The organism is Bacillus sp. D386, assembly GCF_006346415.1.
On sequence record NZ_VEMV01000002.1, the window covers coordinates 519044 to 576714 of the forward strand.

62 protein-coding genes (1 of these 62 cut by a window edge) are annotated in these 57671 nt (G+C 36.9%); 15 read left to right on the forward strand and 47 right to left on the reverse strand.

Features of this window, described 5'->3' with window-relative positions:
* Positions 1-285: the 5' portion of a YceD family protein gene (locus tag FHY45_RS07500; RefSeq protein WP_066100738.1), read on the reverse strand. The gene continues 249 nt to the left of window position 1, outside the view; the window shows 285 of its 534 coding nt (coding positions 1-285); the start codon lies at positions 283-285; its stop codon lies off the left edge, out of view.
* 242 nt (positions 286-527) lie between these two features.
* Between FHY45_RS07500 and FHY45_RS07505 the strand changes: the two genes are divergently transcribed.
* A complete protein-coding gene (locus tag FHY45_RS07505; RefSeq protein ID WP_139891306.1) occupies positions 528-1739 on the forward strand; it encodes a nucleotidyltransferase in 1212 nt (403 codons plus the stop codon).
* Positions 1740-1799: 60 nt separating this feature from the next.
* Here FHY45_RS07505 and FHY45_RS07510 read toward each other — a convergent pair whose 3' ends face one another.
* Positions 1800-2819, reverse strand: a complete 1020-nt coding sequence (locus tag FHY45_RS07510) for a SepM family pheromone-processing serine protease (protein WP_066100745.1) — start codon at positions 2817-2819, stop codon at positions 1800-1802.
* Positions 2809-3600, reverse strand: a complete 792-nt coding sequence (locus tag FHY45_RS07515; RefSeq protein ID WP_066100748.1) for a patatin-like phospholipase family protein — start codon at positions 3598-3600, stop codon at positions 2809-2811. The genes FHY45_RS07510 and FHY45_RS07515 overlap by 11 nt, the downstream gene beginning before the upstream one ends.
* A gap of 200 nt (positions 3601-3800) precedes the next feature.
* Between FHY45_RS07515 and ylbJ the strand changes: the two genes are divergently transcribed.
* Entirely contained in the window at positions 3801-5030 is a 1230-nt protein-coding gene (ylbJ, locus tag FHY45_RS07520; RefSeq protein ID WP_066100751.1) for a sporulation integral membrane protein YlbJ, read from the forward strand.
* Positions 5031-5093: 63 nt separating this feature from the next.
* Here ylbJ and coaD read toward each other — a convergent pair whose 3' ends face one another.
* Positions 5094-5576: a pantetheine-phosphate adenylyltransferase gene (gene coaD / locus FHY45_RS07525; protein WP_066100752.1), complete on the reverse strand. Its 483-nt coding sequence runs from the start codon at positions 5574-5576 to the stop codon at positions 5094-5096.
* 26 nt (positions 5577-5602) lie between these two features.
* Entirely contained in the window at positions 5603-6154 is a 552-nt protein-coding gene (gene rsmD, locus FHY45_RS07530; RefSeq protein ID WP_066100754.1) for a 16S rRNA (guanine(966)-N(2))-methyltransferase RsmD, read from the reverse strand.
* Between the two features lie 477 nt (positions 6155-6631).
* Here rsmD and FHY45_RS07535 point away from each other — a divergent pair, with 477 nt between their 5' ends.
* Positions 6632-7021: a DUF7147 family protein gene (locus FHY45_RS07535; protein WP_066100755.1), complete on the forward strand. Its 390-nt coding sequence runs from the start codon at positions 6632-6634 to the stop codon at positions 7019-7021.
* A 33-nt stretch (positions 7022-7054) separates the two neighbouring features.
* Here FHY45_RS07535 and FHY45_RS07540 read toward each other — a convergent pair whose 3' ends face one another.
* The 5 genes from FHY45_RS07540 to FHY45_RS07560 all read right to left on the reverse strand — a co-directional run bounded on the left by FHY45_RS07540 (position 7055) and on the right by FHY45_RS07560 (position 10203).
* Positions 7055-7327 carry a YlbG family protein gene (locus tag FHY45_RS07540; RefSeq protein WP_066100758.1) on the reverse strand — a complete coding sequence of 91 codons (273 nt, stop codon included), beginning with the start codon at positions 7325-7327 and terminating at the stop codon, positions 7055-7057.
* Between the two features lie 347 nt (positions 7328-7674).
* Positions 7675-8112, reverse strand: coding sequence for a YlbF/YmcA family competence regulator (locus FHY45_RS07545; protein ID WP_066100761.1), 438 nt, complete (start codon positions 8110-8112; stop codon positions 7675-7677).
* A 189-nt stretch (positions 8113-8301) separates the two neighbouring features.
* Positions 8302-8541: a YlbE-like family protein gene (locus FHY45_RS07550; RefSeq protein ID WP_066100764.1), complete on the reverse strand. Its 240-nt coding sequence runs from the start codon at positions 8539-8541 to the stop codon at positions 8302-8304.
* An 18-nt stretch (positions 8542-8559) separates the two neighbouring features.
* Entirely contained in the window at positions 8560-8961 is a 402-nt protein-coding gene (gene ylbD / locus FHY45_RS07555; RefSeq protein WP_139891307.1) for a spore coat protein YlbD, read from the reverse strand.
* Between the two features lie 177 nt (positions 8962-9138).
* The gene (locus FHY45_RS07560; RefSeq protein WP_139063788.1) at positions 9139-10203 is read right to left on the reverse strand and encodes a CAP domain-containing protein; all 1065 of its coding nucleotides are present in this window, start codon (positions 10201-10203) and stop codon (positions 9139-9141) included.
* A 273-nt stretch (positions 10204-10476) separates the two neighbouring features.
* On the opposite strand from FHY45_RS07560, the gene FHY45_RS07565 reads away from it, so the two are divergent.
* Positions 10477-10842 (forward strand): YugN family protein, encoded by a 366-nt coding sequence (locus tag FHY45_RS07565; protein WP_066100769.1) that lies wholly within the window; start codon positions 10477-10479, stop codon positions 10840-10842.
* 43 nt (positions 10843-10885) lie between these two features.
* Here the strand turns inward: FHY45_RS07565 and FHY45_RS07570 are convergent, their stop codons facing one another.
* The 8 genes from FHY45_RS07570 to cyoE form a co-directional block, all read right to left on the reverse strand.
* Positions 10886-11383, reverse strand: a complete 498-nt coding sequence (locus tag FHY45_RS07570; protein ID WP_139891308.1) for a hypothetical protein — start codon at positions 11381-11383, stop codon at positions 10886-10888.
* Positions 11384-11543: 160 nt separating this feature from the next.
* Complete coding sequence (locus FHY45_RS07575; RefSeq protein ID WP_066100775.1) at positions 11544-12011, reverse strand: DUF420 domain-containing protein; 468 nt, start codon at positions 12009-12011, stop codon at positions 11544-11546.
* 108 nt (positions 12012-12119) lie between these two features.
* Complete coding sequence (gene ctaG, locus FHY45_RS07580) at positions 12120-13001, reverse strand: cytochrome c oxidase assembly factor CtaG (protein ID WP_066100778.1); 882 nt, start codon at positions 12999-13001, stop codon at positions 12120-12122.
* A 122-nt stretch (positions 13002-13123) separates the two neighbouring features.
* Complete coding sequence (gene ctaF / locus FHY45_RS07585) at positions 13124-13456, reverse strand: cytochrome c oxidase subunit IVB (protein WP_066100781.1); 333 nt, start codon at positions 13454-13456, stop codon at positions 13124-13126.
* 6 nt (positions 13457-13462) lie between these two features.
* On the reverse strand, positions 13463-14095 hold the full coding sequence (locus FHY45_RS07590) for a cytochrome (ubi)quinol oxidase subunit III (RefSeq protein ID WP_066100784.1): 633 nt from the start codon (positions 14093-14095) through the stop codon (positions 13463-13465).
* Positions 14095-15975 (reverse strand): cytochrome c oxidase subunit I, encoded by a 1881-nt coding sequence (gene ctaD / locus FHY45_RS07595; protein WP_066100787.1) that lies wholly within the window; start codon positions 15973-15975, stop codon positions 14095-14097. Before ctaD ends, FHY45_RS07590 begins: the two co-directional genes overlap by 1 nt.
* Before the next feature lie 33 nt (positions 15976-16008).
* Entirely contained in the window at positions 16009-17076 is a 1068-nt protein-coding gene (coxB, locus tag FHY45_RS07600; RefSeq protein ID WP_066100788.1) for a cytochrome c oxidase subunit II, read from the reverse strand.
* A 90-nt stretch (positions 17077-17166) separates the two neighbouring features.
* Positions 17167-18129: a heme o synthase gene (gene cyoE / locus FHY45_RS07605; RefSeq protein WP_175354215.1), complete on the reverse strand. Its 963-nt coding sequence runs from the start codon at positions 18127-18129 to the stop codon at positions 17167-17169.
* 510 nt (positions 18130-18639) lie between these two features.
* Here cyoE and FHY45_RS07610 point away from each other — a divergent pair.
* Positions 18640-19584: a COX15/CtaA family protein gene (locus tag FHY45_RS07610; RefSeq protein WP_066100791.1), complete on the forward strand. Its 945-nt coding sequence runs from the start codon at positions 18640-18642 to the stop codon at positions 19582-19584.
* Between the two features lie 115 nt (positions 19585-19699).
* Here FHY45_RS07610 and pyc read toward each other — a convergent pair whose 3' ends face one another.
* The 3 genes from pyc to FHY45_RS07625 form a co-directional block, all read right to left on the reverse strand.
* Positions 19700-23137 (reverse strand): pyruvate carboxylase, encoded by a 3438-nt coding sequence (gene pyc / locus FHY45_RS07615; RefSeq protein ID WP_066100794.1) that lies wholly within the window; start codon positions 23135-23137, stop codon positions 19700-19702.
* Positions 23138-23238: 101 nt separating this feature from the next.
* Positions 23239-24426 carry an FtsW/RodA/SpoVE family cell cycle protein gene (locus FHY45_RS07620; RefSeq protein WP_066100800.1) on the reverse strand — a complete coding sequence of 396 codons (1188 nt, stop codon included), beginning with the start codon at positions 24424-24426 and terminating at the stop codon, positions 23239-23241.
* 112 nt (positions 24427-24538) lie between these two features.
* Positions 24539-24835, reverse strand: a complete 297-nt coding sequence (locus tag FHY45_RS07625; protein WP_373925453.1) for an Fpa/YlaN family protein — start codon at positions 24833-24835, stop codon at positions 24539-24541.
* Positions 24836-25010: 175 nt separating this feature from the next.
* Here FHY45_RS07625 and FHY45_RS07630 point away from each other — a divergent pair, with 175 nt between their 5' ends.
* On the forward strand, positions 25011-25514 hold the full coding sequence (locus FHY45_RS07630; protein WP_139891309.1) for a peptidyl-prolyl cis-trans isomerase: 504 nt from the start codon (positions 25011-25013) through the stop codon (positions 25512-25514).
* A 133-nt stretch (positions 25515-25647) separates the two neighbouring features.
* Here FHY45_RS07630 and FHY45_RS07635 read toward each other — a convergent pair whose 3' ends face one another.
* Positions 25648-26979, reverse strand: coding sequence for a PhoH family protein (locus FHY45_RS07635; RefSeq protein ID WP_175354235.1), 1332 nt, complete (start codon positions 26977-26979; stop codon positions 25648-25650).
* A 355-nt stretch (positions 26980-27334) separates the two neighbouring features.
* Here FHY45_RS07635 and FHY45_RS07640 point away from each other — a divergent pair, with 355 nt between their 5' ends.
* A complete protein-coding gene (locus tag FHY45_RS07640) occupies positions 27335-27535 on the forward strand; it encodes a YlaI family protein (protein WP_066100812.1) in 201 nt (66 codons plus the stop codon).
* 98 nt (positions 27536-27633) lie between these two features.
* On the opposite strand, the gene FHY45_RS07645 is transcribed toward FHY45_RS07640, so the two are convergent.
* Genes FHY45_RS07645 through typA form a run of 3 tightly spaced genes read right to left on the reverse strand, consistent with a single transcriptional unit; the run spans position 27634 to position 30124 of the window.
* The gene (locus tag FHY45_RS07645; protein ID WP_139891310.1) at positions 27634-27921 is read right to left on the reverse strand and encodes a hypothetical protein; all 288 of its coding nucleotides are present in this window, start codon (positions 27919-27921) and stop codon (positions 27634-27636) included.
* Between the two features lie 11 nt (positions 27922-27932).
* On the reverse strand, positions 27933-28253 hold the full coding sequence (locus FHY45_RS07650; protein WP_139891311.1) for a YlaH-like family protein: 321 nt from the start codon (positions 28251-28253) through the stop codon (positions 27933-27935).
* Positions 28254-28285: 32 nt separating this feature from the next.
* A complete protein-coding gene (gene typA / locus FHY45_RS07655) occupies positions 28286-30124 on the reverse strand; it encodes a translational GTPase TypA (RefSeq protein ID WP_066100821.1) in 1839 nt (612 codons plus the stop codon).
* Between the two features lie 119 nt (positions 30125-30243).
* Here typA and FHY45_RS20480 point away from each other — a divergent pair, with 119 nt between their 5' ends.
* Positions 30244-30420 (forward strand): DUF5325 family protein, encoded by a 177-nt coding sequence (locus FHY45_RS20480; protein ID WP_175354216.1) that lies wholly within the window; start codon positions 30244-30246, stop codon positions 30418-30420.
* A 91-nt stretch (positions 30421-30511) separates the two neighbouring features.
* On the opposite strand, the gene FHY45_RS07660 is transcribed toward FHY45_RS20480, so the two are convergent.
* Positions 30512-31303 carry an inositol monophosphatase family protein gene (locus FHY45_RS07660; protein WP_066100824.1) on the reverse strand — a complete coding sequence of 264 codons (792 nt, stop codon included), beginning with the start codon at positions 31301-31303 and terminating at the stop codon, positions 30512-30514.
* Positions 31304-31455: 152 nt separating this feature from the next.
* Positions 31456-31653 carry a hypothetical protein gene (locus FHY45_RS07665; RefSeq protein ID WP_066100827.1) on the reverse strand — a complete coding sequence of 66 codons (198 nt, stop codon included), beginning with the start codon at positions 31651-31653 and terminating at the stop codon, positions 31456-31458.
* A gap of 180 nt (positions 31654-31833) precedes the next feature.
* Between FHY45_RS07665 and FHY45_RS07670 the strand changes: the two genes are divergently transcribed.
* Positions 31834-32451, forward strand: coding sequence for a DUF1054 domain-containing protein (locus tag FHY45_RS07670; RefSeq protein WP_139891312.1), 618 nt, complete (start codon positions 31834-31836; stop codon positions 32449-32451).
* 57 nt (positions 32452-32508) lie between these two features.
* Here the strand turns inward: FHY45_RS07670 and FHY45_RS07675 are convergent, their stop codons facing one another.
* The 3 genes from FHY45_RS07675 to FHY45_RS07685 all read right to left on the reverse strand — a co-directional run bounded on the left by FHY45_RS07675 (position 32509) and on the right by FHY45_RS07685 (position 34138).
* Positions 32509-32784, reverse strand: coding sequence for a UPF0223 family protein (locus FHY45_RS07675; protein ID WP_066100834.1), 276 nt, complete (start codon positions 32782-32784; stop codon positions 32509-32511).
* 12 nt (positions 32785-32796) lie between these two features.
* Positions 32797-33762 carry an NAD(P)H-dependent flavin oxidoreductase gene (locus FHY45_RS07680; protein WP_066100837.1) on the reverse strand — a complete coding sequence of 322 codons (966 nt, stop codon included), beginning with the start codon at positions 33760-33762 and terminating at the stop codon, positions 32797-32799.
* 262 nt (positions 33763-34024) lie between these two features.
* The gene (locus FHY45_RS07685) at positions 34025-34138 is read right to left on the reverse strand and encodes a GapA-binding peptide SR1P (protein WP_077247942.1); all 114 of its coding nucleotides are present in this window, start codon (positions 34136-34138) and stop codon (positions 34025-34027) included.
* A gap of 372 nt (positions 34139-34510) precedes the next feature.
* Here FHY45_RS07685 and FHY45_RS07690 point away from each other — a divergent pair, with 372 nt between their 5' ends.
* Positions 34511-34942 carry a DUF1885 family protein gene (locus FHY45_RS07690; RefSeq protein ID WP_066100840.1) on the forward strand — a complete coding sequence of 144 codons (432 nt, stop codon included), beginning with the start codon at positions 34511-34513 and terminating at the stop codon, positions 34940-34942.
* Positions 34943-35255: 313 nt separating this feature from the next.
* Here the strand turns inward: FHY45_RS07690 and FHY45_RS07695 are convergent, their stop codons facing one another.
* From FHY45_RS07695 to FHY45_RS07720, 6 genes are all read right to left on the reverse strand, one after another.
* Entirely contained in the window at positions 35256-36083 is an 828-nt protein-coding gene (locus tag FHY45_RS07695; RefSeq protein WP_066100842.1) for a polysaccharide deacetylase family protein, read from the reverse strand.
* A gap of 100 nt (positions 36084-36183) precedes the next feature.
* Entirely contained in the window at positions 36184-37593 is a 1410-nt protein-coding gene (lpdA, locus tag FHY45_RS07700) for a dihydrolipoyl dehydrogenase (RefSeq protein ID WP_066100846.1), read from the reverse strand.
* Between the two features lie 3 nt (positions 37594-37596).
* Positions 37597-38922 carry a dihydrolipoamide acetyltransferase family protein gene (locus FHY45_RS07705; RefSeq protein WP_066100849.1) on the reverse strand — a complete coding sequence of 442 codons (1326 nt, stop codon included), beginning with the start codon at positions 38920-38922 and terminating at the stop codon, positions 37597-37599.
* 85 nt (positions 38923-39007) lie between these two features.
* Positions 39008-39985, reverse strand: a complete 978-nt coding sequence (locus FHY45_RS07710) for an alpha-ketoacid dehydrogenase subunit beta (protein WP_139891313.1) — start codon at positions 39983-39985, stop codon at positions 39008-39010.
* A 3-nt stretch (positions 39986-39988) separates the two neighbouring features.
* The gene (gene pdhA / locus FHY45_RS07715) at positions 39989-41104 is read right to left on the reverse strand and encodes a pyruvate dehydrogenase (acetyl-transferring) E1 component subunit alpha (RefSeq protein ID WP_139891314.1); all 1116 of its coding nucleotides are present in this window, start codon (positions 41102-41104) and stop codon (positions 39989-39991) included.
* 533 nt (positions 41105-41637) lie between these two features.
* Positions 41638-42303, reverse strand: a complete 666-nt coding sequence (locus FHY45_RS07720) for a YkyA family protein (RefSeq protein ID WP_139891315.1) — start codon at positions 42301-42303, stop codon at positions 41638-41640.
* Between the two features lie 300 nt (positions 42304-42603).
* Here FHY45_RS07720 and def point away from each other — a divergent pair, with 300 nt between their 5' ends.
* Positions 42604-43158, forward strand: a complete 555-nt coding sequence (gene def / locus FHY45_RS07725) for a peptide deformylase (protein ID WP_066100859.1) — start codon at positions 42604-42606, stop codon at positions 43156-43158.
* Positions 43159-43309: 151 nt separating this feature from the next.
* On the opposite strand, the gene FHY45_RS07730 is transcribed toward def, so the two are convergent.
* Positions 43310-44080: a Cof-type HAD-IIB family hydrolase gene (locus FHY45_RS07730; RefSeq protein WP_066100860.1), complete on the reverse strand. Its 771-nt coding sequence runs from the start codon at positions 44078-44080 to the stop codon at positions 43310-43312.
* 668 nt (positions 44081-44748) lie between these two features.
* Here FHY45_RS07730 and FHY45_RS07735 point away from each other — a divergent pair.
* Both FHY45_RS07735 and rnjA read left to right on the forward strand, forming a co-directional pair.
* Entirely contained in the window at positions 44749-44961 is a 213-nt protein-coding gene (locus tag FHY45_RS07735) for a DNA-dependent RNA polymerase subunit epsilon (RefSeq protein ID WP_066100864.1), read from the forward strand.
* A gap of 3 nt (positions 44962-44964) precedes the next feature.
* Positions 44965-46632 (forward strand): ribonuclease J1, encoded by a 1668-nt coding sequence (gene rnjA, locus FHY45_RS07740; protein WP_066100868.1) that lies wholly within the window; start codon positions 44965-44967, stop codon positions 46630-46632.
* A 40-nt stretch (positions 46633-46672) separates the two neighbouring features.
* Here rnjA and FHY45_RS07745 read toward each other — a convergent pair whose 3' ends face one another.
* Positions 46673-47662: a cytochrome d ubiquinol oxidase subunit II gene (locus FHY45_RS07745; RefSeq protein WP_066100870.1), complete on the reverse strand. Its 990-nt coding sequence runs from the start codon at positions 47660-47662 to the stop codon at positions 46673-46675.
* 613 nt (positions 47663-48275) lie between these two features.
* On the opposite strand from FHY45_RS07745, the gene FHY45_RS07750 reads away from it, so the two are divergent.
* A complete protein-coding gene (locus FHY45_RS07750) occupies positions 48276-49094 on the forward strand; it encodes a mechanosensitive ion channel family protein (RefSeq protein ID WP_066100873.1) in 819 nt (272 codons plus the stop codon).
* A gap of 42 nt (positions 49095-49136) precedes the next feature.
* On the opposite strand, the gene FHY45_RS07755 is transcribed toward FHY45_RS07750, so the two are convergent.
* From FHY45_RS07755 to FHY45_RS07780, 6 genes are all read right to left on the reverse strand, one after another.
* Positions 49137-50255, reverse strand: a complete 1119-nt coding sequence (locus FHY45_RS07755) for an N-acetyldiaminopimelate deacetylase (protein ID WP_139891316.1) — start codon at positions 50253-50255, stop codon at positions 49137-49139.
* A gap of 72 nt (positions 50256-50327) precedes the next feature.
* A complete protein-coding gene (dapD, locus tag FHY45_RS07760; protein ID WP_066100880.1) occupies positions 50328-51038 on the reverse strand; it encodes a 2,3,4,5-tetrahydropyridine-2,6-dicarboxylate N-acetyltransferase in 711 nt (236 codons plus the stop codon).
* 79 nt (positions 51039-51117) lie between these two features.
* Complete coding sequence (locus FHY45_RS07765; protein WP_066100883.1) at positions 51118-51990, reverse strand: transcriptional regulator CcpC; 873 nt, start codon at positions 51988-51990, stop codon at positions 51118-51120.
* Between the two features lie 107 nt (positions 51991-52097).
* Positions 52098-53603, reverse strand: coding sequence for an MDR family MFS transporter (locus FHY45_RS07770; protein ID WP_066100885.1), 1506 nt, complete (start codon positions 53601-53603; stop codon positions 52098-52100).
* Positions 53604-53862: 259 nt separating this feature from the next.
* Complete coding sequence (cbpB, locus tag FHY45_RS07775; RefSeq protein ID WP_139891317.1) at positions 53863-54309, reverse strand: cyclic-di-AMP-binding protein CbpB; 447 nt, start codon at positions 54307-54309, stop codon at positions 53863-53865.
* Between the two features lie 208 nt (positions 54310-54517).
* Positions 54518-54757: a YkuJ family protein gene (locus tag FHY45_RS07780; RefSeq protein WP_066100892.1), complete on the reverse strand. Its 240-nt coding sequence runs from the start codon at positions 54755-54757 to the stop codon at positions 54518-54520.
* A 414-nt stretch (positions 54758-55171) separates the two neighbouring features.
* Between FHY45_RS07780 and FHY45_RS07785 the strand changes: the two genes are divergently transcribed.
* Positions 55172-55411, forward strand: coding sequence for a glutaredoxin family protein (locus tag FHY45_RS07785; protein ID WP_066100896.1), 240 nt, complete (start codon positions 55172-55174; stop codon positions 55409-55411).
* 59 nt (positions 55412-55470) lie between these two features.
* Here FHY45_RS07785 and FHY45_RS07790 read toward each other — a convergent pair whose 3' ends face one another.
* The 3 genes from FHY45_RS07790 to FHY45_RS07800 form a co-directional block, all read right to left on the reverse strand.
* Complete coding sequence (locus tag FHY45_RS07790) at positions 55471-56109, reverse strand: DUF3993 domain-containing protein (RefSeq protein WP_180349914.1); 639 nt, start codon at positions 56107-56109, stop codon at positions 55471-55473.
* A gap of 228 nt (positions 56110-56337) precedes the next feature.
* On the reverse strand, positions 56338-57102 hold the full coding sequence (fadH, locus tag FHY45_RS07795) for a 2,4-dienoyl-CoA reductase (RefSeq protein ID WP_066100902.1): 765 nt from the start codon (positions 57100-57102) through the stop codon (positions 56338-56340).
* A 195-nt stretch (positions 57103-57297) separates the two neighbouring features.
* Positions 57298-57507 carry a hypothetical protein gene (locus tag FHY45_RS07800; RefSeq protein ID WP_066100906.1) on the reverse strand — a complete coding sequence of 70 codons (210 nt, stop codon included), beginning with the start codon at positions 57505-57507 and terminating at the stop codon, positions 57298-57300.
* Between the last annotated feature and the right edge of the window lie 164 nt (positions 57508-57671).

The following is a 57671-nucleotide window of genomic DNA, read 5'->3' on the forward strand; positions in this document are numbered from 1 at the left end:
CTCCATACCTTCATATTGATTAAAAAGGTATGTCTCTGTTGTTTGAACATCGATTGGGAATGGGACATCAACTAAGGTTCTTGAACATGGTAATGTCAATGTACCAGATATTTTCAAATGAAAAGTAACTCGATTGGAACTCAAGTCAGCTTTCCCAAATACACGAATTGGTGAAATATCACGAATTTGCGGATCTGCCTTTTTCAGTTCAGAAAGATCTGCTGTCTCATCTACATTAAAACCATTGTCGCGAAATTTTTGCAGTTGTGGAATTGTCCATTTCATATTATATCACCTCAAGGCAACAAAGGTAATTATAGCTTTGGTAAATTCATTTGTCAATGTTTTTTCTTTACAGCCATATGTGATACCCTTATGCAAATTTTAAGCGCTTATCTATTTATTTTACCCGAAATGTTTCATTTTGAAAACAGAATTAATCAAGTGCAAGTTTAGGGAATGCTTGCTTCCTGATTCCTCCATCATATACTATAAAAAAAACAACCATTTATCAGGAGGTGTACAATATGAATGCCCTGGGACTTGTAGTAGAATATAATCCTTTTCATAATGGACATTTATATCATTTACAACAAGCCAAAGCTATTACAAATGCTGATGTGACCATAGGCGTGATGAGCGGAAATTTCCTTCAGCGGGGGGAACCAGCCCTGGTGGATAAATGGACAAGGACTTCCATGGCCTTAAAGGCTGGTATTGATCTAATCATCGAACTTCCATTTGTTCATGCTGTTCAAAAGGCTGAATATTTCTCCGAAGCATCTATCCTATTATTAGAGGAAGTTGGCTGTCAGTCTGTTTGTTTTGGCAGCGAGCAAGGAGAAATAGAACCTTTTATACATACATACTCAATTATTCAGGAAAATTCTAAGGAAATCGATCAATGGATACAGCACTATAGCAAGGAGGGATACAGCTACCCCAAGGCTGCCTCTCTGGCCTTTTCGGAACTACAAGCGCGTCATCCTTCTATGCTTTCTTTAGACCAGCCTAATAATATCCTTGGATATCACTATGTATCCGCGATTTTAAAACATAAATTATCCATCGAGCCAGTAACCATTAAACGAACAGGTTCCGGATATCACGATCCAACTCTCATGCCAGGTACAATAGCAAGTGCAACTGGTATACGGAAAGAATTAATGGAAAGCGGTAAACTGGATGCTATCTCTTCCTTTGTTCCGGATACAACATTTGCCCATCTAAAAGCATATCTAACAGAGCAGCGCACTTTGCATAATTGGGAGTTGTATTGGCCATTTTTAAAAGTTAAATTAATCACGACGCCCGCAGAATCTCTTGCCCAAATTTACGAAATGAAAGAGGGCTTAGAGAATCGATTAATTGAAGCCGCTGAACGCGCCAGTAATTTCATGGATTTTATGTCATTAATTAAAACAAAGCGTTATACCTGGACTCGGCTACAAAGAATACTAACCTATACGCTGTTAAATTTCACAAGAGATGAAATGCCAAAAGACCTGACTCCGCCATATATTCGCGTATTGGGATTTACAGCTGCCGGGCAGCAATATTTAAAAAGCATAAAAAAAGAAAAGGGAAATCAGATCGTATCACGCCTAGCAGCCTGTAAAAATCCTTTAATAAATATTGATAAGAGGGCTGCCATTGTTCATGCTGCCGCTCTTCCCTCAGCTATTTCTATGAAAGCTCAAAAACGTGAATATATGTCACCCATTGTATTAACTGATTAAAAAACGAAGCCATTGATTCACCGTACGAATCAATGGCTTCTGCTTTAAATCAAGCAGCTCTTATTTCATGCTTTTTAAATAATCCAGTGCATCATCAACTGTGTCCACAGGAACAATAATCATATCTGTTCCAATCTCTTCTGCTGTTTTTACAGCAATTTTATAATCCGATTCCTCAGCACCTTGTTGATTGGGTGCAAAAAACACTTCCGCATCTGCACGATCAGCTGCTACAATTTTCTGATCAACACCACCGATAGGACCGACTGTTCCATCATCAGAAATGGTACCTGTTCCTGCTATTTTCTTCCCTTTCGTGTAATCCTCTTCCGTTAATTGATTAAAGATCTCCAATGTAAACATTAACCCAGCAGAAGGCCCCCCAATGCTATCTGCGTTTATCTCGATATCTCGGTCTGTTTCAACACTTCGATCCTCAACCAAGGTAATGCCAACGCCAACTCGTCCAGTTTCCTCTAGCATCTCCAATTGAAGTGTCTTAACAATATTTTTATTATCACGCTTTATTTCTAATTTCACTTGGTCCCCAGCTTTTTTCGAGGAGATATAGTCTATGAAAAATTCACTTGACTCAATTTCACTTCCATCGACTTTAATAATTCGATCTCCAGGTTTCAATACTCCGTCTGCAGGTTTACCCTTGGCAATCTGCAGCACATATATGCCTTCTACTTTTACTTTGGCTTCATAGCCTGCTTTTTTATACCCGTTCAGGATAGCGGATGTTTGGGAATCATCCATCAATTTCAATTGTCTAACCGTATATTCTTCATCGGTTTCATCCTGACTTCTAATTTGTTCCAGTTCATAAATCCTATGATAATCTGCTATTTTAGCCCATGCATATGTATAAATATTCGCTCTGCCCATTCGGATCGTTGTCAGCATAAAAGAGCCATCTGCTTCACTTCCATTTTCAACCTCTACAAATTGCTCCAATGTCTCCGCCGACCCAGGGGTGGAAACATAATAAGGCAATTTATAAAATGCAGCCAGAAATGCCAGCAATAGAACTGCAACCCCAATTTTGCCTATATTAAGTTTACGCTTATGCTTCATCTTTTTTCTCCTTCCAATGCTGTATGGCCTCTTTAATCTCCGGCAGTTTTTTTCTTGCTTCTTGCTCCCCAATCATAATAATTTCAAGAATGTTTGTAAATGCCAATGAACTAAATGATTCTACAGCAGGCTGAATCATTACGTCAGCGTTAATCCCTTTCATTTTGACAATTTCCATTTGCAGTATATCTAAACTTTTAAAAATAACATCGTATATAGATTCAATATCCGTATCTCCTCTTGTTGCAGAGACATCGCTTGCAATCACAATATCCGCTCCCATTTCTTTCACAACCGATACAGGGACCCGATCCATTAATCCTCCATCTACAAGTAATTTCCCATTAATCCTTTTGGGCACAAAAATGCCTGGTATAGAAATACTTGCTCTTACCGCTTCATAAACAGGACCTTCCGTAAAAATAACTCTCTCTCCTTTTTCTATATCCGTTGCCACTATAGCCAATGGAATTGAAAGATCCTCTATATTTTGATTTTTTGTAAATAATCGAATGTATTCCTCAATCTTTTTCCCGGCTACAAAACCTAATCTGGGTACAGTCAGATCCATAAAGTATTTTCTTTTAAATTGCAACGAAACTTTTTGCAGCAGTTCTAAATCTGATCCACTTGCATAAAAACTGCCTATTAAAGCTCCCATACTGCTCCCGGCTATGCAGTCGATATTTATACCTTCACTATTTAGCACTTTTAATAAACCAATATGTGCAAATCCCCTTGCACCACCAGAGCCAAGCGCTAATCCAATTTTAGGTTCCATTTCTTTTGACTCTCCTTTATCCGTACTGATTTAAGGCATGTTCCCTTAATAGGAGTCTTAGTTCTAAATTATTTTACTTTGAGTATATTTTGTTATTGGGGACAACCCAGCTATATACAAAACTTCTTTTGATTTTACTAAATATATTTTAGCACCAGATTATTTACCACGCTTAAATTTAATAAGGGAAGGGATATAAATTGGATAAATCAATCTTAAAATCAATGCTTTTTGCGTTAATTGCAGTTATTATGGCAGCTGCATTGATCTTGATGCCACAGGAAGCCTTCGAAGCCTCTGTTCGAGGGTTGAATATATGGCTTGAAATTGTCTTTCCTTCCTTATTGCCTTTTTTAATTATTGCAGAAATGTTGATTGCATTTGGTGTCGTAAAACTACTGGGTGTCTTTTTAGAGCCACTAATGCGTCCATTGTTTAAGGTACCAGGAGTAGGAGGATTTGTATGGGCAATGGGACTTGCATCCGGTAATCCTTCTGGAGCAAAACTAACAGCTAGGCTGAGAGATGAAGGTCAGCTATCCAGAATAGAAGCTGAACGGTTAGTGTCGTTTACCAGCTCATCGAATCCATTATTTATTTTCGGTGCTGTATCTATCGGTTTTTTTAATAATGCTAAACTTGGAATACTTTTAGGATTAACTCATTATGCAGCGAATATTTTCGTCGGTTTAGTAATGAGGTTTTACGGGAGAAATGAAGAGAAAAAAAATCTTAACCGCAGTAAAAAAGATACAAGTATTTTCCCAATCATGACAGCTTTAAAAAGTATGCACCGTACCCGTCTAAATGACCAGCGGCCATTTGGAAAAATATTAGGAGACGCAGTTAATTCCTCCATACAAACCCTTTTGATGATTGGAGGATTTATCATTATTTTTTCCGTGATCAACAAGCTATTGTTTCACTTACATATTACCAGCTTCTTTGCATCCATTTTCAGCAGCCTGTTCCACACGCTTCATCTGCCATCTACTTTAAGCATCCCTTTTATTTCGGGGTTATTTGAAATCACGTTGGGATCGCAATTAACAAGCCAAGCTGGCGGTGCAACACTATTGACACAAGCAATCATAGTCAGTGCTTTACTCGCATTTGGAGGATTCAGTATACAAGCTCAAGTTGCCAGCATCTTAGCCGAAACGGATATACGCTTTAAACCATTCTTTCTTGCACGCCTCATCCATACATTTTTTGCTGCGATACTTACATTGATTTTGTGGAAACCTGTATATCTGCGATTATCTACTTCTGAAAATACATCAATCACCGAATTTGTTTTTTCAATGGAAACGCAGGGATTATCCAGCACTATCTTCAGTTTCTTCCTTAATTACGGTGCATTGATTACTATTCTTTCTTTGGCTGGCTACACCCTTTTATTATACATACAGTATAGGAAATCCATATAAAAAGCCAATCCCTAATTTAAGTAGGATTGGCTTCTTTTTAACAGCAATATAAATGAGTACATTTTATTCAGACATCTTTATTCTCAGCCGTTTTTGTACACATTCAGGAACAAGCTCTGAAACATCTCCACCGTACTTCGCTACTTCTTTTACGATCGATGAGCTCAAAAAAGAATATTGATTATTTGTCATGATAAAGAATGTTTCAATTTGATCGTTTAATAAGCGATTCATAGAGGTGATTTGCATCTCATACTCGAAGTCAGAAACGGCTCTCAACCCTCGGATGACTGCATTTGCATTTCTTGCCTTAGCATAATCCACGAGCAACCCCTGAAAGCTATCCACTTTCACATTTGGTATATGGGCAGTTGCTTCTTCAATGATTTGCACTCTCTCCTCCACAGTAAATAGAGATTTTTTAGCAGAATTATGAAGGACACCGACATATATTTCGTCAAATATGTTTGCTCCTCTTTGAATAATATCAAGATGTCCATATGTTATAGGATCAAAACTTCCAGGACATACAGCTATTTTCTTCACTATTCTCCCCCCATTTCTATAAATATTTAACGCTCAAAAAAGGACACAGCCGTAATGCCATACTTTTCAACACGGAACTTAGTAAAATTACCAATCTTTTCAGGCAACGTTAATTCTTCTCCATGTTCGCATATTATCATACCGTCTTCTGCCAATAATTCAGCACTTTCGATTTCTTCAATAAGAACAGGTATCATATTAGCTATTTTATAGGGAGGATCCATAAAAATGAGGTCAAATTGAGCTTTTCTCTTTCCAAGAGCTTTTAATGATCTTAAAGCATCACTCCTATGTACCTCGGATTGACTTTCGAATTTACATGAACTGATATTCGTTTTAATAATTTGAATAGCTTTTGAGTCCTTATCAACAAAAACTCCTTTTTCCATTCCTCTGCTCAAGGCTTCAAGCCCAAGGGATCCGCTTCCTGAAAATAAATCCAGAACCGCTCCACCTTCAAAATATGGTCCTACAATATTAAATAAAGATTCTTTTACTTTGTCCGTTGTTGGCCGGGTTGTCATGCCTGGAACAGCCTTTAATGGCCTTCCTTTACAAGTACCTGAAATGACTCGCATAATCTGTCACCAAATTTCATATGTATTCAACTTTCTAAAATATCCTACCACAAAATCTTGATTTCACAAATAGAAATCAAATTTCTGCGATCAGTGAATAGTTCAGGTTGATTTGGTCATACTACTAACAACAACATCTTCAGAGGTGTTGTTGCCAACCGCGGAGAAGACTTACGTTTCCCCATAAGTTCTTCCTCCGGTTTCTCCTCTCCCTTTGCCTTCTGCGTTTGTAAAAGCGCGTAGAAGGAAGCCCTGGTGCCTATGTGTGCCAGGGCTTTTCTTTTAGGTGAATTAACTACAGATCAACCGACACCCATTTTTTCCACAGTGAACAAGGTGGACAGTTTCAAAAATAACTAATTTGATTAATAGAACAGTTGATTCGAACACTTTATTGGGATACATTTATATTCCTGATGAACTAGACCGGATTATGATACACTTATCAATATCCGATTTACAGGAGGAAAAACAAGAATGAATCAACGTTTTATAGAACTAGGCCCCGGATATTCTGACCTTTATGAGCTATTGGAATTAGCAAAGGCTAATCAATATCGAATCAATTATTTTTTATGCTTACAGTCAGAGGGACCTAGCGGCAAAGTCATGTCGTTTGTATTGGTTATGAAAAAATCAAGCTATGGCGACTTCATCCCACTTTATATTTGCAGAGAAGGAATACCTGTTTTAGTTAATAAGCCAAGCAAGCGTTATGAACTTTTTGACCAAGCAGCCAAGGAGCAAGGTAAAGAAATTATATCGTTGGAAGTTAGGCATTCATCTACTTTTGCTGACCCTGACCTTTATTATCAGTATTTAATAGGTATCCTGCGCATGAACCGTTTTTTACCCCCATGGCAATAAAGAAAAACCGGACCCATTAGGATCCGGTTTTCTTTAAATGCCTATTCTATATTCTTCCTTTTCTTTTTCATGCTTTTTACTCTCAAATTCAGTTTTAATAAAAGGTTTTTGAGAAAATTCAACTTTTTTGACAAAAGCATAGGAAGATAATTTTTCTGAAACTGCTTCTATTTCGTCCATATTTACATATAATACGGCATATTTTAATTTGCGGGAAACATAATGCAGATTGCCTGTTTTACGCAGAGTTTTCACTTGTTTTAGACTATGCAGCCAAACAATCAGGCTTTGCCTTTCTACAAACATATACATACCCCTTTAGGATGCAATTTATATTTAGTGTACCATATTACTAAAAGATGTATCAATATTTAGAAATGCTATGCAGAATTAGTGAATAAATCTAGAGATTGCAACTAACTCGATTATCTCCTTGGATAGGTCTGCACTATCAGAGTTTATATCAAAAATGATAGGAGTACTTTAAATGAAACTGCATAATAGAAAAGATATCGATCCCACTTTCCTATGGAGAATCGGATAGGTTTATCATACAACCTCAACGTTTGTATTAGTTGCTACAAAATCTAATTTCGGCATATACCAAAAGGCAACCCCATTTGTTCTGGGATTGCCTTTTTTTCTCGTTCCTATCAGGAACATCCACAGCTTCCTCCGCTGCCACAGCCTCCGCTACAGGATGATTCAAAAAACGGATTTCCTGTCGGGACTTTTATATGAGGGGATACTGAATGACCAATCAGCATACTAATTTCATCAAGTAATTGCTGTAAGTTTGTTTCAGCCTGTTTATATTCAATAACAGATGGATGAAGGTCCATTTCTCTTTTAGCCTCACGAATTGCTTTAGAGACAGTACGATAATCCGGATGGTATCTTCCGAAACGCTGTACTTCTTCGTAAGCGTCCTTTAAAGAATTAAACGCTTGAATTTTTTTCTGGGCCGTTTTATCCTTATACATCTGAGTTAAACTTAAAAAGTATTGCTTAGCTATATCTGAGTTCATTATATCTTTAGCCAATTGTTCAGCATGGTCAATGATTTCAACCGTTTCAATAGTAGCAAGCATGAAAATACTCACCTCCAACTTTATCATACCATGTAATATCCAAGGATGCTATAACTTAGAAATATTATCCACCTATAAAAGATATATGGCTTGTCCCCTATTACTTTGGTAAGTAGAAGAAGTAATTCGCTGCCAAACACCCCTTACTTCATCTACTCTTACAGAACGTCCTCATTTTTTTAGGAACCGTTATTCACCAGTATTCATTGACTGAAACATCGAAACCATCATAGAAGCCATTTGAACGCTGTTTGAAAGCTGATGAACACGATCCGGAATCGTTTTTTTAAAAAAGTACTTAGCTTCAGTATCAAATTTCGAAAAATCCTGTGGATTTCTGCACAAACGTCTGTACCAGATTGGTTGTTGCCTCAAAAAACTCAGTAAATCTTCATCTGCCTCAATTAATTCATAGATATCTTGTCTCAAGCTCTCACTCCTACCTAGCTAATCTTGCCGAAATTTGAAAGGATGATTATTCTGGACGGAAGGTGGTGCACTTTCTGATTGTCCGGAAGATTGAAATTGAGAGATGACTCCCTGAACCACTCCTAAAACCTGACTAAAATTCCCAATTTGTTTTTGAATTTGATCAGGGTCCATTTTTTTAAGTTGATTTAAAAGCTGCGAAATAAACTCGCCCTTATCTGTTTTTTCAGTCTCATCCTTTTCCTTTTTTTCCTCTTTATATTCATTCCACACTTCATCCTGATCACCCAGCAAAGACCAATCTTCATAAATTTCCTGCCATGTTTTCTTACCCATTCTTACATCTTTTACGATTTTCGGATTACTCTTAAGAAAAAGCTTAAAATCCTGAACAGAAGGATGCAATTTGGAATCATCCATTTAATTTCACCTCACCACATGACATACGCCTAGGGTAGTATATGTTTCGATATATAGAAAAGTGATGCATATTTCCAAAGAACTCCGCACATAGATTTCCTTTATACAAATAATATTTACACACAAAAAAGAGCACTGAGGAGAAATACTTTCCTTCAGTGCTCTTTTTTGTATCATTTAATCAGATAACGCAACAAAGTTTTGAGTATAGTATCTTTTATATACTCCCACACCAAGGCGCGTAAAATCTTCATTTAACATTATATCTCTGTGCCCTTTACTATTTAACCATCCTTCAACAGCCGCAATTGCATCTGTATACTGAGCAGCTATGTTTTCGCCAGCTGAGTAGTAAGAAACACCGCCTTCCTTCAAACGATCACCAACATCTTTATCATCGGGTGATACATGATCGAAATACTCATTCACCATCATGTCTTCGCTATGTTTAAATGCCACAGCTGAAATTTTTTCATCAAATTCAAGGGTACCTAAGTCAAAACGTGTTCGTATGATATTTGTCAAATCAAGAATTTGCTGCTGACTTCCTTCTTCAACCAGCTTCCATTCTTCATCCGTTAACTCTTCAGGTTCATCCAATTCTCCACGGTATGTCAGCTCATATGGCTTATGCATAATCAATGTCTTTGCATCCATAAACCTCACACCTGATACCTGACCGAGAATTTTATCCAAATAAACCTGAGCATACATATCGCCAAACTTTATTAGAGGGCGATAATGAAGATCTTCTTCCGACAACTCGAAACGATATTCAGTGCCTTTCCAATTCAGTTCTATATAACTATTCATATTCAATTCCTTATACAAGGACTCCACTGTTTGATCAATAAAGAATGGATATAAATTAATATCTTCTGCTGAACTGTATAGGGTTACAATTTTTTTATCTTTTTCGTTTACGCCAAATTGTATATACTTACTTAATGTATCATTATAGATCCACCAGTTATATCCATAAGCTGAAGGATCAATACGGTCTGGCTCCCCATATTCATCCAGTAACTGATTACTGGTTTTACCAATCCATTTAGATACACCCTGTTCAGGTCTGGATTCGTTATCTGTTAATTCTTTAATCTTATCCGAAGTTTCCATTGTATTTTCATTAACGGAATTTTGATCAATGATAGCTGTATTTTCTTTGACATCATCTTTAACCGTTACATAGATGCCGAAGATGGTGATTAAAATTAAACTAAAGAAAACCCTAAAGACCAATTTCAGAGGTGGTCCCTCCTGTCATTCTTACTTTATATTTTTTTATTATACCATTAGAATTCAAACAAACCTATCACTTAAATGTAAACAATGAAAAATAAGTATAATATAAACATATTGGATAGCAAAATGAACGAATTTACCTTTCTGCCTCTATAAAAGAACAATTTATTGCAGATAAGGTAAAATAATACTAAAATTAAAATTGAGAATTTCCAAAACTTGTTTCATACCGAACAAAGCATTTTCTAAAAGGGGATAGGAGGAAATAAGATGAGATTTGAAAATACAGGACTTGAAAAATACCAAGTTAACCTTAACAGGCTAGATGAGGTTATGAGTGAAAACGGTTTAGTCAGAGCCGAACAATGGGATTACGAACGCGTATCCTACGATAAGAAATATGAATTAAGGGATGGCACTTTTTATTTACGTGTCTTTGGCTATGCGGTTGAAGGTGACGTAGGTGCACATCGGGCAACTATCCAACTCATGACACCAGTCCTAGGTAAACACTATTATCCACATGGTGTTGAATATGGTGAAACAGAGCATTTTCCTACATCTCTTCAAAAACAATGCGAGACAGTTCTTGCGGCAGTTAAAGCTGAACTGGATATATTTGTAGAAGTGGAATAAAGGATTATTAAATAAGCCTGCAGATTGTATGATCTCCGCAGGCTTATTTTATTTTTTTTCTCATTAAACAATAATCCCCCTCCACTCCCACTGCTTTAAATCCATACTTTTTTAAGGTTTCCTTATAATAAAAACGTTTATCTGCTATTTCTGTTTGGATCATTTGGGCAATCCCTATTTTATGAATATAATAGAAAAAACCCTCCATAACTTCAGAAACAAACTCTTTTTCTGTCTGAGCATCTGTAAAGCTTAAGGAAAAGGTTAATTTTTCACCTTCTCCCTCCAACTCCAATTCTCCAATGAATTTTTGGCTTTGCAAATCAATAATAAAACAGATCCACCAACCTACATCCCCACCTTCCAATTCATATAATTCTATTAAAAGAGGGAGTATACATTTTACGCGATCAGATGGGAAAGATTCAGGAACAATTACCGGCGATACCATTTTGAAATCATACGGGTACAAAATAAGGGACTTAGCCAATGAGATGGAACAAGGAAAGATAAGAATGCGATTAGTCCTAATTTGTTTCATTACCGCACCTCCGATTAATTGCCTCTAAATAAAGCCTATGATAAACATCAGCCAGTCCTGACAAAATCCATTCCTAAGCCGCCATGTAAAAGAAAGAAACGAAAAAAGGTCATCTCTAATTCTATGAGACGACCCGTTTTACCTATGCAACTTTTATTTTTTATGAACCAATAATCGCTTTAAATACACTTGTTGTTTTACCACCTTCGTATATTACATAAAGCAATAAATATACAGTGACACCAGCAACCGCGTTCACCATCCAAATGACGCTTGTAGGCGGAGCGATTTTTCGATGTTTCTCAATCTTCCCTTTAAAACCATAATACAGACTGATAATCCCCATTACGGCTCCTATTGTAGCCAATGTAATATGTGAGATTAAAAAGATTGTATAGTAAATTTTTATTGATTCAGGTCCTCCAAATGCCGTGTTCCCTATAAATAACGTTCTGCTTGCATAAATAATGAAGAACACAACTGCAAAAACAGCTGCCCAAAACATTAATTTTTCGTGGACCTTTATATTCCCTTTTTTTACTTGCCATACTCCAAAGCCTACAAGGATTGCGCTGATTACGATACAAGCCGTGCTGATCGTAGGCAGGACTGGTAATGAACTGCTCATAATGGTGGAACCTCACTTTACTTATTCTGTTAACTCTATAATTGTAAAATACTAAATTTGAAAACTCAAATTATTTTACAGTATTCACTAAAGTTTCACTATTATTAATTAGTTCCCTAAATGCGGATTTGCCTCCATAAAACGTTTTGTTTCTGCATCCGCATGTTTGGTATCTTCTTTAAACCAAGTGAAGAAAGTTGTAGCCAGGATAATTCCATATACTATTTCTTGAATTATTTTCATAATTACACCGCCTGTTTGCTGATCTTCAACAGCCGGCATATTTATAAACATTTGAGGACTGCTTAAGTCCAAAGTGGATAAGGTACCGGCAGGAACACACAATTTCATCGCCTCCATCCATACAGCTGGATCTGCATAGGTTGCATACATGGGATCTTTAGAAAAGATGATAAGCGCACAGGCCGGTGTAATTAATATACCATTGGCAAAGATATAGCCAATTTTCTTTAATCCTGATAATCGCTGGCTTTCTTCGATTTTATTAACTAGATGCCACCACATGAACAGCGAGGAAATAAACAATACCACTGTGAAAAGCCCATGAAGCAACATATTGACTTTGACGATATCAAAAATTGACGGAACATGGTAAAAAGAAAACAGTCCATTAAAGAAAATCAATGTTATTAATGGTTGTGTAATCATTAAAAACCATTTTTTAAATACGAACTTTTTTAGTAACCAATCCGGCAATCCCAATAGAAAAAATGGTGGAATAACTAAAAATAAAAAAGCCATTTGAACCATATGAACCGTAAAAGAAAGATGTCCCAATAAATCTATTGGCGACCCCTTTATCATGTATAAAAGAATCATAGCTATCGAGAAGTATACAGCTTCTTTCTTTTTAAATTGGTCACCTGCTTTAAAATAGGTGATATAAAAATAGAAGGCTATGATCAATAGTGTCACGAGGAACAGGTAAGGACTCCATAGGGCCCTAAATCCAAATATATCTAATTCCATTTATCTCACCTCATAATTAGTTTTCCTGCCCAGAAATTCACAAGAAAATATCAAATAACCCAGAAATCATATAGTTTTAGTTTCTAAAAAAAATCGGCTTAACAAGTTAAGCCGATTCCATCTTAAATCCACACAATTAATACAAATGCAAGGATAGTAGTCACACCGATCAGTAACCCGGTATACATAAATCCTGCCATCGTTCCATGACCTTCTTTATTCATATGCATGAAATAATAGAGCTGAAAAATGACTTGGATTACCGCAAGCAACAAGATGAATGGTAAAACGAACCACTTGGAAAATCCATCATAACCTACTGCAAAGAACGCAATTAAGGTTAGAAAGATCATCATAATAAATGTAATAACCTGCATCTTCATATCTTCCGCATTTTTCTTACGTCTATATTTAAGAGCTTCTTTACTAAGATGTGTTTTAGGTTGATTTTCCATTTATCATCACCCCACCATTCCCATTAAGTAAACGACTGTAAAAATGAATACCCATACAACGTCGATAAAATGCCAGTATAGGCTCGCAACATAAAATTTCGGAGCATTATACAGATTTAAGCCACGTTTCGAATTACGGAGCATTAACGTAATAATCCACAATAGTCCAAAGGTTACATGGGCACCATGGAAGCCGACTAATGTGTAGAAGGCGGATCCAAATGCAGAACCTGTAAATGTGTGATGATATTCATGCACATAATGATTAAATTCATAGATTTCTAAGCCCAGGAAAGCAGCCCCTAATAAAACAGTGATTAACAGCCAAAACTGCATTTGTTTAAAATCGTAGTTTCTCATATGATACATCGCATAAACACTTGTTAATGAGCTGGTTAACAGCAGCATAGTAGCAATAAACGCCAGCGGCATATCAAATAAATCTTTGGCTAGAGTCATTTCCTTATTAGGCGGTACACTATCTTTCAGAGCTAAGTATGTTGCAAATAATGAAGCAAAAAGCACTGTCTCTGCAGCGAGGAAAAGCCAAAAACCTAAAAATTTATGCTTTCCGTCATCTGTATGTTTCTCAGGGTGAGATGGCCATGTTTCTGGTGTGAATTTTTGCCCTGCATTCATTACACCTCAACCCCCTTATCACTTTTAGCATTAGAAGATACCAAATCTTCTTTATGGATATGATACCCATGATCATCTTTAACGGAACGGATGAGCATAGCTATAAAGGTAATCAACAAACCAATCACCATTACCGGGACTGTCCATTCTTTATCCGTTGCATTATAAAGTGCTCCAAATGCAGCAACAAACAATCCAAAAGAAATAATAACAGGAAGAATTGAATTGTTAGGCATATGGATATCACCAAGAGGTTCAGCCGGTGTCATCGCATTTCTACCTTCCATTTTTTCAAGCCACCATGCATCATATCCTCTTACTAATGGTAATCTTTCAAAGTTGTATTCAGGAGCCGGTGAAGAAATTGCCCACTCAAGTGTACGTCCATCTTGCCATGGGTCATTACCGACTTTAACATTTTTAACTGAAGTAACTACGATATTAACCAATAATATAATGACTGCTACAGCCATCATGAATGCACCGACAGTAGATATTAAGTTGCCATTATCCCATCCCTGTCCGTCCAAATAAGTGAAAACACGTCTAGGCATTCCCATTAATCCTAGGAAATGTTGAACAAAGAATGTTAAATGGAATCCGATTAGGAATAACCAGAATGTGATTTTACCCATGAATTCATTCAATACTGTACCGAATATTTTTGGCCAGTAAAAATGTGTACCTGCCAACAAGGCCAGAACTACTCCACCGACGATAACATAGTGGAAATGGGCAACAACGAAATAGCTATCATGATACTGATAGTCAGCCGGAGCTGCAGCATTCATAATTCCCGTTACTCCACCCATTACAAAAGATGGAATAAATGCAACGGCGTATAACATAGGGGTCGTAAACGTAATCTGACCACCCCACATCGTGAAAATCCAGTTGAAGATCTTTATACCAGTCGGAACAGCTATCGCCATTGTTGCTACTGCGAATATCGCATTTGCGACTGGCCCAAGACCAACCGTAAACATATGGTGAGCCCATACCATGAATCCTAGGAAACCGATTAAAATGGTTGCAAAGACCATAGATGAGTATCCAAATAATCTCTTTCTCGAGAATGTTGGAATAATTTCAGAGAATATTCCGAATGCCGGAAGAACCAAAATATATACTTCCGGATGTCCAAAGATCCAGAATAAATGTTCCCAAATAATTGTATTTCCACCCAAAGCCGTTACAAAGAAACTGGAACCAAACATACGGTCAAACATCATTAGTGTCAAACCAACTGTAAGCGGCGGGAAAGCAAATAGAATTAAGGCAGATGCCACAAATGTTGTCCACGTGAAAAGCGGCATACGCATAAACGTCATTCCAGGTGCTCTCATATTAATAATTGTGGCCAGGAAGTTAATTCCCCCTATTAACGAGCCCATACCTGATATCTGAAGTCCAAGTATGTAAAAATCTATACCGTGACCTTCAGAAGCCAATGATAGAGTTGCATAAGATGTCCATCCGGCATCAGGCGCTCCGCCCATAAACCAGGATAAGTTTAAAAAGACTCCTCCAAAGAAAAACAACCAAAAACCTAATGAATTTAAAAATGGAAATGCTACGTCTCTAGCCCCGATTTGCAGCGGCATAATCGCATTCATAAATCCAAGCAATAAAGGCATGGCGGCAAGGAAAATCATGGTTGTTCCATGCATGGTAATAATTTGGTTAAACATTCCACCACTGATAAAATCATTTTCTGGCTTTACAAGCTGAATTCTTATAAACATTGCCTCAAGCCCACCCAGCAAGAAGAAAAATCCACCTGCAAAGATATAGAGCTTGGCAATTTTCTTATGGTCAACAGTCGTTAAATAATCCCAAATGACACTAAGAAACCCCTTTTTTTGAGCAATAGTACTCACGTTTTAACCTCCCCTTTGAAAACTAGCAAACTCTTATTTTTGCGATAAGGTTTCCAGGTACTTAGTAAGCGCATCGATTTGTGAATCAGAAAGCTCTCCGTAAGTGTCAGTCATTTTGTTTCCTTCTTTAACTGACTCCGGATCCTTAAGCCACTTCTTCACATTTTCTTCATTATTTTCCAAATAACCCGCTACTACTTCACGATCAGCAAAATTTGATAGATTAGGTGCTAATCGAGCCTGCTCCGGTCGCTGATCATTGGAATCGATCGCATGACATCCGATACAGCTTTTATTGAAAATTTCCTGGCCTTCACTTGCTGTTGCATCAGTAAGTTTTACTTCCGTGTGCTTTGTTTCTTTCATGCTGGCTACCCATTGGTCAAATTCATCCCTTGGCAAAGCTTTCACTTTGAAATCCATTAATGCATGGGAAGCCCCACATAATTCAGCACATTTTCCATAAAAAATCCTGCCGGCTTCTTCACTTTTTCCATCATCAAACTCAAGCCAGAAGCTATTTTCTCCCTCTGTGTTCGTATCAAGCTTACCCCCAGCTGAAGGAATCCAGAAGGAATGCTTTACATCTGACGCTGTTAAATTAAAGTAAACCTTTTCATCAGTTGGAACAACAAGTTCTTGCCCTGTCATGATACCTTCGCCAGGATATTCAAACTCCCACCAGTAATAATTAGCCCTTACATTTACAGTTAAGGCTGTAGGATTCCCATCCTTATCCTTTTCATCCTTGGCAGATACATCTGCAAAATCAAATGTATAATAAATCGTTGGAACTGCAAGGATGATTAATAAAACAATCGGGATAACCGTCCAAAGTATTTCTAATTTGTGGTTACCCTCAATTTGCTTAGGGATTGTATTATCTCCCTTTTTACGACGAAATTTTAAAATTGCAAGTACAAAAAGAATAACAACAACAATGATTACCAATACCATAATGGCAGTACTGAGTATCATTAAATCATACTGTTTCTTCGCTACCTCACCTGCTGGATCCAATGCTGATAGATACGGCTTTCCACAACCCGAAAGTATTAGCATCAAAACAGCAATTAAGGATGCAATGCGCCATTTTTTCATAGCAAATAATTACCCCTCTTTCGTAAAAAATTTCTTCTTTCCAAAGGAACATCTTATATATTGAATTTCTTTAAGAAAGAACCCCCAATGTTAAAAACGATTAATTAAAGAAACAATGACCATTGCCACAAAAGAAATAGTCATATAGTTTAATGAATAAATGAACATCTTATTGGCCCACTTTAAATCTTCTTCTTTGGAAAACTCCTTTTTTAATGAGAATCCCTTTAAAGTTAATATAAGCCAACCTATATTTAAAATTGTTGCCAAAACTACAAAAGAAACCCCGATTGGTTTCAGTATAAATGGAATTGGAAACAATAAAGCTACCCATATAAGCATATGAATCTTAGTTTCTTTAAATCCTTTTACTACAGGCAGCATAGGAATTCCAGCCGCTCTGTATTCCTCCGTCCGCTTCATAGCCAATGCGTAGAAATGTGGAGGCTGCCACACAAACATTAATAGAAATAATCCCCAGGCAATCGGATGTAATCCTGGGTCAACGGCGGCCCACCCAATTAGTGGCGGTATAGCACCAGAAAAACTGCCGATAACAGTATTTGAGACAAACCGTCTTTTTGACCACATTGTATACAGCAATACATAGGCCAATACCCCAAGTAACCCCATAAAAGCTGCCATTGGAGTAGCCATTAATAGAATCAATAATCCAGTTACCACCAGTGCCAGGCCCATATACAACACTTTTATAGGGTTCACCTTCCCAGTAACTGTCGGACGCTTCTTTGTACGAGACATAAACACGTCGATATCCCGGTCTATGTAATTGTTTAAGCTGCCAGCGCCAGCTATGATCAGTGCTGACCCTATAACACCATATAGAACGAGATCAAGATTCCCTAGGAAACTCTGGTCAGTAAAATAAAGACCGAGCCAAATACCTGCAAAAACAGTGATTAAATTTGAATTGACGATGCCTACCTTTACTAATACCAAAAAGTCCTTAAATGCTGTACTGTTCATATCCTTCTCCACGTCTAGTCCCTTCTGGTTTTCATACGAGGTCTGCGATGCCGGTTTAGGTTTCATGCTGTTACCTCCTATCTGAATAGTAGATTTCCAAACTTTTAGTTTCAAGCGATATATTCACAAATTATAACAGTGATATTTATATAGAAAAATTTGCCTAATATATATTTAAACACAGATTACACTTCTATTGTGAAAATAATTTGTCCATTTTTTGTCATAAGTGTGACCTAATCATTATATAGTGGTAATTTTATCCTGTAAATATATTTTTGTAACATTGAAAGTATGAAAACCTTATTTAACCAATTAAATCCCCTCTCTATTTCTAACAAACTCTTCTTTAAGTTTCAACTATAAACAATTACATGAATTTTCAATTATCACTAAATAAATAATTTCTTTGACTATTTAGAAACTTTTCTTTGTAATTATTGTAAAAATTATTTATGATATGTTAGTAATGATTATCAAACTTTGTAATATTTACCTCATTATACGGTTCCAGTTATTAGGAAACAAATGTTTAAGCTTACTATTTTATAAAAACAAAGCAGGTGTTAGATTTACATGCAAAAATCTTTGAAATGGTTTGCCGTTATGACATCCTTTGTCATGCTTGTAATCTTAATCGGCGGTGCGCTCGTCACAAAAACAGATTCTGGTTTAGGATGTGGACGCTCCTGGCCGCTTTGCAACGGAGAATTGATTCCCACGGATATCACGCCCGCACTACTAATTGAATTCGCACACCGTCTTTTTACCGGCCTTGGATCCTTCATGGTAGTTGGATTAGCGATCTGGTCATGGAAAGCCATTGGACATATTAGAGAAACCAAATTTCTTGCTCTCCTATCTATTGCATTTCTAATCATTCAAGCATTGCTGGGAGCTGCCGCCGTCGTTTGGAGTCATTCTGATTTCGTGCTGGCTTTGCATTTTGGGATATCACTCATCTCTTTTGCCGCCGTTCTACTTTTAACTCTACTGATTTTTGAAGTTGATAAAAAGTTCGATGCGGAAAAGCTGATAATCCCGAGGAAAATGTCCATTCACATTATCGCTCTATTTATTTATTCCTATATTGTTATCTATACCGGTGCGCTGGTACGTCACGCAGAAGCAAGTCTCGTCTGTCCTGAGTGGCCCCTTTGTTTTAATGATGGTACTATAGTCCCTCATAATATGTATCAGTTTATTCAAATGGGGCATCGCGCTGCTGCAGGCCTCATCTTTATCTGGATTTTATATATTTTCGTCTATACTTGGCGCAATTATCGCCATATAAAAGTTTTATACTGGGGATGGACGCTCTCCCTTATTCTTGTCAGTTTACAGGTTATAGCAGGTGCTTTTATCATTTATACCCGTTTAAACTTGTATGTAGCCCTCTTACACGCCATATTGATTTCTTGTTTATTTGGAGTTTTTTCCTATTTTATCCTTCTTGTAACGAGATCACGGAAAAGCAAAGCTGCAGAAGCCTCGAATCCGTCTGTTAGGAAAACAAGCTGATTAGAATGTATAAAATCATCCTTTTGCATCACATTATACAAACTAGGGAAATAATCCAATACATAAAAAGGAACGTGAGTTAAAAACCCACGCTCCTTTTTATTGTGTTTTAGTTTTATTTATCAAGCACAATCAACAAATCGCCCGTCTGTATGGCTTCTCCATCATTAACATAAATCTCTTTGATGACTCCGTCAAATGGTGCCTGAACTGTTGTTTCCATTTTCATTGCCTCCGTTATGATTAAATGGTCTCCTTTTTTGACTTTTTGTCCATGAGACACTAATACCTTCATCACGGTTCCAGGCATTGTTGCACCAATATGGTTTGGATTGGAAACGTCCTGCTTTGGTTTCGACTGAATAAGAGTTTTAACACTTTCGTCCTTAACTACCACTTCTCGAGCCTGTCCATTGAGTTCAAAATAAACCATTCTTGTGCCATCTATACGTGGCTCACTAATTGAAATTAGTTTAATAATTAAGGTTTTTCCCTTTTCGATTTCCACTTCTATTTCCTCTCCAATGGAAAGTCCATAGTGGAACGTTGGTGTATCTAACTCTGTTATATTGCCATACTCACTATTCGAGTTCACATAATCAAGGAAGACTTTTGGATATAGTGCATAAGCGAGTGCATCAAACATCGTAACTGGACGTTTGATTTTCTCAAACAACTCTTCCTTTATCTTCACAAAATCCACGTCCTCAAGCAACTCACCTGGGCGAACTGTAATAGGAGATCTATTTTTTAGAATTACCTTTTGAAGTTCTTCAGGGAAACCGCCATATGGCTGTCCTAAATATCCGCTGAACAATTCAATAACTGAATCAGGGAAATCGATCAAATGGCCTTTCTCCAACACACTACTTTCTGTCAAATCATTTTGTACCATAAACAAAGCCATATCGCCTACTACCTTGGACGATGGTGTTACTTTGATAATATCACCAAACATCATACTTACTCGATGATACATTTCTTTTACTTCATCCCAGCGTTCACCTAAACCAACTGCTTTCGCTTGCTGCTGAAGGTTGGAGTATTGACCGCCTGGCATTTCATGTACATAGATTTCTGTATGGGGGGACTTCATTCCACTTTCAAAATCAGCATAGTAACTTCTGACCCCTTCCCAATACTCTGATAACTTTTCGACTGGCTTAATATCGAATTGCGGCTGCCTCTCATGACCCTCCAATGCATAATAAAGAGAATTTAAGCTTGGCTGTGAGGTAAGTCCAGCCATTGATCCAAGTGCCGTATCAACGATATCCACACCGGCATCAATCGCTCGTGCGTACTGATAGATACCATTCCCGCTCGTATCATGTGTATGAAGCTGGATCGGTATGTCAACTGCATCTTTTAACTCTGAAATCAGGCGGTAGGCTGCTTCCGGCTTCAATAAGCCTGCCATATCTTTAATAGCTAATAGATGTGCTCCCTGTGCCTCTAGCTCTTTAGCAAGATTTCTATAGTATTGCACATCATATTTTTGCCTGCTTAGGTCGAGTATATCACCTGTATAGCAAATCGCTGCCTCGGCAATTTTTCCTGATTGGCGAACATAATCAATTGTCTTCTCCATTCCCTTAACCCAGTTAAGGCTATCAAAAATTCGGAATACGTCTATTCCCGCATAGGCAGATTTTTCAACAAATTCCCGGATAACATTATCAGGATAATTCTTATAGCCAACTGCATTAGATGAGCGCAGGAGCATCTGGAATAATACATTAGGGATTTCCTGTCTAAGTAATAATAATCTTTCCCATGGATCTTCCTTTAAGAACCGGTAGGCTACATCAAATGTTGCCCCGCCCCACATTTCAAGTGAAAACAGATTCGGCATAAGCTTTGAGGTTGGTGCAGCAATCTCTTGTAAATCCTTCGTTCTCACTCTGGTAGCTAAAAGTGATTGGTGTGCATCCCTGAATGTAGTATCTGTGATTAACACATTTTTTTGTTCTTTAACCCATTGAGCCAGCCCCTCTGGTCCCAGTTTATCTAATAATTGCTTGGTACCTGTCTGAGATGCTAAGTAATCGTGAGTTTGGGGAACTTTTGGTTTTTCGAAAACCGGTTTCTCCTTAACACCTATGCCCGGAAAACCATTGACAGTCACATTAGCGATATAATTCAGCATTTTGGTTCCACGATCTTGTCGGTTAGAGAAAACAAAAAGCTCAGGTGTTGTATCGATGAATGATGTATCGTATTCTCCTGCAATAAATTTTTTATGCTTTACCACATTTTCAAGGAAAGGAATATTTGTTTTAATTCCTCTGACACGGAATTCTCTTAAATTACGCAGCATTTTTATAGCTGCCTGATCGAATCTGGTAGCATGAGTGGATACTTTAACAAGCAAGGAATCATAATATGGTGTAATAACCGATCCATGAAAAGCATTTCCAGCATCCAGACGAACACCAAAACCGCCGCTAGAACGATAAGCTGCAATTCGGCCTGTATCCGGCATAAAATTATTTAAGGGATCTTCCGTCGTCACCCTTGCCTGAATGGCATACCCATTGATATGTATATTGTCTTGTTTAGGTATGTTTAATGAAGTACCGTGTAAACTGTGTCCCTCAGCAATCTTGATTTGAGATTGAACAATATCAATGCCCGTAATCATCTCAGTGATTGTATGCTCAACCTGGACACGAGGGTTTACCTCGATAAAGAAAAATTCATCTCCAGAAACAAGGAATTCTACCGTACCCGCATTTACATATTCTACATTCTTCATTAATTGAACTGCAGCGTCACATATCCTTTCTCGTAAGGAATCGGTAAGTGACACACATGGAGCTACCTCGACTACTTTTTGGTGACGGCGTTGCACAGAGCAGTCCCTTTCATACAAATGGACAATATTTCCGCTTTGATCACCCAGTATTTGAACTTCAATATGCTTGGGATTCTCAATAAATTTTTCTACGTAAACTTCATCATTGCCAAAAGCAGCTTTTGCCTCTGATTTTGCCCGGTTATAGGCTTCTTCTACTTCCTCTGGGTTACGAACAATGCGCATACCCCTTCCGCCGCCGCCGAGAGAAGCTTTTATAATAATCGGGTAACCATTGATTTCTCCAAACTTCGTAACTTCTTCCAAACCAGAAACTGGTCCTTCACTTCCTGGAATAATAGGAATACCTGCCATTTTCGCTTGCTCTTTTGCCTTTACTTTATCTCCAAACATATCGAGATGATTTGTTTTAGGACCAATAAAAATAAGTCCCTCTTCTTCACATCGTTTTGCAAATTCGATATTTTCAGAGAGCAAACCATATCCAGGATGTATAGCATCTACATCACTCATCTTAGCAATCTCAATAATTCCTTCAATATCAAGATAGGCATCAATCGGCTTTTTACCGGCACCAACTAAATAGGCTTCGTCTGCTTTATATCGATGATAGGATTTGTAATCCTCTTTTGAATAAATAGCAACAGTTTTAATATCCAATTCATTGCAAGCTCGAAAAATACGGATAGCAATTTCTCCACGGTTGGCAGCCAATACTTTTTTAATTTTTCTCATCCTGAGCACCTCACAGCTTCCTGAAAATTATGACAATATAGTAATTTTTTAGTAAAAATAATGAGTAAGAAGATTATTCTTACTCATTATTTTAAGCCAGCTTATCCCTGGAGTGTCTCCCCTTTTTCAACTGGTTCTTTTTTGTAGGCTGCATCATATCTCGTCATCATAGAGACATTGACCAGTAATCCGACAGATATCAAAAGAATAATTAAGGAAGAACCACCATAGCTGATAAATGGTAAAGTAACCCCAGTAATCGGTATTAGTCCAGCTACTCCACCTAAGTTAACCATAGCTTGAATTCCAATCATACTGGAAATACCTACTGCCAGCATACTCCCAAATGGATCATTCGATTTTATCGCGGTATGAATCCCTTTTAATACAATCGTAGCCAAGCATATAATAACAAATCCTACCCCAATAAGTCCTAACTCTTCAGAAATCACAGACATTATAAAGTCAGTGTGCGGTTCAGGCAGATAACCATATTTCTGCGTGCTTTGTCCAAATCCCACACCGGTAATGCCACCATTGCCAATTGCCACATAAGAATTGACCAACTGATATCCTTCATACTTCTCACTGGAAAACGGGTCTAAAAATCCTACGAAACGTTCAAGCCTTTTTGGAGTAAAGATCTTGTCTTTAAAAAGAAAAATGATTGGTGTCGCAACAAGGATAGCTCCGAACAAAATCGATAGCAGTTTACCTAAACTCTTAAAATTCATACCAGAGCATAAGATAATAGTACAAGAACTCATAAAAAGAATGAATGCCGTCCCGATATCCGGCTGCAAAACGATCAATAAACAGATAACTAACAAGAATAATAGTGGTGGTACTACACCCTTATTAAAGACATTGATATATTTTTGTTTATTCGAATAGACTGCGGATAAGTATATAATCATACCTAACTTAATAAACTCTGATGGCTGCAAACTCCCTAGCGCTCCAAGCTTAAACCAGCTCTCCGCATTTCCGGCGGTGTGGCCAATAAAATTTAAAGCAACGAGAGAGATAATCGAGCCTAGTACGATGATCACCAAAAACTTTTTATTTTTAAAAACCGGATAAGGTATAGCAGCTACAATGAAAAACAGGATAAACCCGATGATTAAATGCCTAAATTGTTTTATGTAGAAAAAATCGCTCGGAAGTCCAAATCTTGACACAGCCGTTACCATACTGGCGCTATAGACCATTACAAGACCAAAAATACTTATAGCGATAATGACAGCGATGAGGGTAAAATCATACGATTTTAAAATACGTTTTATCATATAGGTCTCCTTGAATAAATTTCATTTTAAAAAATATGCTTGTTTAAAAATTATATAAAGAAAAACAAAAAAACTCAAACAACATCGGCATCGTTTGAGTTTCGACTGCTACTTATTTTCTTAAGGAAGCATCATGAAGAGCAGAAAGTTCTTGTTCAAGGAATCCCAATAGCTCTTTACCGTCTTTCTCTTCTATTAATCCTAATCGAACGGCAAAGTCAATTTCTCTGGAGAGACCAAACATTTGGGTATCTAAAACTTCTTCATATAACGGACACTGAGGCATAGTCAAATTGTCCATTTGCACCTTTATTAGTTTAAATATTTTATCAGCGTCAGCCTTTAACAATGCGTAGGCCTTTTCTTGATGATTGACAAGGATATCAGATGTCAATGTGCAACCCCCCATTATGGCCCAATGAACCAATCTATTATAAAATTCTACCCTTAAAATCGTAAAATTGCAAGAAAAGGTAATGTCAAGGAGTTTAGTTTTTTCTAAAAAAAGATAACCTTCGTGCAGCGAATTACTGTACATACTCATTCAGCAGCTATAAGATTAAAATTGGAAAGGAGAGTCAATTATGAAAGATATTCTACAAATAAAAGGGAATGTAAAATTCCCGATATATCTCGACCCTGGCACTTGGATATTTGATGACAGGAAATTCGATCTTGATGCTTGGCATCCAGAAAACAATCAGAAAGAAAATCCTGAACAGGAGACCTATTTAAAACAGGTATCATCACAATGGGATAAAGAGATCATTGAAGGGGCATCCCCACCGCCAAGTAAACCTGTAATAAAAACAAAGAAACAGCAGCTTACTGAAAACAGTTTCGGGATTGTATTAAAGCCTTTTTTCTTGAACACTGAACCTGAAAGTACTTCTGCAGCTGTTATTGTACATACAGAAAATGCTAATTTCACATTCTCTTTTGAGGAAGCGCTTCAACTGGTTGCTGGCTTTTCTATTAAAGGGCGACCAATCAAAGCCGATGAGGGTGGACCCATTCATATTTACCACGGCAATGGCTCCAACAGGCAAGCACCCATTAAAAACGTAACAGGTTTTACAATTCAATAAAGAGTTCAGGAGCCGTATAGACGCTATATGGCCCCTGATAACTACAAGCTACTAATACACAAACACTCTAAATGATTTGGAGCAGGAAGTACACTGACCCATTCCTGTTAGGATAATTAGATAGAAGATTCACTCATAATAAATCTGCCGCTAATTGAGCTAATCCGGAACGTTCCCCCTTCACTAAATTCACATGGCCTGCAATGGCTTCATTCTTAAACTTTTCCAAAACATATGTCAGCCCATTGTTCCATTCATCCAAATAAGGATGATCAATTTGAGCAGGATCCCCCAGTAAAATAATCTTACTGCGCTCACCTACACGTGTCAGTATGGTTTTCACTTCATGTTTGGTAAGGTTCTGAGCTTCATCCATGATAATAAAGCTATCCGGTAAGCTGCGTCCTCTTATATATGTTAAGGCCTCCACCTCAATAGAATTTATACCAGCTAAAATAGAGTCCAATTCACCTGGCTTTTTTGTGTTAAATAAAAATTCAAGATTATCATAGATTGGCTGCATCCATGGACGCAGTTTTTCTTCTTTTTCACCAGGCAGGAAACCCAAATCTTTCCCCATTGGTACAATTGGCCTTGCTACCAGTAATTTATTATACTCCCCCAAATCCTCTGTTTGAAGCAAACCTGATGCGAGTGCTAAAAGTGTTTTCCCTGTACCTGCTTTTCCAGTTAATGTGACTAACTGGATATCACTTCTTAATAATAATTCGATTGCCATATGCTGCTGCACATTTCGCGGCTTTATACCCCAAACATGCTCCTGATTATATCGAAGCTTTTTTATTCTTTTTTCATGTCCGCTAATAATTCCTAAAGCAGAAAGCGAAGTTATTTCTGTGCATTTCATAATGACAAATTGATTTAAATGAATCCCCTCTGCTACATCAGCAGGAGCTGCTATCTCTCCCTTGGAATAGAATTCATTTATATCAGCTCGCGAAACAAATATCTCGATAAAGCCGGCGTACATCTGATCCTCATGTATAACTCGATCACTCAAAAAATCCTCTGCTAAAAGTCCCAGTACATCCGCTTTTACCCGCATTAGAATATCTTTACTTACTAATATTACGCTCCGCCCATTTTCTTTTGCCTGTTCTTCCAGCGATAAATTTTTGGCAATTGCCAATATACGATTATCATTTGTTTTTTCTGCAAAGTATTCTGCGACATTGTGGGGTGAGCGATGATTCATCTCTATTTTTAACACCCCACCATTCGACAATGGGATTTTATGATGAAGCTTACCTTTTGTACGCAGCTGATCAATAAGTCTTGAAACATAGCGGGCGTTTTTCCCTACTTCGTCCAAGTTTCGTTTTTTTGAATCCAGTTCCTCCAATACTACTGCCGGGATGATGACCTCGTTATCCTGGAATGAAAAAATAGACATTGGATCCTGCAATAATACATTCGTATCTAGAACATAAATTTTGCTCAAAATATATCCTCCTGTGTCATAATTTCATTACCTATCCAGAGCTTTACAACACGCTGATGACTTATTGAAATACAACATTTAATAAGCAAGAGTTGCATTTTTCACGTTTAATCAAAATAAGCCGGATGGAATTTTGTTTTTAATAGCTGGACAAATCTGATGCTCAAATATATGTATTTACATACAAAAATAGAAGAAAATAACCCATTTCCTTTAAATTGTTTTATTCTTAAAGTTTGAAAAAAATTTTAATCATTCATCTTATCCGTTTCAAATAACCAGACCATTCCATAACCATGTATGGAAAATCCTTATATGGTATAATGACTTTACATGCAATAGATTGGGGTGTCCTGTAATGCGAGTTAAATGTGTAATCTGTGATAAAATCGAATCAATTGATGATGAAACGTTAATGGCTAAACGACTTAGAAATCGTCCAATTCATACATATATGTGTCAGGAATGCAATAAACGTATCGAAGAACGAACAATTGCACGAAAAAGCACTGGAAATTTCAGATTATATCGGGCGGCTAAAGAAGAGGACACGTGGTAAACTACATATACCTGAAAGAAATCGGGCTGTTTTACCTGTAATCTTCAAATAAAAACAAAAAAACAGAGAAGAATGAGATACTCATCTTCTCTGTTTTTTTATGATGGATAATTACGGTAATGATCCGGATTCTGGAGTATTTGATTGAGCATAACCTCAATCATATCCTCCGGAAACCTGAATTCATTTACAGACTCTTCATTTTTATAGGTGACGATATACCAACCGCCACTTTTTTTATAGTGATAGTCTGATATACCAAACTTCTCCTGCAAGGTATTTTCGAACCAGAGGACTGTTTCATTTGCTGCGGTATCTTCAGGTCGATGATCAATGACAACTTTTATCGTTAACCAATTATAGATCGTATCCTGAACAGAGTTCATTCGCTCACTCCTTATTCCGCATTTACCTCGTTTTTCATTTCCTTACGGAGTCTATATTTATAAATTCCCAGAAAAGCAGCAGCCACTACCAGTACTTCTGCTACAGGCAAGAATAGTGCCAAAAAGGTCAAAAAGCTGCATCCAAAGGCCATAATGGCATAGACTACTATGCTTTTTCCAAGACTTAATTTTCTAGCAAACCCCAGTTTATACACTATTCCGCAAAGTACTATAATCGTCAAATATAGAGCCCACACCCCTATTTGTGAATATTGTGGGTCTCCTATTCGATACAAGTCTGCAAAGAACGGCAGGTTATTTGTAATATCCACTTTAAAACGCTCCCTCTCCCCAAAGGTAAAAGTTATTCAGCGAATTTCTTTTTCTTAGCTGCTTTTTCACGTTCGTTTTTATCCAAAATCTTCTTACGTAAACGAATTGATTCTGGTGTTACTTCGCAGTATTCATCATCATTTAAATATTCCAATGCTTCTTCAAGTGACATGATTCTAGGTTTTTTCATAGTAACTGTATTATCTTTTGTAGCGGAACGAACGTTTGTTTGTTGTTTAGCACGAACAATATTGACAGTTAAGTCATTTTCACGATTATGTTCCCCAACAATCATACCTTCATAAATTTCAGTACCTGGCTCTACAAAAATAACGCCGCGGTCTTCAATTTGAATGATACCGTATTGAGTAGCTTTACCTGTCTCAATGGATACAAGAACACCTTGTCTTCTCCCTCCAACCTGACCTGCCTGCATAGGTTGATAAGAATCGAATGTATGGTTCAAAATACCATAACCACGAGTTAATGTTAAGAATTCAGTTGTATACCCGATCAATCCACGGGAAGGAACGTTAAACACTAAACGTACTTGTCCGCTTCCGTTATTGACCATATCCAGCATTTCGCCTTTTCTTTCCCCTAATGATTCCATGATTGCACCTGTGTATTCCTCAGGAATATCAACTTGTACGCGTTCCACAGGTTCACATTTAACACCATCAATAACACGGATGATTACTTCAGGCTTAGACACTTGAAGTTCATATCCTTCACGGCGCATATTTTCGATAAGAATGGATAAGTGTAACTCTCCGCGTCCGGAAACAATCCAGGCATCCGGAGAATCAGTAGGATCCACACGTAAACTTACATCTGTTTGGAGCTGGCTCATTAAACGCTCCTCGATTTTACGTGATGTTACCCATTTACCTTCTCTGCCGGCGAATGGACTGTTGTTTACTACAAATGTCATTTGTAATGTAGGCTCGTCTATACGCAGAACTGGAAGCGGCTCCTGAACATCTACTGGGCAAACTGTTTCCCCAACGTTAATGTCTTCCATACCGCTGACAGCAATCAAATCACCCGGTAAGGCTTCTTCTACTTCCACACGTTTCAATCCTTGGAAGCCGAATATTTTAGTTACACGGAAATTTTTCGCAGTTCCATCAAGTTTCATTAAGGATACTTGTTGTCCAACTTTCATTGTGCCACGGAAAACACGGCCAATTCCTATTCTTCCTAAATAATCACTATAATCCAGCAAAGCAACCTGGAATTGCAGCGGTTCTTCACGATTGTCAACAGGTGATGGAATATTTTCTACGATTGATTCAAATAAACACTCCATATTTTCTTCTTGATCAGCCACATCAGGGCTTAAAGAAGCGGTACCGTTAATTGCTGATGCATAAACAACTGGGAATTCCAATTGTTCTTCAGTAGCACCCAATTCAATAAACAAATCAATAACTTCATCAATTACTTCCTCAGGGCGAGCAAAGTCACGGTCAATTTTGTTAACAACAACGATTGGCGTAAGTTTTTGTTCTAATGCTTTTTTTAGTACAAAACGGGTTTGCGGCATACAACCCTCATACGCATCAACGATTAAGAGAACACCGTCTACCATTTTCATGATACGTTCTACTTCTCCGCCGAAGTCTGCGTGTCCCGGTGTATCCAATATGTTAATACGTGTATCTTTATAGTTAACGGCAGTATTTTTCGCTAAAATTGTAATACCGCGCTCTCTTTCAAGATCATTGGAATCCATTGCTCTTTCAGCAACTTGTTCATTAGAACGGAATGTACCTGCTTGTTTTAACAATTGGTCGACCAAAGTTGTTTTACCATGGTCAACGTGAGCGATAATCGCTATATTTTTGACGTCATTTCTGTATTGCAAACTATTTCAACTCCCAGATTTTATGCTTATCGAAACCAACCTTGTCATTATAACATACTGAAACTAGAAAGCTGCTATCGTATTGTGTACAATGAATATGAAGATTGGGGTGATTACATATGAATATTAACTTTATATTTATGCTGCTAGCAGTTCTCGCTGTGACAAGCTTATGCGGAATTGCTATATCCATCGCTGAAGGAAGTGTAGTGGCCATTGTCCTATGCCTGTTAGCTTTTATCGGCATTATGGGAAGCGGCTTTACACTAAAAAAGCGTTGGAGAGAAAAACTTTAGACTATTCTTTTAACTAAATAATTTTACCGCAATATCATATTTTAAGCAATAAAAAAGCATCAGTACTGATGCTTTTTCTCTTTTATAGCCATCAGGATGATAAATACTGCTCAAGAATCACTCCATGTAAAGCTGGCGATGACACTAGGAATGAGCTCTTCTTTAGATAATGAATCGGGTTACCTTGCAGATCAGTCACTTTTCCACCCAATTCTTCAATAATCACGGCTCCCCCCGCAAAATCCCATGGCGCCAATCTCATCGATATATAAGCGTTCATTCTCCCAGTAGCAACATAGGCAATTTCAAGGGCAGCAGATCCATAGGACCTGGTCCCTCTTATATCTTTGACAAGTCTGCCCGTCAGATTCTTATCAATTTTTTTATTGTCCGTCAGCCAAATTGGATTTAAACCTATAATAGATTCGGGAAGTGGAACTTCCTTTATCTTAGGAATCTCGCTATCATTGAGAAAAGCTCCTTTTCCCTTTATACAGTGATACAGTTCATCATGGACAACATCATATATTAGCCCAATCTTTCCAATACCATTTTCTATTATACCTATTGATATCGCAAAATTTCTTTGCTGGTGCACAAAATTCATTGTTCCGTCTATAGGATCGATAATCCAAACTACTCCATCCAGTGACTGCAAATCATGGCCAGAACCTTCTTCACCGAGAATATGATGAGTAGGAAATTGTTCAGATATTTTTTCTTTAAAGAATTGCTCTATTTCCATATCCATATTAGTGACTAAATCATTTACATTTGATTTTGTGTTAATATCTAAAATTGATTCAAATGAGTTAATAATCTTTACCCCTGCTTCTTTAATCCATTGAACCGCCATCTCGTGAATGTTGGACCATTCCGCCATTTTTCCCACCTCAATTAAAATCTTTTCTATAGTATGTATATTAATTCCAGTTTAATTCGAATGACATTAAATAACAAGAAAAGACGAACATCATGAACGAGAACATGCAGTTCGTCTTAATCAATCAAAAAATCATATAATAATATCCACTATTAAAGTGCTTTTAAGCGCAGAAGTTCTTTTCTTATTCTTTCAAGTTTTTGTTTTGAACAATTTTTTTGTTTTTCATCATCCTGCTGAATAGCTTCATATAAGGTAGCCAATTCATAATCCAGTTCCATCCGGAGAACTACTTTTCTATGTTTCTCGACTTCTTGAGCTTTCAGTTTGTGATTAACTACCTGTTTCATAAAAATCCTCTCCTTGCATTTATTTTAAGAAAATTCAGAAATTTAATTGTACTTTGTACTATAGTATGTTCTTTCTGGATTATTGCAACCAAAATAGACAAGCGCCTAGTTACATATGCATAATATTATTTGGCCTCTCTATTCTTATGCTAAAATAAGAGAGAATAGGAGGTAATATATATGGTTATAAAAGGTTTCACAAATGAAGACTTTAATGTATTTACAATAGATGGTCTCGACCAACGAATGGATGCAATCAAAACCTTAATACGTCCCAAATTTGAAACATTAAGTCAGATTTTCACAGAGGAATTATCTGTTTTAACACAAGATCCAATGTATCCCCATATTGCAAAGCATGCTCGTCGTACGATTAACCCGCCGAATGATACATGGGTATCTTTTTCATCCAATCCACGCGGTTACAAAATGCAGCCACATTTTCAAATCGGTCTGTGGGAAACCCATTTATTTATTTGGTATGCAATTATTTATGAAGCCAAAGACAAAGCGCAAAAGGGACAACGTTTGGCTAGCCAAACTGAATCGATAAAAAATCTTATCCCATCTGATTACGTGTGGTCTATTGATCACATGAAGCCGGAAGTTATTCCTCACAGTACATTATCAACCGATGGCTTAAACGATATGTTTAATCGTTTACAAACAGTCAAAAAAGCTGAATTATTATGCGGCTATCAAATTCCACGCGAGGAAGCTGTTCAGCTTTCCGGTGATCAATTAGTTGAAATTATTCATGATGTATTTGTACATTTAATACCCCTGTACAATGTCTAATAAACTCGAAAAAGACATTAACCCCCATTAGCACTATGCCAAGGGGGTTAATGTCTTTTATCGGCTTAATTTTATAAATCCTTCATTAGCACTGTTTTTTGCTCGCTTAATTGCTTGATAGGCAGAGTAGCCACTCACTTCTTCAAACTCATTGCACAATTTCTTTTCCTCAGATTTAGAAGGAACAATTCGCTTAAACTCATTGTAAAGGTTCATTAACTGTTCCCTTTCTATCCCGTTCTCATAAGCTTTCTCGATTCCTTGAAAAAAAGATATAACCTTTACGATCTCATCAGTAGACCATTCATAATCAATCGGATATTGATAATCCATATGTACCACCTCTTATGTTGTAATTGCTTTCCAGCGTTCTCTTATAGCTGCTGCTTCCGCTAGCATTCTACTGAACAATTGCTCTACTGTTGGCTCATCCTTAATTATACCAACAACTTGACCAGCCCAACCAAAACCAGCTTCTGAATCTCCATTATATATAAATGCTTTGTTTCTTACACCACTAATATAATCTTTTAAATCCTCATATGTACAATTATTATCCTCCATTCCAAGGATAATATCCGTAAGCGGATTATGAATGGCACGTCCTGGAGCACCTAAGCTCTTTTTAATCACTACCGTATCCTTTTCAGAGCTATCTATGATTGCTTGCTTATAAGCGGCATGAGCATGTATACATTCTTTCGTAGTAATGAATCGTGTACCCATTTCTATACCTTCAGCACCCAGGGCCAGCGCTGCCATTAAACCTCTTCCATCTCCAATACCTCCAGCAGCAATAACAGGAATGGAGACATGATCAACTGTCTGAGGCACCAGGACCATTGTACTCAACTCATCTCTTCCTATATGGCCTCCACCTTCATAGCCAACCACCATAACTGCGTCTGCTCCAAGTTCTTCAGCTTTCATAGCATGCCTTACCCCTGCAGTCAATACGAGTGTTTTTACTCCAGTACCCTTAAACATCTCTAAAAATTCTTTCGGGTTTCCCCCTGTAACAGAAACAACTTCTACTCCTTTGGAGAGTACCACTTGTACAAATTCTTCATAAGGTTTACCGTGGTTACCAATAGCAAAATTAACTCCGAATGGGGAAGAAGTCATAGAACGTACCTTATCAATTTCACTAGCTAAATCCTCAGGACTGCTCAATGACATAGCTGTAATTTGACCAAGTCCACCAGCGTTTGAAACGGCGGCAGCCAATTCAGCATAGGCTAGATAAGCCAGCCCCCCTTGAATTATTGGCAGCTCTATGCCAAGCAACTCTGTTACACGCGTTTTCCACATAAAACACCCTCCTTTGTCGTTAGGATTGCTTTTACACAATGGCAATATATGATTCGCTTCTTAATTGAAAAGTGAAACCAATCATTTGTGTATCATTAATTTATCATATAAAGAATAAGTAAAGAATACACCGTGTTCTTGCGAGTAAATAAAAAAGACAACCCCTGGAAAATTGAAGGTTGTCATCGCTAATGTTAACTTTTTATAGTTTTCAAGATTAAATGATTATAGTTTTTGAAATGAACCGGTTTTGGTCTAGTGACTATTCTTGTTCACAACTGTGGCAATCAGTGCATGTTGCATACAATACTGTTACTTTTTCGTCTTCAAAATGATCGATTGTATTGTTGCATCCTGTACATACGATTGTACCCATTCATTTCATCTCCTTTTCTAAATGTAAACGCCTTCCAAGAAAGCGTTTTAATTCCATAAATCAATAATAGTATAACTCATTGAATATTTCAAGCCCAAATTGTATAACACATTAAAATATTTTTCGTTAAATTGTGTATAATATATTATTAATATGACAATTAGACACTCTTATCCTGCAAATGTATCAGTAAGTGTAATATCAATATTTAAACAGTTAAATTGGCTATTATTCTAATGATTTTATCCATGAATTCCTTCATTAATGAAATTAAATACACTTAACCAAGAAAAGCGTTTTCATTATCACCCTTGTTATCCATTTTCAGGTAATGATAAACTAATTAAAATAAATTAATTCAGGGAGGTTCCTATGACTTTATCAACGTTTATAAAAATGAAGGGATCCATAAAAGATGACATAACTATTGAGGACATTAAACAATTGATCAATCAGTATAGACAATCAATCTCGCATACTTCCGAACAATTAGCATGGGATTATAGTAAAACTGCATTTCCTTATGTTTTGAAAGTAACAGACGAAGGGAAACATAATTGGTTTTATTTATACTCAGAGGAAAAGGACTATCACATGATAGCCATTGGAGTGGATTATGAATATATACAAACCCCTGATGAAAATAAACAAAGAGTCCCTTATATCCAAATCAGTCTATCTCAACACTCTACAATTGGTGATAAATCGAAGGCTAATGAGTTTGCTAAATTTTTATCAAAGAAATTAAAAGGGGAACTTCATTTATTTAACGGGAGAATCATCCATTTTAATCTAAAAAAGTAGAGCCATACTTTATACTTTAAATTGGTTTATTTAGAGGGCTTATAACCTATATGTACCTAATAGTGATGATCAAGCTACTGGTTGAATAGCTATCTAGAAAGTCGTCAAATCATGAATCATCTACCGAGCAAGGACAGATCTAGTTTTGCCAACACATATTAACTCAATCCGGAGGTTTCCCCTTAAGCAGGCGCTAACCATACCAAAGGATTTCTGTACAAACATATTACCCACCCATCCACTCTTCAACTAGTTACTTAAAAATAGTATTGAAAAAGGCAGCCTAATTACTGAGGCTGCCAGAACTCTTCCATTAAAAAGATTTTATTTCACGAGGATTTATCACCCTATAACCCTTTGCACGTAATCCTTCAACTAATTCTGGCATTGCATCATTAGTCCATTTACGGTCATGCATAAGCAGGTTTGCTCCCGGATACAATTCTTTGCTAGTAAGCATAACTTTCACTAAAGCGTCCTTATCTTGGTACTGTTTTTCCCAATCGTATCCTATTGTCCAATTCATTAACTGCATTTTTTCTTCTTTGGCTATTTGTTTTGAGAACTCTGTGTTTTGCCCATATGGAGCTCTAAAAAATCTGGGCCTTTCACCGGTTATAGTTTCCACCATATCATTCACTTTAATAATTTCTTCTTTTTGCGCCTCTTCATCCAATTCTGGCAGGACGGCATGGCTATATGTATGGTTACCGATTTCAAATCCCATATCATAGATTTGTTTCAATATCTTTTTTTGCGCATCCGATTCCAAAAAATGTCCGTTAACGAAAAATATAGCAGAGGCATTCATTTCTTTTAATTTTTTTGCCATTGCTAAACTATATCGATCCGGTGCATCATCGATGGTTAATAGAGCTACTTTCTTTTCACCATCTTCTATAGGCTCAATTTTCCAATTTGTTAGATTGACCTGATAGTTTTGTGAAATCTCCTCTATCGGCTTCGCTGCTGTTTCTTTAGGTACCTCTTTGTTAATTTCAGCTTTATTAGGCTTTGTTCCCTGATTTGATTGTGTCTGTTCTACACTTTTATTAGGTGTATCTTCTTTCGCCTTCTCTTCTTCTCCGCAACCAGATAGCAACAGAACCATAGATGTAAGCAAAGCTATAGCATATCTCATGAAATTCCACCTTTCGACAACCTTATCCTATATTTTACCACTTTACCGACAAAATAAAACACCCCTGTCCAAAAAGGATAGGGGTGTAAAAAATAATTAATTATTTAATAATGTGGATTGGGCTTCCCATCGCAACTTCTGCTGCTTCCATTGTGATTTCTCCCAATGTAGGGTGAGCATGAATAGTCATAGCGATGTCTTCAGCAGTCATTCCTGCTTCAATTGCAAGGCCTAGCTCTGCAATCATATCAGAAGCACCAGGTCCAGCAATTTGAGAACCGATTACTAATCCGTCTTCTTTACGTGTAATTAACTTCATAAATCCTTCTGCAGAATTTAATGCTAAAGCACGTCCGTTTGCTGCAAATGGGAATTTAGCAGCAACGATATCTAAACCTTCTTCTTTTGCTTGTTGTTCAGTATAACCAACTGTTGCAAGTTCCGGTTCGGAGAATACAACTGCAGGAATACCTAGATAATCAATCTCAGCTGCATGTCCTGAAATAACTTCAGCAGCGATTTTACCTTCATAAGAAGCCTTATGAGCTAATTGAGGGCCAGAGATGATATCACCAATCGCAAAAATATTACTTACAGATGTACGGCATTGCTTATCTGTTTTAATGAAGCCTCTTTCATCTAGTTCAATACCGACTTGTTCTAAACCAATTTCATCAGTATTAGGTTTTCTTCCAACCGTTACCAATAGATATTCAGCTTCAACTTTTTTCTCTTCGCCTTTTTCTTCGTAAGTAACAATTACACCATTTTCAGTTTCTTCCACGCCTTTAGCTTTAACTTTAGTGAAGATATCTACATCTTTCTTCTTCAAGTTACGTTTAACGATAGAAGACATTGGTTTTTCGAAAGCAGCCAAGATTTCGTCCATACCTTCTAGAATGGTTACTTTAGTACCAAAGTTAGCATATACAGAACCAAGCTCAACTCCAATTACTCCACCGCCGATAATAGCCATGCTTGCAGGGATATGATCAAGGTTTAAAGCACCAGTGGAATGAATGACACGATCAGAATATTTAAATGTCGGTAATTCAATCGGTCTAGAACCTGTTGCGATAATAGCGTTTTTAAATGTATATGTTTGAGCGCTATTTTCAGTCATAACACGGATGTTATTAGCGTCTACAAAGTAAGCTTCACCTTTAACGATGTCTACTTTGTTACCTTTAAGTAATCCGCCAACACCACTTGTTAATTTTTCTACTACAGTACCTTTCCAGGCTTGAACTTTAGAGAAGTCCACTTTTACGTTTTCAGCAGTGATACCAAGATCTTCAGAATGTTTGGCATCATGATAACGGTGACCTGCAGTAATTAAGGCTTTGGATGGAATACATCCAACGTTCAAACATACGCCACCAAGGTCTCCTTTTTCAACGATTGTTACTTTTTGTCCAAGTTGCGCAGCACGGATTGCAGCCACGTAACCTCCTGGACCAGAACCGATTACTATAGTATCTGTTTCAATTGGAAAATCTCCAACTACCATGTCTTATCCCTCCATCAATAATAATTCTGGGTCATTTAATAAACGTTTAATGTGATTTAATGCATTTTGACCAGTAGCTCCATCAATCATACGGTGGTCAAAGCTTAAAGATAATGATAATACAGGAGCAGCTACAATTTCACCATCACGAACGATTGGTTTTTCTGCAATACGTCCGATTCCAAGAATCGCAACTTCTGGGTGGTTAATAACTGGTGTGAACCATTGTCCACCGGCAGAACCGATATTTGAAATTGTGCAAGAAGCACCCTTCATTTCATTAGGAGCTAATTTACCATCACGAGCTTTTCCGGCAAGTGTGTTGATTTCATTAGAGATAGCAAACATAGATTTACGATCTGCATCTTTAACTACAGGTACAAGAAGTCCTTTTTCAGTATCAGCTGCAATACCGATATTGTAATAGTGTTTATGGATAATTTCTTGTGTAGCATCATCAAGAGATGTATTTAATGCTGGGTACTCTCTTAATGCACTTGTTAAAGCTTTAACAACGTAAGGAAGGAATGTTAGCTTAATTCCTTTTTCAGCTGCAACTTCTTTGAATTTCTTTCTGTGAGCAACCAATTTAGTCACATCTACTTCGTCCATCAATGTAACGTGTGGAGCTGTATGTTTAGAGTTAACCATCGCTTTAGAAATAGCTTTACGAATTCCACTCATTTTTTCACGAGTTTCAGGATATTCTCCTGCAGGAATAGCCGCTGCAGCTGGTTTAGAATCTTCTTTGGCAGCAGGAGCTTCTTGTACAGGCGCACTTTCTTGTCCACCATTCATAAATGCTTGGATATCTTCTTTTAATACACGGCCATTTTTGCCTGTGCCTTTAACCTTGTGAATATCCACACCGTTTTCTCTAGCAAATTTTCTAACAGATGGCATAGCGATTACACGATCACTTGCAGTTTCTTCTGCTTGTGGCTGTGAACCTGCACCAGTTGGAGTATCTGAGTTTGCTGGAGCTGCTGCTTCTTTCTTAAGGTCTTGTCCGCTTTCTAAAGTAGATTGAACTTGAGCTTCAGTTTTTTCTTCACCGTGCTCATCACCTTTAAATTGTACATCTTCATAACCTGGTGCATCAAAAGTTACAAGTACATCACCAACTACTGCTACAGTACCTTCTTCAACTAATACTTCTTGAACAGTACCTTCTACTGGAGATGGAATTTCAACAACAGATTTGTCATTTTGCACTTCACATAGTACGTCATCTTCCTGTACTTTATCACCTGGTTTAATAAACCATTTTACTATTTCACCTTCATGTATACCTTCGCCGATATCCGGGAGTTTAAATTTAAAAGCCATGGCTTTTCTTCCTCCTCTTTCTTTTCAGTTTTTAAAGTTATGGTTGTGTTAGTCAGGAAATGCCACGAAAGCATCTCCTGTTATGTTAAAATTCTAAAACTTTTTTTGCAGTTTCAAGTACATCTTTATGATTTGGCAACCATATAGGCTCTGCTTGAGAGAATGCAAATACTGTATCAGGTGCAGTTACACGCAATACTGGTGCTTCCAGGCTTAAAATGGCACGGTCGTTGATTTCAGCAACAACTTGAGCAGCAATACCTGCTTGCTTTTGTGCTTCTTGTACTACAATTGCGCGTCCAGTTTTCTCAACAGATGCAATAATTGTATCCATATCAAGCGGGCTGATTGTTCTTAAATCGATTACTTCTGCAGATACACCTTCTTTTTCAAGTTGCTCTGCAGCTTTAAGTGATTCCTGAACCATTGCGCCATAAGTAATAATAGAAAGATCAGTACCTTCACGTTTCACGTCAGCTTTACCTAATGGAATTGTATATTCCCCTTCAGGTACTTCTTGACGGAAAGAACGGTATAATTTCATGTGTTCTAAGAAGATTACCGGATCGTTATCACGGATAGCAGAGATTAACAAACCTTTTGCATCATATGGTGTAGATGGAATAACCACTTTTACACCTGGTGTTTGAGCCATTAAACCTTCAAGGCTGTCTGCGTGCATCTCAGGTGTATGTACACCACCGCCAAATGGTGAACGGATTGTAATTGGTGAAGTATAAGTACCACCGGAGCGATATCTCATACGAGCCATTTGACCAGCAATAGAGTCCATAACTTCGAATACGAAGCCGAAGAATTGGATTTCAGGAACAGGACGGAATCCTTGCAATCCAAGTCCAATTGCCAATCCACTAATACCAGATTCAGCTAAAGGGGTATCAAAGATGCGGTCTTCTCCAAACTCCTTTTGTAATCCTTCAGTAGCACGGAAGACACCACCGTTTACTCCTACGTCCTCACCAAATACGAGAACTTTAGGATCATTACGCATTTCAGTACGTAATGCATCAGTGATGGCTTGAATCATCGTCATTTGGGCCATGGCTTATTTCGACTCCTTTTCTTTGTAAATTTCATATTGTTCTTCTAGGTTGTATGGAAGCTCTTCATACATATTCATAATTAAATCAGTTACTTTTTGTTTTGGAGTATTATCCGCTTCTTTAATAGCAACTTTGATATCTTCTTTTGCTTGTTCAATTACTTCATTTTCTTTCTCTTCGCTCCATAGTCCTTTTCCTTCTAGGAATTTACGGAAACGAACAAGTGGATCTTTTTTCTCCCACTCGTTATCAAGGTCAGCTGTACGGTAACGTGTTGGATCATCACCAGCCATTGTATGTGGACCATAACGATAAGTTAAAGTTTCAATTAAAGTAGGACCTTCTCCATTGATTGCTCTTTCGCGTGCCTCTTTAACTGCAGCGTAAACAGCCAATGGATCCATACCGTCTACCTGAATACCTGGGATTCCGGCAGCCACTGCTTTTTGAGCGATTGTTTTAGCAGCGGATTGTTTTTCAACCGGTGTAGAAATCGCAAAACGGTTATTTTGAACGATAAAGATTGCAGGAGCTTTAAATGCACCGGCAAAGTTGATTCCCTCGTAGAAATCACCTTGGGAAGCACCGCCGTCACCTGTATATGTGATTGCAACAGATTTCGCTCCATTTTTCTTCATACCAAGAGCTACACCTGCACATTGGATATATTGTGCACCAATGATGATTTGCGGAGAAATCACATTAACATCTGCAGGAATTTGATTTCCAGCAAAATGGCCACGAGAGAACAAGAAGGCTTGAGTCAACGGAAGACCATGCCAAATCATTTGTGGTACATCTCGGTAACCTGGTAAAATGAAATCTTCTTTTTCCAAAGCAAATTGGGATGCCAATTGTGAAGCTTCTTGTCCAGCTGTTGGAGCATAGAAACCAAGACGACCTTGTCTATTCAAAGAGATAGAACGTTGATCAAGAATACGAGTGTAAACCATTCTTCTCATTAATTCTTGAAGCTGTTCATCGCTTAAATCAGGCATAGCTGATTTATTTACGACTTCTCCCTCTTCATTTAAAATTTGCAACGTCTTGAACTGGTCGCTTACGCTTTCCAACTGCTTCTCTGCCTCAAAAAGGACTTTTTGTTGTTTAGAAGCCATAGGATTCACATCTTCCTTTCTATAAATGGTTAAATATCCATCTTCAAATTATCATAATGCCAGTTTTCCACACCTAAACCATTAGATAACTGTATTAGTTTTCTCTTGATAAATAGTAGTACAACTGTATCAATGGTTAAAGTTTACACGATTTAAATAATTGCCGTCAACTTATATGATTCGAGTATGTAAACATTTTCACAAACTTTCTTTAACGACAAACTGTTATACATTAATATTTTTTTATACTAATACAGAATGTGGAAAAAGCGCTTACAAAGATGAACTTTCTGTATTTATAATCCCCTAAACTAAAGTAATATGGGCAAAATAACTAACCTTATTAAACATGCAATACTAAATGTATAAAACCTAATAACCATTTTTAAATTATAATAAAAATAATCATACTCGATACTGGTCAAAAATCAATTAGGTTTTACTACTTAACAAAACATACCAAAACTTATCGAATTGATTATCGACAACCTGGAATTTCTATAAAAAAAGCCATCACTCCTGATGGCTTTTTCTTATTCTGTATCAACATCTAGTTTTGCCCTTTTATAGAAAGCAATCTTTTGTTCATTATATTCATTCGTTAAGTCATTAAATTTTTTGTTTGAGTTCATCAGTGAATTATACGTTTCATTGATTTTCTCAATTTGTTCTTGTAAATCTTCTTTGGTCACATCCTCTTTTTTAAAGAGTGTGTATAACTCATTCTCCTGTGTAAGACTCTTTGTATAATGTTTATACAGTTCATCATACTCATCATATCTTTTCGTCATTGTATCCTTTAATTCATTCGCTTCTGCTTTTAAGGATGAGTCTTCAAGATCGTTTATATGACCATTTAAATCCTTAAATTGTTCCTTAGCTTTATCGATAGCTTCTTTTTCCTTCTTCATTAACGCTTGTCTTTCTTCTATTCCTTTAATAGCATCATTTGATAATGATTGTATTTCTTCTATTTCCTTCATACCCAATTGTATAATCTTTCCATACAGTTCATTATCTTCTTCCTCCAGCTTTTGAAGCGGCTCTTGTTGTTTTTGGAAGTCTTCCTCCAATGCAGCCACTTCCTCCAGAGTATCATAAATTTTCTCTTCTGGACTGCTATTGTTTAGACATCCTGTTAATGCAAGGATTACTACTAACATACTTGTAAGTGTAATATTTTTTTTGTATTTTTCCATGATTAGCACTCCTATCTATCCCTACTTTACTATAACGAAATGGAAATATTTTGACAACAAATAACATATATAATAGGAGTAATACCCCCGAAATTACTTAGTAATCTAAATATAAGGTAATATATTGTAGTATGATTGCTATTGATTAATTCCTAAACTTAAAATACGCTACTACGTAAAGATAAGTAAGGCGTACAGACCCCTTATATGTTTGTTAAGATTACAGAAGTCATAATTAACTTTTTATGCAAGGTTTGATAGACTATAGAGTATAAATGGACAGTTTTATGAGGTGAAATAATGATTACAATGCAAGATATTATCAGAGAAGGGCATCCCACTCTACGAAAAAGAGCGGGGGAAGTACAAATTCCGCCTTCCAAAGAAGACCAAGAAATTCTCAAAAGCTTAATGGAATATGTACAAAACAGCCAGGATCCAGTAAAAGCAGAAAAATACGGTCTACGTCCTGGGGTTGGGCTGGCAGCTCCTCAAATTAATATTTCAAAACGAATGATTGCCATTCACGCTACAGACGATAAAAATAAGCTCCATAGCTATTCTCTCTTTAATCCAAAAATTATTAGCCATTCTGTTCAGAAGGCTTATTTAAGTACCGGAGAAGGCTGTTTATCAGTAGATCGTGCCATACCAGGCTATGTTCCCCGTTACAATAAAGTAAAAGTACAAGCTTATACGCTTGAGGGGGAAGAGATTACTTTAAGATTAAGCGGCATGATGGCCATTATTATTCAGCATGAAATTGATCATTTAAATGGAGTCATGTTCTATGATCATATAAATCCTAAAGATCCATTTGCCCATTTAGACAATGCGGTAGCCATTGAAAAATAAAAACCGGTGATTAATCACCGGCTGTGACTGTAGACATTTTCCCTATTTAGGTTGGTCTACAGTCTTTTTTTGTTCACTTATTTATAGAAACTATGTGGCTAAACCGCTCTGCCCTATTTTATGACTAGTCAGTTGCTGATTACTAACAAATTTATATAAGCTTTAATTCCTTTAATCCGTAATAAATCCCATCTGAATCTACGCTTTTTGTAATAAAGTCCGCTTCTTTCTTTAACAGCGGTACACCATTTCCCATGACCACACCCGTACCTGCTGCCTTAATCATTTCAAGATCATTTAATCCATCACCAAATGCATAAATTTCATCCATAGAGAATCCCTTGCGCTCAATCACATACTCAATTCCTTTAGCTTTTGACCCTCCATTTGGTACTACATCCATTGCATATGGATGCCAGCGTATGAATTGCAGATCCGAATAGTTTCCTTCATAAAGAGACGTATGATGTTCCTCACAAAATAAAAGAGCTTGGTAAATTTCATGGTTTTTATAAAAGTCTCCCTTTTCCTCGGGATGTGGAAAATGAAGAGATCCCATACTCTCTTCTATAAAGGGATCATGTGTAACGTTGGCTTTCATTGTTTTCTCATTCATATAGATCATGGAGTGACCATTCGCCTTTGCTTCTCTCGTTAATTTTTCTAATTGTGATTGAGATAGAGGGTTTTTATAAATCATCTCATGCTCAAAAACAACATATTGACCATTAAAGCTGACAAAAGAGTCGATTTCCAGTTCATGAATAAGATGGCTGAACATAAAAGGTGCCCTACCTGTCGCTATTGCAACGTATGTCCCATTTTTTCTAAGTAAATGGATTGCTTCCTTAGTGGATTCCGGTAATTTCTTTTCAGAATTTAGAAGTGTCCCATCAATGTCAAAAAATACAATTTTACCCATAAACATTTCCTCCCAGATGCGCAATACTATATATAACGTATTATTGTCTACAATCATACTATCATAATAAATAGTAAACCTCTGCATGAGGAATCTCATACAACAGGAAAACAGCTATGATTAGTTATCTTGACTCTTCAGGAAAAATAGTAACGGTTAAAGATATTAGTTATACTTAGATTATGAATCAGACGCGATTGTAAATAAATTACAATATAAGCTTTTGAATCCAAGCATATACTATTTATGAGTGGGACGATAAATTTATTTTTACGTTTAGGTACTTATATCCCTCAAGCATATTTACCAAACGCTTAATTACCATTAAAATAATAGATAAAGGAGATGGTCAGCCATGTTAAAAAAGCTCAGAAAAAAGCTTCTCAAACAATGGAAAGACCTGATGGGCAGGAAATCAATTGCATAATTTTTTGAAAAGCCCTTCAAATATCCTTGCGGAGGGCTTATTCTATACGGTAAAGTAGATAACAGTCCTTAAAGAAAATTGTTTAAACATGCAAATGTTAGGAAATTTTCTTATAATAGAGATGATGAACTGTTTAGACCGACAGTCTAAGATGAATATCAATAGATAAGGTGGCCTGGTTGTTGCTCCTTGCCACCTCTTTATTTATAAATTTTACAAGAGTAAGTTAGGAGAGATTTACATGATTTTTAAAGTTTTTTTTCAGGAGAACGCAGCTGAGACACCCGTTCGCGAAAATACTAAATCTATTTACGTTGAAGGGGAATCGGAAAGAGATGTCCGCCAAAAGTTAAAAAGCCTTCCATACAATATTGAATTTGTTCAAGTTCTTAAAGATGAATATTTGGAATTTGAAAAACAGAATCCAGATTTCCATATTACGGAGACCAAATAATATATGAAATTTGTCAAGAACGACCAAACAGCTGTTTTCGCCCTCGGAGGGCTAGGCGAAATCGGCAAAAACACATATGGCGTTCAATTCCAGGATGAAATTATTCTAATTGACGCCGGAATAAAGTTTCCGGAAGATGAATTACTTGGCATTGATTATGTCATACCGGATTATTCCTATATCGTAAAAAACGCGGACAAGATTAAAGGTTTGTTTATTACTCATGGTCATGAGGATCATATTGGCGGGATACCTTATTTACTAAAGCAAGTGAATATTCCACTTTATGGAGGCAAATTGGCACTTGGATTAGTAAAGAAGAAATTAGAAGAACACGGTTTACTAAGACAAGCCATTATCCATGAAATTAAAGAGGACGATGTGATCAAGTTCCGGAAAACATCTGTTACTTTCTATCGTACCACTCACAGTATCCCGGATGCATACGGCATTGTGGTTAAAACACCACAGGGCAATATTGTACATACCGGTGATTTCAAGTTCGATTTTACTCCGGTTGGAGAACCTGCCAATTTAACTAAAATGGCTGAAATTGGTAAAGAAGGTGTTCTATGCCTTCTCTCAGACAGTACAAATAGTGAAATCCCTAATTTCACTATGTCTGAGCGTAAAGTTGGCGAAAGTATACATGATATATTCCGAAAAGTAGAAGGACGCATTATTTTCGCAACCTTTGCTTCGAATATTCATCGCCTGCAGCAAGTTACAGAAGCAGCTGTACAAAACAACAGGAAAGTAGCCGTTTTTGGTCGCAGTATGGAAAATGCCATCGAAATTGGACTTCAACTTGGTTATATTACCGCACCAAAAGAAACATTTATTGATACTCAGCAATTAAATAGATTACCGGCAAACGAAGTAACGATTCTTTGTACTGGTTCACAGGGTGAACCGATGGCTGCCTTATCTAGAATTGCAAACGGTACTCACAGACAAATCCAGATTAATCCTGGTGATACAGTTGTATTCTCATCATCACCAATACCAGGTAATACGGTTAGTGTATCACGCACCATTAATATGTTATTCCGTGCTGGAGCCGATGTCATTCATGGTCCTTTAAGTAATATTCATACATCTGGCCATGGTGGACAGGAAGAACAAAAATTAATGCTCAGATTGATGAAGCCTAAGTTCTTTATGCCAATCCATGGAGAATACCGCATGCAGCGAACACATGTACAAACAGCTGTGGATTGCGGTGTCTTGGAGGAAAATTGCTTTATCATGGACAACGGTGAAGTGCTGGCACTTACTCAGGATAGTGCTACCGTTGCTGGCAAGGTACCTTCCGGCAATGTCTATATTGATGGAAGCGGAATCGGGGACATTGGAAATATCGTCCTTCGCGACCGTCGTATTCTTTCAGAAGAAGGTCTTGTGATAGTTGTTGTCAGCATCAATATGAAAGAGTTCAAAATTGCTGCTGGGCCGGATATCATTTCTCGCGGGTTCGTCTATATGCGTGAATCAGGAGATCTGATTAACGATGCTCAAAACCTAATCACTCAGCATTTAAATAAAATCATGGCACGTAAGACTACACAATGGTCTGAAATTAAAAATCAAGTTACAGACACACTCGGACCTTTCTTATACGAAAGAACCAAAAGACGTCCGATGATTCTGCCTATTATCATGGAAGTATAAAAAGCACAAACGCGAGTACCTTAACAGGTACTCGCGTTTTTCATTTTGTTCGGAATAACATTTTATTGATCAATAGAGTAAATGGAGTCAGAAGCAATAATCCGATTACCAATAAGCATCCTAATGTTAACCATAAGTGGCTCCCATTAAACGAGTCCAATGTAATGAACGGATCAAGTATAAAAGGCAAATGTGAAATACCATATCCGTAGAAAGCAAACAAAAACTGAAGTAATACAAATATAAATGCTAAACCATGTCTTTTATTTCGAATGATTAAGTATAGGGCAGCCATAAAGCTAATTAAAGAAAGCGCAAATAACCACCAAATCTCCAGAGCATTTTGAAAATGACGCAAATTATGTCCCCTTAATGAAATAGTCGCTAAAGCAACTGCAATGATCGTAGGAACACTCCAAAAAAGAGCATAGCCTCGCACAGTCATACTTGCCTCCTTATCATTAGACTTTTCCTTATAATAGAGCAAGAATACGGCGCTTATAAACAATACACTTACAATTGTCAGAAACACGACACTCCAGGAATAAGGACTGAGGAACAATTTTTTTACCAGGAGAAACACTCGTTCTCCTTCTTTTTTTATAAAACCTCCCTCAGATATCGTAAGCCCAATGGATAAAGAGGCAGGAATAAGGATCCCAGTCGAAACATAAACGAACAAAAATGACCAGCTTGTTTTGTTCCCTTTTTTATACAAAAAATGTGCCATAAATCTGATGACTACCAGTAATAAAACGACCAGCCCTGGTAGAACCAATGCTCTGCCAAAATAATTAAATGTATCCGGAAAAAATCCAATTAATCCTGCCACAAAAAATATAAAGAAAATAATCGTAATATGCCAGAGTCGTGGATCATAATGACCTGTCGATTTAGGAATTCCCACCTGCTTACCTTTAAAACGACCATAATATGTAAAAAAACCAACCCCAAACTCAATGGAAGCAATTATGACATATACATAAAGGAAGGACCATAATACCGTTATTGTCAGCAGTTCAAAATTCAAGGTTACGACGCCTCCTTTTTAGTTTTATAAAGTGATTATTACCTATCCATACTATTTACCGGAAAGAGAGAACCGCTCTTCATTCTTCACATGTTTCTTGAATGTCCCACGGAACTATTAATCACCGATTGATTTCCAATCAACGAACCCTCTTTTCGCCTAAAATTCCAATATATATCCAAAATAAATATCACATATGCAAATAATACATAATCCGGTTAAATGTTTACAGTATTTTCAACCAAACTTTTTGGGAAAATAGTAAAAGTGGCTATGAACACACCAGTAACATAACTCAAGGGTCAATATTTAAAATTTGTAGAAATTGATAAAAGCAAGCTTTATTATCTATAACTTTATCATTGTATCAGTTTATGTTGAATAATGATTATGTCTTTTCAAACATTTTACCTTTCACTTGGCAAATCATTCAACTTCCTTTATGGTATATCTATATTATTCTATTATGATAGTAAAAGGCTGCATACATTTTCCTTCAAGATGAAGGTTATAGTATACCAAAAAAATTGTATCTATCATAATTGAATACTTCCGTTTATATCAATAAAGAAGTTGTTAGGAAAGGATTGGTTTAATGGAGAATTCGTTCATAATGGGTTTTAAATTTTCAGATCTCAAGTGGGAAACCTGGCTTTTCGATATTGGAATTTGGGTTCTAAAAATCTTTTTATTTTATTTAATCTATAAAGTAATACGCACGTTTACTTTTAAAATCATTGAAAAGATTTTCTCGCGCATGCAGGCCAAAGAGAATCTTTCTGAGAACCGTACGAAAACATTGGAATCCTTAACGAAAAACGCTTTTGGGTACGTCTTTATATTTATCTTAATAGTCACCATCCTGGAAATGTTAGGAATCAACGTTAGTGCGATTCTAGCCGGTGCCGGAATCGTTGGTTTAGCGGTCGGCTTTGGGGCCCAGGGATTAGTGAGTGATGTAGTAACCGGCTTCTTTATCCTGCTCGAAAAACAGATTGATGTTGGGGATGAAGTGACAATAGGAGTTATTAAAGGCGTTGTAGAAGTAGTCGGACTTAAAACAATCCAAATAAGAGGTTATGACGGAAGCCTCCACTATATTCCCAATCGACAAATTGCCATACTAAGCAATCATTCACGTGGAGCTATGAGAGCTATGGTGGAAATTAAACTTAAAGCAGAAGATAATTTGGAGGAAATCACAAAATCAATTAAAGAAATATGCCATACAATGGCCGAAAAAGATGAAGATATCCTAATGGGACCCGAGATTCTTGGCATCCAGGATATGGGTACAGCTGATTATACAATTCAAATTGTAGCCCGAACAACAAATGGACAGCAATACCATGTTGAACGTCAGCTGCGCTCTAGGATTAAAATAGCCATCGATCAAATAAGGCTTCAATACGCTGCTGAAGGAACAGAATAATATAGAGAACCCGGCTGCTATCTCTTTAGCCGGGTTCTCTTTTTATATTGATTTCATTCGAATATAATCTGTTATAACCGATACAGCAAAGGGTAGTGCCTTTTCATCAGGATTTAATTTAGCATGGTGCAATCCATACGATGACTGAACACCAAGCCAGAACATAAAGCCTGGAATCTCCTTAATCATGTATCCAAAGTCCTCACCCGTCATTGCTTCCTTGCAATTGACGAATGTCGTATCCTGCCGCTGATACAGAAATTTCATAAACTCTTCTGTTAGATTAGATTCGTTATATACTTGATAGTAGGAAGAACCAAAATCAACATTAATCTTACAATCAAGAGCCACTTCCATTCCTTTTGCCATTTCCAGTATTCGATTCCGGATCAATAGCATAGAATCCTCAGATAGCGTCCGAATCGTCCCTTCTATCCGCGCATTTTCAGCAATACTATTTTGGACAGTCCCTCCTGTTATTTTCCCAATTGTAACAACAGCCGAATCAAGTGGATTAATATTTCTTGCTACAATAGTCTGAAGCTGAGTAACAAATTGACAGGATGCAATCACCATATCATTCGTCAGATGCGGATAAGCAGCATGTCCACCAACCCCTTTAAAATCTATAAAGATCTCCGAGGTATTAGCAAAGAGTAAACCTGTTTTGGTAGCGATTGTTCCTACCGGATATTCCGGAGCTATATGCAATCCAAAAATCAAATCAGGTCTCCACTTAGAAAACTGCTCAGCAGCAATCATCTCCTCTGCTCCTCCAGGGCCCTCTTCTGCGGGCTGGAACATAAATAATACATGGTCATTGATTGGATTTTCCACTAAATTTGTTAATACACCAAGGGCGATGGTCATATGAAAATCATGGCCGCATGCATGCATATAATCTGCATGCTCGGATTTAAAGGGAAGCTCCGTTTCTTCTCGAATCGGCAAACCATCAATGTCAGCACGGTAGCCTATGGTTTTCTCAGGAGATAGCCCTTTTACTCGAACAAAAATTCCTGTTCTCCATTTTTCCCATTCTATACGATCCTGAGGAAGATTTCTTATGTAATCTATCAAATATTGTTGCGTCTTAAATTCCTTATAACCAGGTTCAGGGATCCTATGCAAATCTCTTCTTATAGAAATTAACTTTTCCAAATTGCAGCTCACCTCATCTCCAATTTAAAAACAGGCGCGGAAATCATCATCTCCACGCCCCTTCCATTTTTATTATAGCTGACGAAGCTCATCCTTAATTTCAATTTTGGATTTAGTCTTTTCATCAATTGTTTTAATTACTTTAGCCGGAACTCCAGCAACTACTGTATGAGCAGGAACATCTTCTACTACAATTGCTCCAGCCGCTACTACAGCTCCCTCTCCTACTCTGACACCTTCTAAAATAACCGCATTAGCACCAACAAGTACATTATCTTCGATTACAACAGGATTGGCAGATGGAGGCTCTATTACGCCAGCCAACACTGCTCCTGCTCCAATATGGCAATTTTCACCGACAGTTGCACGTCCGCCAAGCACGGCATTCATATCAATCATAGTCTTATCTCCGATGCTTGCACCAATATTAATGGACGCTCCCATCATAATCACCGCATTATTTCCAATATGAACCTGATCACGGATAATCGCCCCCGGCTCAATACGTGCATTAATCCCTTTTAAATCCAGCATTGGAATTGCGGAATTTCGACAATCATTTTCAATAACATAATCTTCTATTTTCGCCTTGTTTTCCTCTAATGTTGGTTGAATATCAGACCATTCTCCAAAAATCACCCCTGTGTTACCGGTAATAAATGTTTTAACCTCAGGATTAAATACCAGCTCACTGATTTCTCCCTTTATGTATACTTTAACCGGCGTTTTTTTCACACTGTTTCCGATAAAGGATATAATTTCATTTGCATCCATCATTTTCATAGTATATTTCTCTCCCCTAAATAATTTTCTATTACTTTATCAAACAAGAGTAGGAAAAACAAGAATAGAGATTTCATTTCTATTCAATTAACATTTCCTCAATCAAACTTACAAAAGCCTTAACCTGTCTTAATTCTAAGGAAGCATCGTAGCTTACAAGCCATGTCTTTCTTTCAACAGACTGCCCCTCCAAATCATACAAGGGATGTTTAAAATACGAGGCTTCACCTTCTCTTAAAGAAATACCGGGCAATATGGCATACCCAATTCCATTCATCACCATTTGTTTACAGGTTTCAATTTGATCCACAAGAATGGTACGTGTCGGTGGAATTCCATAATGGCGGATCCACCAATTTTGAATCTCTCGATAATAGTTCGAATCACTTTTAAACAAGATAAATGGGCGTTCTGTAGTTAACGCATCTGATAATTGGTTAAGCTCGGTATCCACAAGGTATAAGTGATCACTGAACAATAGCTTTTTATAACCATGCCAGTCAGGAACCCCTCTCAATATACCAATATGAGACTCTCCATTATAGATATTTTCGATCATTTCACTGCTCCAGCCTGTCACAAGTGAGATCTTAACATTGGGATATTTGTTAACATATTTCTTTAAAATCATCGGGAGCCAATATTGGCCGACTATAGAAGCACTCGCAATTTTTAATGTACCTTGTACATTATGATTGAGAGCATCTACTTTTTCTCGTGTTTTTTCTTTTAATTTCAGGGATTCCCTGGCATATTGAACGACAATTTCTCCCGCCTCCGTCAACGTCATTCCTTTTGCTGATCTAATAAAAAGCGGTGTTCCCCATTCTCTTTCTATTGATTGAAGACGTTGTGAAAGTGCCGGCTGAGAGACAAACATTCTTTCGGCAGTCTTACGTAAATTCAGTTCAACAGCAAGAGTATCCAATAATTCAAAATCAGTTATAACCATTTGTTCTCCTCACAAACCAATCTCTTCTTAATCAGACATTCATTTTATTTTACCTTTATATTCTGCTGAACTGCAAATATTACAATATAGCAGATTTAATGAGGCTGTTACGATTTCTCTTTTGGCATTTTCAATATCAAGAACAAGCTCAGTATAGCCAGTAGTAAGACAATGAAATACACAATACCCAATGAATGTGTTAATCCACTTTGGATCTGTTCCAATCTTTCCGGCTCTAAAGAAGATCGAATCTCAGTGTTAAGCAATTCGTTTACCGAATTTAAATCTATATTTTCATTTTGTGAATAATAAGCGTTTAAACGATTATTCAATATACCTCCCAATAATGCGGCACCGATTGTGTTTCCCAGATTTCTCATGAACATGTTTGCAGCTGTTGCAGCACCTCTTTGTTCCCAATCCACAGTAGATTGGATGGACACGATAAAAGCAGTGCTTGTAAGCCCCATTCCCACACCAAGCAAGAAGGATCCAGAAGCGGCCAAAAACACATATCCATGGGAGGGCAAAAATGTAAAAGCCAGTGCACCCAGTATGATAAAGATTCCACCTGTTATACAAGTAGTACGATACCCTATCTTCAAGATCATATTGCCTGATATAAAGGATGCTATCGGCCACCCTATAGACATGGCAGTAAGAGTAAATCCTGCTATCATTGGGGATTCCTCCATTACTCCCTGTACAAATGTTGGTAAATAGCTTGATACTCCAATTAAAACAATACCGGTTGTAAGAGAGGTTAAATTAGCAAACAATATTGATTGATTCTTCCAGATAGAAAAAGGCATAACGGGCTCTACAGTTCTGTTTTCATGCTTCACAAAGCAAAACACCAAAATTAGCAGGAGTATAATTAACAACGAACTTTTTAAAGAAAGCCAGGAAAATGAAATCCCTCCTTGCACAAATAAAAACATTAAAAGCGACAAAGAAACAGCAAGCATTGCTGAACCCATATAATCTACCTTTTGTTTTTTAACCGTCTTTTGCTCATGGAAGAAAAATAGCAAACCTCCTAAAGAGAGAAATCCTAACGGAATATTAATCCAAAAGATCCAGCTCCATGATATGTACTCGATTAATAATCCGCCAATAGCAGGTCCCAAAATAGCCGATATTCCCCAAACACTTGATAAATAACCCTGAACTTTTGCTCGTTCTTCTTTCGTATATATATCCCCTACAATTGTCATTGCAACGGGCGTAATGGCTCCAGCTCCAAAACCCTGTATTAAACGAAAAAAAATTAAGCTTTGCATGGACCATGCATATCCAGAGCCGAGGGAACCAAGCAGAAACACTGTAATCCCAAATAACAATACTGGTTTTCTGCCAAATAAATCAGATAGCTTCCCATAGATTAATACCGTTACCGTATTCATTAGCAAATAGGCTGAGAAGACCCAACTATACAGGGAGAAGCCTCCCAGATCACCAACGATCTCAGGCATTGCAGTTGAAACGATAGTACCCTCGATGGCACCCATGAATAAAGCCAATAGGATTGAAATTAATACTAAAGGGCGTTTTGTCTTCTTCTTTGCCCTTTTGAAAGACTTTTTTTCTATGCTTGAATCGATTGAATTCATTTTTCCACGCCCCTCCCTATCATTTTAACGAAGTTCCTATCCTGGATAAAGTTAATTTGGAATATTATATCTATTAAAAGTTTTGTTGAGTTATTAGCATGTCTTAGAGTGTTTTATTGATAACATTGTTTAAAGTCACTTTTAAATTTAAGTTATACAACTTTATAAACCATGTAAAAAACGCCTGGATCTTTATCCAGGCGTTTTAAAAAATGTTTATTTTTTAATCCACTCATCATTATCGATTGAGATACTGATATTAATTATATTTAATGATTTTTATTAAACGATTTGTATGCTTCATAACCTGCCTTCTGGTCAATATACCTTCGAAAGCTCCCTCAGTACCTACCACACATACAAATGGATGATCAATGAGAAGTTCCATTGCTTTTTCAATTGAATCATTTTCTTTAAGACATGGAAGATTGGGATCCATCACTTCTGCAACCTTCATCTCTTCCAGTTTTTCAAATTCAATTCGCTCCAAGCCCAATATTGCATCCATTATCTTTGGTGTACTAATTAATCCATGCAGCTTATAATCATGTCCCAGAACTGGTATAGCAGTATATCCGCTTCTAGTAAGAACCAATAATGCATGTTCGAGATTATTTTCCTGCTGTACATGAGCAACACGTTCAGACGAAATCATTAAATCCTTTACAGTCAGTTCGAATCCATCTAATTTTTGCATATCTAACATGGTTAAGAACCCCTTATATAGTTAGTTCCTGGTTATCCACTTTTGGTTTTATTCGGAAGACTTAACTGTTCGATTTGTCAGTAATTATCTTCCCTTCCCCACTTTAAAAATTTAAGTTAGAGATTTTCAGAAGCATAACCTACATGATTAGGAACAAATACCTTCATCATGATAATGGAACATAACCAAATCATCTCAAATTTCCAAATTAGCTATAAATTAACTCAAAAATTTCAATGGCAATCATATCAATATTATCAAATTGATACTTCATAGTTTTTCCTTTATCCTGAAAAATCTCTAATTCGAATGTTTCAGTTTTATCGAAATAAGATACTTGACATTTAACTTGACCTTCAACTTCAAACACACGTTGTGCTGTATCTGATACTTTCCCTTGCTCCTGTAAGTTTTTCAAACGTGATAAAATTCCTTGTAATCGTGACATATCTAATATATGCTCCTTTCATGACTTACCAACAAATAAAATATATTGTCGCTTATGGACTGGCCATTAGTAACAGAATAGAGGAATAGGCATCATTTGTATACCCAAATTCATTATAACGTATTTGATGGTTACACCTTTTATTTCATCTCTTTTTTTAGAGACTTCATCATTTTATCATAAAAACGTTCCAAGAAAAATTCCAGCGCCATATTTTTCACTTTAAAGCAGACTCAATCAAAATAAATTGACAAGATCTCTCTGGTGTTGGCAATTCTTTTTCTCTTTCTAGTTCTTTAATTTGATAAAAGATAGCCCTGCCTGATATCCTACTTAAAATTTGTACTATAGTAAACAAAAAAGTTTCATGTATACTGGTAGATACAAATTAAACAAAAGAAAGGATAGAAAAAAGTGGAACCAGTTCTTTTTTTTACGCAACCAGGCTGTCCGCCATGTGCTTACGCCAAAAATTATTTTGATGAGCACAATATTCCCTATACCTTAAAAGATATTCAGAAGGATGCAAAAGCAAAAAAAATACTTATGACCAAATATGATTCATATTCTACCCCAACGTTTGTCATTGGTGATCAAGTAATCATTGGATTTAACCAGGAACGAATTATGGAATTGTTAAATATTAGAGATTAATACAAAAAAGCTAATCCTCATTCAAGCAGGATTAGCTTTTCCATTCATGCCATCAGTATCTAGAAAGCAATCATCCCAAACCAATGAGACATATGATTAATGAACCCGTAGCTAATATAATCTGTCAATCTGTTTATGAAAGTCGGATTGGATGGCTCCTTATCCACACTCGAATTTTGGGCTATTTCTTGACTGTCATCAAGTGTTTTCGGATCGAAAGCAATTTGGTAATCATTAATTACCCATTTATTATGGTCATACATCAGCCCGATTGCCTCGTAATGCCCTTCATAGCTGACTGGTCCATCTGTATTGCCTGGAAACCATTCATACACATACCATTGATCATTAGCAGAACTATATCCTAGTTTAGTATGTTCACTATATGTAAAAAAAGGAATATAATAAAGGGCTATATCCGTACCATAGGTTTGATAGCCACTACCATCCACACTTTTTTGTACATTCATGTTTATAAAATCCTCAGTGTATTCCTCTGAGAAGGAATTTTTTAATAAATCTCGAATATTGTCCATTGATCTTGGTTTTTCTGAAAGAGATACCTGCAATTGAAATGCGCTATCTAAAAGATTAAATGCATCTTGTTTATCCAGTGTACTTTTAGCATCTACTTTGACAAGAGGAGAAACCGCTAATACAAGCATGGTAATAAACAACGAAGTTAAAACCTTTTTCATTATGATCCTCCTTTTTAAGTACATATCTCAAGGCCTTTATTAGCTTATTCCCCTTTTTACCAGAATAAACACTTTTTACTGAAAAATAATACAAGGATAGTGAAAACTAAAATATCATCTTAAACAGCTAGTCAAATGAACGCACAAAAAACAGTTCAATTAAATCAGCATATTGAACTGCTCTTTAAAGATTTCAATTCTTATTAAAACCATTCATCCATCCTATGCCTAAAACGGAAATTGATTGAGATGAGCACCGCCATCCATTGTAATACAATCACCATTAATATAGTATGCCCGATCAGACAGTAAATACAGGGCTAAATCTGCAATTTCCTCCGGTGTTCCTAATCTTCCAAGCGGAACACTTTCAAGCGTTCTTTGAGCTGCTTCTTCCGATTGAAATAACTTATCTGCTCCCCCAGTTCTTTCAATCGGCCCGGGAGCTATCGCATTTACGCGGATTCCATATTTTTTACCCCATTCCACAGCCAAAGTTCTAGTCATTGTCAGCACACCAGCCTTTGCTGAGGCAGAGTGAATGACATATGGACCTGCATCCCACGCATAGGTAGCGACCATATTGATGATTGATCCTTTAATGCCATTTTCTATCCAATACTTGCCGATGAGGCTGCTGCAGTAAAAAGTACCATTCAAAACAATATCAATGACAGATTTCCAGCCATTCGGTGATAGATCCTCTGCCGGACAAATAAAATTACCTGCTGCGTTATTAATCAAATAATCGATTGTACCAAATCTGTTAACCGTCTCTTCAATGGTTCTTTTAACATCCTCCACATTTCGAACATCCATCTGAACAGCCAGTATATTCTCCTGATTTTCTGCAAATTCTTTAATGGTGTTATCCAGTTTTTCTTTATTCCTTCCGGTAATGACTACTTTAGCCCCCTCATTTGCAAAACGTTGAGCCATAGCCTTTCCCATTCCACTAGAACCACCAGTTACAATCACTACTTTTCCCTTCATATGAGCCCTCCAAATAAAATGAATGATTATTCACTTTTATTATATCACAAAATTCTGTCAATAATATCCAGAAATGCTGAATTAGCAAAATAGATGAAAAATATAGATATAACGGGATTTTTAAATTTTAGCCAATCAAATTAAATGATAAAAGGGCCGCCTAATGGCCGCCCTTAAAAATTTTATATGTTTTACTTATGATTGATTGATTAGTTCATTAAGTTTAGAAAGAGTACTAATCAATGTTTCCTTTTTATTCGTACCTTTGCCATTTACTTTTAAATCATTAAGCATAACAAATACTCTGCCGGGATCTCCTTTTTTATGGAATCCATACATATATACTTTTATCATTCCTATTTTTGCAGGAAGATAGATCATTTCATATGATTTGGCTTTATTCATCTGTAACACCCTCGTCCTCAGAATGAAACATCCCATTCAGTTAACTAAATATATAAATCATTATTTCTATAAATCTAAATACCTATTGTATTTTAATTTTACCTTATTTTAGGTAGTTAATCTATAGACCAAATAGCACATAAATTTTGTAATCAAAAAGTAAT

Coding starts and splice junctions, on each gene's coding strand:
- rsmD (WP_066100754.1), bottom strand. CDS start 6,154: ATGCGAGTCATTTCAGGTACTTGTAAAGGAAGGCCATTAAAGGCTGTT.
- FHY45_RS07770 (WP_066100885.1), bottom strand. CDS start 53,603: ATGAATTCAATCGATTCAAGCATAGAAAAAAAGTCTTTCAAAAGGGCA.
- FHY45_RS07710 (WP_139891313.1), bottom strand. CDS start 39,985: ATGGCCCAAATGACGATGATTCAAGCCATCACTGATGCATTACGTACT.
- FHY45_RS07535 (WP_066100755.1), top strand. CDS start 6,632: ATGAATCAACGTTTTATAGAACTAGGCCCCGGATATTCTGACCTTTAT.
- FHY45_RS07780 (WP_066100892.1), bottom strand. CDS start 54,757: ATGTCACGATTACAAGGAATTTTATCACGTTTGAAAAACTTACAGGAG.
- FHY45_RS07505 (WP_139891306.1), top strand. CDS start 528: ATGAATGCCCTGGGACTTGTAGTAGAATATAATCCTTTTCATAATGGA.
- lpdA (WP_066100846.1), bottom strand. CDS start 37,593: ATGGTAGTTGGAGATTTTCCAATTGAAACAGATACTATAGTAATCGGT.
- FHY45_RS07565 (WP_066100769.1), top strand. CDS start 10,477: ATGAGATTTGAAAATACAGGACTTGAAAAATACCAAGTTAACCTTAAC.
- FHY45_RS07660 (WP_066100824.1), bottom strand. CDS start 31,303: ATGGCGGAATGGTCCAACATTCACGAGATGGCGGTTCAATGGATTAAA.
- FHY45_RS07575 (WP_066100775.1), bottom strand. CDS start 12,011: ATGAGCAGTTCATTACCAGTCCTGCCTACGATCAGCACGGCTTGTATC.
- def (WP_066100859.1), top strand. CDS start 42,604: ATGATTACAATGCAAGATATTATCAGAGAAGGGCATCCCACTCTACGA.
- FHY45_RS07735 (WP_066100864.1), top strand. CDS start 44,749: ATGATTTTTAAAGTTTTTTTTCAGGAGAACGCAGCTGAGACACCCGTT.
- FHY45_RS07730 (WP_066100860.1), bottom strand. CDS start 44,080: ATGGGTAAAATTGTATTTTTTGACATTGATGGGACACTTCTAAATTCT.
- cyoE (WP_175354215.1), bottom strand. CDS start 18,129: ATGAAACCTAAACCGGCATCGCAGACCTCGTATGAAAACCAGAAGGGA.
- pdhA (WP_139891314.1), bottom strand. CDS start 41,104: ATGGCTTCTAAACAACAAAAAGTCCTTTTTGAGGCAGAGAAGCAGTTG.
- FHY45_RS07675 (WP_066100834.1), bottom strand. CDS start 32,784: ATGGATTATCAATATCCGATTGATTATGAATGGTCTACTGATGAGATC.
- rnjA (WP_066100868.1), top strand. CDS start 44,965: ATGAAATTTGTCAAGAACGACCAAACAGCTGTTTTCGCCCTCGGAGGG.
- FHY45_RS07540 (WP_066100758.1), bottom strand. CDS start 7,327: ATGTTTGTAGAAAGGCAAAGCCTGATTGTTTGGCTGCATAGTCTAAAA.
- FHY45_RS07625 (WP_373925453.1), bottom strand. CDS start 24,835: ATGGGGGGTTGCACATTGACATCTGATATCCTTGTCAATCATCAAGAA.
- FHY45_RS07630 (WP_139891309.1), top strand. CDS start 25,011: ATGAAAGATATTCTACAAATAAAAGGGAATGTAAAATTCCCGATATAT.
- FHY45_RS07610 (WP_066100791.1), top strand. CDS start 18,640: ATGCAAAAATCTTTGAAATGGTTTGCCGTTATGACATCCTTTGTCATG.
- FHY45_RS07720 (WP_139891315.1), bottom strand. CDS start 42,303: ATGGAAAAATACAAAAAAAATATTACACTTACAAGTATGTTAGTAGTA.
- FHY45_RS07685 (WP_077247942.1), bottom strand. CDS start 34,138: ATGGGTACAATCGTATGTACAGGATGCAACAATACAATCGATCATTTT.
- FHY45_RS07545 (WP_066100761.1), bottom strand. CDS start 8,112: ATGCTTGCTACTATTGAAACGGTTGAAATCATTGACCATGCTGAACAA.
- FHY45_RS07645 (WP_139891310.1), bottom strand. CDS start 27,921: ATGAACTCTGTTCAGGATACGATCTATAATTGGTTAACGATAAAAGTT.
- FHY45_RS07510 (WP_066100745.1), bottom strand. CDS start 2,819: ATGAAGCATAAGCGTAAACTTAATATAGGCAAAATTGGGGTTGCAGTT.
- FHY45_RS07590 (WP_066100784.1), bottom strand. CDS start 14,095: ATGAATGCAGGGCAAAAATTCACACCAGAAACATGGCCATCTCACCCT.
- FHY45_RS07790 (WP_180349914.1), bottom strand. CDS start 56,109: ATGAAAAAGGTTTTAACTTCGTTGTTTATTACCATGCTTGTATTAGCG.
- FHY45_RS07705 (WP_066100849.1), bottom strand. CDS start 38,922: ATGGCTTTTAAATTTAAACTCCCGGATATCGGCGAAGGTATACATGAA.
- ctaG (WP_066100778.1), bottom strand. CDS start 13,001: ATGGAATTAGATATATTTGGATTTAGGGCCCTATGGAGTCCTTACCTG.
- FHY45_RS07620 (WP_066100800.1), bottom strand. CDS start 24,426: ATGATAAAACGTATTTTAAAATCGTATGATTTTACCCTCATCGCTGTC.
- cbpB (WP_139891317.1), bottom strand. CDS start 54,309: ATGTTAGATATGCAAAAATTAGATGGATTCGAACTGACTGTAAAGGAT.
- FHY45_RS20480 (WP_175354216.1), top strand. CDS start 30,244: ATGAATATTAACTTTATATTTATGCTGCTAGCAGTTCTCGCTGTGACA.
- FHY45_RS07570 (WP_139891308.1), bottom strand. CDS start 11,383: ATGAAACAAATTAGGACTAATCGCATTCTTATCTTTCCTTGTTCCATC.
- dapD (WP_066100880.1), bottom strand. CDS start 51,038: ATGAAAATGATGGATGCAAATGAAATTATATCCTTTATCGGAAACAGT.
- FHY45_RS07765 (WP_066100883.1), bottom strand. CDS start 51,990: ATGGTTATAACTGATTTTGAATTATTGGATACTCTTGCTGTTGAACTG.
- FHY45_RS07750 (WP_066100873.1), top strand. CDS start 48,276: ATGGGTTTTAAATTTTCAGATCTCAAGTGGGAAACCTGGCTTTTCGAT.
- fadH (WP_066100902.1), bottom strand. CDS start 57,102: ATGAAGGGAAAAGTAGTGATTGTAACTGGTGGTTCTAGTGGAATGGGA.
- coxB (WP_066100788.1), bottom strand. CDS start 17,076: ATGAAAAAATGGCGCATTGCATCCTTAATTGCTGTTTTGATGCTAATA.
- FHY45_RS07680 (WP_066100837.1), bottom strand. CDS start 33,762: ATGTGGAAAACGCGTGTAACAGAGTTGCTTGGCATAGAGCTGCCAATA.
- FHY45_RS07800 (WP_066100906.1), bottom strand. CDS start 57,507: ATGAATAAAGCCAAATCATATGAAATGATCTATCTTCCTGCAAAAATA.
- FHY45_RS07670 (WP_139891312.1), top strand. CDS start 31,834: ATGGTTATAAAAGGTTTCACAAATGAAGACTTTAATGTATTTACAATA.
- ctaF (WP_066100781.1), bottom strand. CDS start 13,456: ATGGAAAATCAACCTAAAACACATCTTAGTAAAGAAGCTCTTAAATAT.
- pyc (WP_066100794.1), bottom strand. CDS start 23,137: ATGAGAAAAATTAAAAAAGTATTGGCTGCCAACCGTGGAGAAATTGCT.
- FHY45_RS07690 (WP_066100840.1), top strand. CDS start 34,511: ATGACTTTATCAACGTTTATAAAAATGAAGGGATCCATAAAAGATGAC.
- FHY45_RS07640 (WP_066100812.1), top strand. CDS start 27,335: ATGCGAGTTAAATGTGTAATCTGTGATAAAATCGAATCAATTGATGAT.
- FHY45_RS07695 (WP_066100842.1), bottom strand. CDS start 36,083: ATGAGATATGCTATAGCTTTGCTTACATCTATGGTTCTGTTGCTATCT.
- ylbD (WP_139891307.1), bottom strand. CDS start 8,961: ATGGATGATTCCAAATTGCATCCTTCTGTTCAGGATTTTAAGCTTTTT.
- FHY45_RS07665 (WP_066100827.1), bottom strand. CDS start 31,653: ATGAAACAGGTAGTTAATCACAAACTGAAAGCTCAAGAAGTCGAGAAA.
- FHY45_RS07515 (WP_066100748.1), bottom strand. CDS start 3,600: ATGGAACCTAAAATTGGATTAGCGCTTGGCTCTGGTGGTGCAAGGGGA.